Here is a 57,248-nt window from a genome sequence, read left to right as displayed (position 1 = left end):
GTTTCTCCCCAAGTGATGATCTTGCCAATCATCGAGTCATAGTAAGGTGGCACAACATAGCCGGTGTACACATGTGAATCAACCCGCACACCAGGCCCCCCGGGTGGGTGGTATAGGCTGATGGGTCCGGGCGAGGGAACAAATCGCTCCGGGTCTTCCGCATTAATTCGGCATTCGATGGCATGCCCGCGAAAAACAATATCTGACTGATCAAAGGACAATGTTTCGCCGGCGGCAATGCGAATTTGCTCCACCACGAGATCTTGGCCAGTGACGAGCTCAGTGACCGGGTGTTCCACCTGGATGCGGGTGTTCATTTCGATGAAATAGAATTCACCATCTTCGTAGAGGAATTCGAAGGTTCCAGCGCCGCGATAACCAATCTTTCGGCAGGCCTCGGCACAGCGCTCACCGATCATCTCGCGCTCTTCGGCGGTAATGCCGGGTGCTGGGCTCTCTTCAATCACCTTTTGGTGGCGGCGCTGCATGGAGCAATCGCGCTCGCCCAAATGAACGGCGTTACCGTGGGTGTCTGCTAAGACCTGCACCTCAATGTGCCGTGGGTTACCCAGGTATTTCTCCATATACACAATGTTGCTGCCAAACGCGGACTGCGCCTCAGTGCGTGTTAGCGCAATGGCTTCGAGGAGTTGTGTTTCATCGTGAACCACCCGCATTCCGCGTCCGCCGCCACCGGCTGCTGCTTTAATCATCACCGGATAGCCGATTTCAGCTGCTAATTTGAGGTTGCGGTGTTCGTTGTCGTCCAGCGGACCATTCGAGCCGGGCACACAAGGGATGCCGGCAGCCTTCATCGCTTTGATCGCCGAAACCTTATTTCCCATCATGCGGATGGTCTCGGCGGTGGGGCCAATAAAGCGAAACCCAGATTCTTCAACGCGCTCGGCAAAGTCTGCATTTTCAGCAAGAAAGCCATAACCCGGATGAATGGCGGTGGCGTCTGTTACTTCGGCTGCACTAATGATGGCCGGAATATTGAGATAACTTTCGGTGGCACTCGCCCCGCCGATACAGACAGATTCATCGGCTAAGCGGACATGCTTAAGGTCACGGTCGGCCGTGGAGTGGACAGCCACCGTGCCGATACCCAATTCTCGACACGCCCGAAGAATTCGTAAGGCAATTTCGCCGCGATTGGCGATGAGCACTTTTTCGATCATGCCGCTTTGCCTCTTAGTCGATTACAAATAAGGGCTGGTCAAACTCAACTGGCTGACCATTTTCAAGAAGCACACGCGTCACCACACCACTGCGATCTGCTTCAATTTGGTTAAGCATTTTCATGGCTTCAATAATGCAAAGCGTATCGCCAGCTGTAACTGTCTGTCCCTCTTCTACGAAGGCATTGGCCTCTGGTGATGGGGCGCGATAAAACGTGCCGACCATCGGCGAGCGAACAAGATGCCCCGTTGGTTCTGACTCATTAGATTCGGTTGTAGTAGCAGTTGGCGTGGTCGGGGCAGGCGGCGCGGGTGGTGCTGAGTACACCGGTGCCGGAGCAGCTACCTGAGTGCCGCCGCGGCTGATGCGAACGCTTTCTTCGCCTTCGTGAATTTCAATTTCATTAACGCCAGATTCATCTAATAACTCAATGAGCCGCTTTATTTTGCGAATATCCATGGATGCTTCTCAGTCTTGTTGGGGCGATTGCAAAAACGTTTGCAATGCCAATTCATAACCAATCGGGCCTAACCCGGCAATCAACCCCTTGGCAACGTCGGTCAGAAAAGACTGATGTCTAAATGACTCTCGCGCAGCCGGATTGGACAGGTGGACCTCGATAAACGGAATGGCAACCGCAAGTAATGCATCTCGCAGCGCCACGCTAGTGTGCGTAAAACCTGCCGGGTTGATGATAATGCCGTTTATCTGTTCATCTTTTGCCTGTTGGATGCGGTCAACAAGCGTGTGTTCAGCATTACTTTGCAGCGCAAAAAGCTCTGCGCCGGCTTCCTTTGCCATCAACTCTAGGCGGCTATTTATTTGCGTGAGCGTGGTTGAACCATAAACATCCGGTTCACGCTGACCCAGCAGGTTGAGATTGGGCCCGTGTAAAACCAAAATTCTTTTCATGGTGAGTTCCTCGCTTATCAGCGGAGCGAATTCTGGCGCATTTCAGCGAAAATGTCGACCGTTTCCCGGCTATTTCTCATCTTTGGCGAATTGCTTTTTCGAGGACAGGCACTAAATCTTCGGCGTAAATTTGCCCCATAAACCGTTCGATGATGTTGCCTTGACGGTCGATGATGACGGTATACGGCAAGGTGCCGCGGTCATTCCCGTACGCCGCGCTCACGTCGAGTGCTTCTGTCATGCCATAGACCGTGGGGTAGTTCATTGGCACCTGGGCAAGAAACCCGCGAATTGGCTCTAGGTCATCAATGGCGACCCCGACAAACCTCACGCCGTCATCATAAAACCGCTGCTGCAGCTCATTAAACAGTGGGATTTCTTCGCGACACGGCGTGCACCATGTGGCCCAAAAGTTAAGCACAACGACTTGGCCGTCCCAGTCGGAGATTGAAAGTGCCTGTCCTTGTAAATCCGGCAACGTGAATTCCGGTCTTTGCGTGATCGTTTCGGGTGTTTTTTGTAGCCAGAGGATAGCCGTTATACCAATGATTGCGCCGATGACGGCGGCAAAGAGGATGGTTAATGGAGTTCGAATTGCCGGGTTCATCAGGGGCTACCCAGGCGCAGGCCGGTGCGGGCCTGGTCGATAAACTGTTCTGCATTAAGAAAATTGACAACCCGTGTGTTGGGTGTCTCGTTTCCTTGTTGGTCAAAAAAGATGATGGCCGGTGGCAAATAAACATCCAGTGCGCGCAGGATTTCTTTGTCGTTAGCATTCATCTCGGTGACATCAACTCGAAGTAAAACAGCCTCAGCCACTGCCTCATGAACCCGCGGGTCGGTAAATGTGCGCCGTTCAAGCTGCACGCAATAAATGCACCAATCCGCATAAATATCGACCATGCTAGGGCGGCCAGCCTGCTCTGCTGCTGCCAGCGCTTCATTTAATGTCTCCAATGTTTCCACATCGCGGAAGGGGAGTTTTCTGGTTTGTTCTGCGCCTTCCTGGACACCCATCGATGGGCCGATTGTTGCCAACGGTTGAAGCACGGATCGTCCGCCACTTGCCGCCCCGATCAAGCTTGCAGCACCCCAAACCAAAAGCGCTAAACCCATCGCGCGGGTTAGCCGCGGGTTGATACCTAAAAAGTGCCTGTCCTTTTCTAACGCCCCCAGCCAAACTCCGCTACCTAGTAACAATAATCCCCAGAGAGCTAGCGTTAGCGGGCCTGCAAGAAAGCGCTCGAGCATCCACAGGGCAACCGCCAGGAATCCAATGCCAAAAATGGCGCGTACATGATTCATCCAAGGCCCACTACGAGGCAGCCAGCGGCCGGCCGCGGTGCCGATGAGTAATAGAGGCAGACCCATGCCATTGGCCAACGTGAATAAAGCAAGGCCGCCAAGCCAGGCATCACCGGTGGTTCCAATGAAGACTAGGGCTGCAATCAGCGCGGGGCCGGAGCATGCCCCAACAATCAATGTTGAGAGGACACCCATAATTGCCACGCCAATCCAGGTGCCACCGCGTTGTCGATTAGAGAGATTGGTTAGTCGGGTTTGCACGGCTGCTGGCATACGGAGTTCAAAGGCCCCAAACATGCCAAGCGCAAGAATAACGAACAGCCCTGCAAAGCTACCGAGCACCCAAGGCGACTGGAGGTCTGCTTGAATCGCCGCGCCGGTCATGCCAGCGGCAACCCCGGCAAGCGCATAAGTAATTGCCGTAGCCTCGATGTAGACCAGCGACAAACCAAACGCACGCAGGCTGCCGCTGCGGTGCGGGTCACCAGCAATCAGTCCCGACAAAATCGGGATCATCGGATACAAACAAGCGGTAAACGCTAGCAGCAGTCCGGCAACAAAAAATCCCCCAAGAATGGCGGGCAGGCTGGCTTCAGTAAGCAGCTGCTGGAGCGCGTTAGTAGACCCTGCGGGCGCGGGCTCTGGTGCTGACGTTGATATTGACGTTGAAGCTGCAGCTGTTGGATTCGGGGTTAAAGCAACGGCGGTTGGGTCAATCGTATAGGTCGGTGTTTGCTCGATATCAGTGCCTGTCCAGCTAATACGATACGGCGGATAGCAAACGCCCACCTCGGCGCAGCCCTGCAGCGTCATCTCAATAGCGCTATCTGGCATCTCCTTAAGCGGTATTTTGACTGGCTCGGTGTAAACGGGTTGTTGCCCGAAAAACTCATCTTCTTTAATCGTGGCATCTGGGAACGCGGGGGTGATCTGTTCTGGCGTGAAGGTCAGGCTGTCGCGGTAAATGTAATAGCCGGGGGCAACATCAATGTAAACGGCTGGTGCGGTTTCGCTATTTGTGTCGATGCGCACAGGAAACGCATCTTCTACGGCCAGAATATCGGTGCTGGCCTGGTTGTTATTGCCAAAGAGTTGGCTGAATGAGGCCTGAGACTGCGCAGTTATTGGCAAAAGCCATAGCAATGCGGCAAAGACGCTAGCAATGATTTTCATTGCTTAGATGTCTCGGCGTTAACCCACTGGAGGTACTTGGGGAGTCCATCAGAAACTGGCATAGCGATAATTTCCGGTAACTCGGCCGGGTGTAGCGTCTGCACACATGTCTTGAGTCCAGCAAATGCGGTATCGGTGGTTTTTGCCACTAACAGAACCTCTTGGTCTTTCTCAATTTTTCCCGCCCATCGGTACACCGAGGTCAGCCCGGGCATCAAGTTCACACAGGCTGCATGGCGTTGCTCGATTAACTCAATGGCTAATTGATCGGCCGATGCATGGTCGGGGCAGGTGATAAATACAACGAGTACAGAATTCATGACGGCATTTTATCACTGCATGTACGACTAGGTATTGACGTGGAAGGTTTCATCACTATCATTAGCACTCACATGTGACGAGTGCTAACAAATTTAGCGCTACCCGTTTTTCAATTAACAGTTAGGGAGAAATGAGGATGAATCTTCGCCCGCTACACGATCGAGTCGTTGTAAAGCGCATGGAAGAAGAACGGACCACCGCTGGTGGCATCGTGATTCCCGATAGCGCAACAGAAAAGCCAATTCGCGGTGAGGTGCTTGCCGTCGGTAATGGTAAGCGTCTCGACTCCGGAGAAGTTCGCGCCCTTGATGTCAAAGTTGGGGACAAAGTGCTTTTCGGTAAGTTTTCTGGAACCGAAGTGAAGGTTGCAGACGATGAGGTGTTGGTCATGCGTGAAGACGACATTATGGCGGTGATTGAGGGCTAAGCCCCGTTCATTTTGCCCGTCTACACGTAAGACTTTTTTACAGAATTAGATTGAAGAGGAATTAAAGACAATGGCAGCCAAAGACGTACGTTTCGGCGACGACGCTCGGCACCGCATGGTCGCAGGTGTCAACACCCTAGCCAATGCTGTGAAAGTCACGCTCGGCCCTCGCGGTCGCAATGTGGTGCTCGATAAATCATTCGGTGCACCGACGGTGACCAAAGACGGCGTATCCGTCGCTAAAGAAATTGAGCTTCAGGATAAGTTCGAGAATATGGGTGCTCAGATGGCCAAGGAAGTCGCTTCACAGACCTCCGACGCTGCTGGTGACGGCACCACAACGGCAACTGTGCTTGCCCAGGCTATCCTGCGTGAGGGCATGAAAGCCGTTGCCGCAGGCATGAATCCAATGGACCTCAAGCGTGGCGTTGACAAAGCAGTCAGCACCGCAGTCGACGAGCTACAGACGCTGTCCAAGCCCTGTGGAACGGACACGGCCATCGCGCAGGTCGGCTCTATTTCTGCCAACTCTGATCATGCCATTGGCGAGATCATCGCTGATGCCATGAAGAAGGTCGGAAAAGAAGGTGTCATCACTGTTGAAGAAGGCAGTGGTCTTGAGAACGAGCTTGAAGTGGTCGAAGGCATGCAGTTCGATCGCGGCTATCTCAGCCCCTACTTCATTAACAACCAGCAGAGCATGTCCGCTGAGCTTGAGGATCCTTACATCCTGCTTTGCGACAAGAAGATTTCGAATATCCGCGAGTTGCTTCCGTTGTTAGAAGCCGTCGCAAAATCGAGCCGTCCGCTGTTGCTTGTCGCTGAAGACATCGAAGGCGAAGCACTGGCAACGTTGGTGGTTAACAGCATGCGCGGCATCGTTAAAGTTGCCGGCGTGAAGGCACCAGGCTTTGGTGATCGGCGTAAAGCCATGCTGCAGGACATCGCGATCCTGACCGGTGGCACGGTGATTTCCGAGGAAGTTGGCCTGACGCTAGAGAAAGCGACGCTTGAGGATCTCGGTACTGCGAAGAAGATCAATGTCACCAAAGAAGAGACCACAATCGTTAATGGTGGTGGTCGCGCTGATGACATCAAAGCACGGGTTGATCAAATCCGTATCCAGATCGAAGAAGCAACGTCAGACTATGATCGTGAAAAACTCCAAGAGCGGGTGGCTAAACTCGCCGGTGGTGTTGCCGTGATTAAGGTTGGCGCTGGCTCTGAGATTGAGATGAAAGAGAAAAAAGCACGTGTTGAGGATGCATTGCATGCCACGCGTGCAGCCGTTGAGGAAGGCATTGTGCCAGGCGGCGGTGTCGCGCTGCTGCGCGCTCGTCAGGGACTAACCGGCCTCACGGGTGAGAATGAAGACCAAAACGTGGGTATCAGCATTGTTCGCCGAGCCCTCGAAGAGCCGCTGCGCCAAATCGTGACCAACTGCGGCGAAGACGCCTCGGTAGTCGTGAATAAAGTCGCCAGTGGCGATGGCAATTTCGGCTATAACGCTCAGTCGGAAGACTACGGCGACATGGTTGAAATGGGTATTCTCGACCCAACCAAGGTCACCCGGACGGCTCTGCAGAACGCCGCTTCTGTGGCCGGCCTGATGATTACCACCGAGTGCATGGTGGCTGACCTTCCAGAAGAGAAGGACAGCGGTGCCGCCGGCATGGGTGGTATGGACGGCATGGGTGGCATGGGCGGCATGATGTAATCAGCCCTCCGTAGCCCGCCGGCCCGGCATCGGGGCCGGTCTGCTCCAAAAGCCCCGCTTCGGCGGGGCTTTTTTTGTTTCGAGAAAATTGTGACTGTCCTTTTTCAAAGCTAAGCTTGTTTCATGAATAAACAGTCTCTCGATACGCTCCCCGACTCGCTACAGCAGCCGGTTGCAACGGCATTAGAGCGGTTGTCTGGGCCTGAAGATCTTCCGCAGGATCCTGCCTTGCTTGCCGAGCTACCCTTCGTATGGGCTTGCAGTGATTTTGTCTGCCAGCTGTGTTTACGCCAGCCGGCCCTTCTACATTCCCTATCGACGACTGGCGATTTATACCGTGCGTATGAGCCAGGCCATTACGCAGACTCTCTTGAACGGCAATTGGCTGAAATTGGCGATGAGAACAGCCTGCATCGGTGCCTACGATCTTTTCGCCAACGTGAAATGCTTCGCATTGCGTGGCGGGATTTAACGGGACAGGCACCTTTAGACGAAACCCTCTCCGAGCTCTCTACGCTTGCCGATGCCCTGATTGACGGGGCTTTGGGGTGGTTGCATGGCTGGTTAGCCCAAAAATTTGGTCAGCCGATTTCAAGGACAGGCACTCAACTTCAGATGATTGTTTTGGGCATGGGAAAGCTCGGTGGCCGTGAGCTCAACTTTTCCTCCGACATCGATCTGATCTTTGTTTTTCCGGAAGCCGGACAAACTAATGGCGAAAAGCCTGTCGAGAATGAGCAATTTTTTATGCGTCTTGGACAGGCACTCATTGCTGCGCTTGATCGGCAAACAGTCGATGGGCAGTGCTTTCGGGTGGATATGCGGCTGCGTCCCTATGGAGAAAGCGGCCCGCTGGTGGTCAGTGCGGCGGCAATGGAGCGTTACTTTCTTGAGCAGGGCCGCGAGTGGGAACGCTACGCAATGATAAAAGCGCGTCCCGTGGCCGGTGATGTTGAGGGTGGAGAAGCGTTGTTAGCCGAGCTTAGCCCTTTCGTCTATCGACGTTACTTTGACTACGGCGCGCTAGAATCTTTGCGTGAGATGAAGGCGATGATTGCACGTGAGGTCAAACGTCGCCGACTCGCCGATAACGTCAAGCTGGGCCGAGGTGGCATTCGAGAAATAGAGTTTATTGCGCAGGCCTTTCAATTGATCCGAGGAGGTCAGGACCCTGCTCTTCAGCAACGTGCTTTACAGCCCGTATTAGCCTATCTCGGTGACCATGGCCTACTGCCTGAGCACGCCCGTCAGGAGTTAATGCAAAGCTACGAATACCTGCGACGATTGGAAAACCGGATTCAAGCCATGCACGACCGTCAGTCGCATGATTTGCCTGCCGATCCGGTGGATCGTGACCGTTTGACGTTAGCGATGCACGCGAAAGACTGGCAAGCCTTGTGCGATGAGCTCGATGATTGGCGGCGACGGGTGCAGGGGCATTTCGACCAGATTTTTGTCGCTCCACAGCAAGAGGATGAAGCTGAGCCAACGGGTGAATCTGAGTATGCAGATATTTGGCACGATGTTTTAGATAAAGACGTTGCGGTGGCTGTCCTCGAAAGCGCCGGATTCACCGACCCTGATTCTGCGCTTCATTTAATTGGTCAATTTAGGACAGGCACCCGAGTTCGCGCTCTCAGCGACCGCGGGCGCACCCGACTTAATCGGCTTATGCCGATGCTGCTAGCCGCTGTTGCGGCGTCACCCGCACCAACGCAAGGGCTTGAGCGGTTGATCACGCTTTTGGATGGGGTTGTGCGACGAACGGCCTATTTGGCATTGCTGAATGAACATCCGATGGCGCTTTCCCAACTAGTTCGATTGGTTGAGGGGAGTCCTTGGATCGCCCGTTATTTATCGTTGCATCCGGTTTTGCTGGATGAGCTGCTGGACCCAAGGACGCTATATGCCCCCCTTTCAAAAACGGCTTTAGTTGCGGAAGTGGATGCGCGAATGGCCGCTGTGGATATCGATGATTTAGAACAGCAAATGGAGGTGCTGCGGCATTTTAAGCAAACCCACGTTTTGCGCGTCGCCGCGGCGGACCTTAGTCATTCTATTCCCGTGATGCTCGTTAGCGACTATCTGACGGATATTGCTGAGGTTGTGCTGGACCGTGTGCTGATGCTGGCCTGGCGACAGGTTAGTCAACGCTATGGTGTTCCGTTGCTCGGTGACGGCCAACCCGTTGATTTCGGCATTGTCGCCTACGGAAAGTTGGGTTCGCTAGAGCTGGGCTATAGCTCTGATCTGGATATTGTCTTTTTGCATGATGCGGTGCCATCGGGGACAGTCACCGATGGCAATAAGCCGGTCGACGCCGCCGTGTTCTTTGCACGCCTTGCGCAGCGGATCATCCATATCCTGAGCACACCAACACCTGGCGGGATTTTGTACGAAGTGGACACCCGTCTGCGTCCTAGTGGACAGTCAGGTTTGCTCACAACCAGTATCGATGCATTTGCGGACTATCAATTCGAGCGTGCCTGGACATGGGAGCACCAAGCTTTAGTTCGGGCACGACTAGTGACAGGCAGTGAAAAACTAAAGCAGCGATTTGCAGACTTACGACGAGAGATACTGGCAAAACCGAGAGATAACTCGGCACTTCAGGGTGAAGTTCGCACGATGCGCGAGCGGATGCGTAAAGAATTGAGTGCCAAAAGCCCGGGTCAGTTTGATCTTAAGCAGGATCGTGGCGGTATCGCAGATATTGAATTCATGGTTCAATACGCGGTACTGGCGGGCGCGGCAAACTACTCAGGTTTGCTGCGATACACAGATAATATAAGACTGCTGGATGAGCTGGAGCGTGGAGAGCAGCTCAGCGCACAGCAGGCGACAACACTGGCTAATGCCTATCGGCATTATCGGGGGCTAGTCCACCGTCTTGCCCTGCAGGAGCGCGCAACCATTGTGCCCGAAGAAGATGTTCAAGAAACGGCGGCAGCAGTGGCGGGTGTTTGGGAAGAGGTAATGGAACAGGGGCTGAATAAATGAGCATGGGTGATCGGGACGGATGGATTTGGATGGATGGGGAGTTGGTGCCATGGCGAGAAGCCAAGGTACATGTGCTCACTCATACGCTGCATTATGGTCTTGGCGCTTTTGAGGGCATTCGCGCCTATAAAACCCCATCGGGGCCGGCTATTTTTCGGCTGCCTGAGCATGTTCGACGCCTTTTTGAGTCCGCTAAGATACTGGGAATGACCTTGCCTTGGACGCCGCAACAGGTAATTGATGCGTGTTGTGCTGTGGTTCGCGACAATCATCTTGAAAGTGCTTACATTCGACCCATGGCATTTTATGGTGATGAAGGGATGGGCCTTCGAGCAGATAATTTAAGCGTCCATTTGATGGTGGCAGCATGGGATTGGGGCGCTTATTTAGGTGACGAAAGTATGGAGCGAGGAATTCGGATTCGCACATCGTCATTTACGCGCCATCACGTCAACATATCTATGTGTCGAGCAAAGGCGAATGGTCAGTACATTAACTCGATGCTAGCACTTCAAGAAGCGGTGGCCTGTGGCTATGACGAAGCGCTGCTTCTTGATCCGGAAGGATTTGTTGCCGAAGGGTCGGGAGAGAACTTCTTTTTAGTGAGGGACGGCGTGATTCACACGCCAGAATTGGCATCGGCCTTAGCCGGTGTGACGCGAGATGCCGTCATGACAATCGCCCGTGAGGCAGGATACGAGATTCGCGAGCGCCGTATTACGCGTGACGAGGTTTATGTATGCGACGAAGCGTTCTTTACTGGGACAGCCGCTGAGGTAACGCCGATTCGTGAGCTCGACAATCGCCCGATTGGCGATGGAAAACGAGGCCCAGTCACCACAGATTTACAGTCGCGATTCTTTAACCAAGTTGAGGGTCGTGAAAACACACACCCAGAATGGCTAACCTTGGTATAGATAGGCTAAAAGGAGATAGGTGTGCCTGATCCGCAGACGCATGAGCGTCCAAACCTCATCAAGCCAAATGCGGAAAATCGCTACGAAGTGACGGTTGACGATTTGCCGCTTTCTTGCCCGATGCCGGGTATGGCGCTTTGGAATAGCCACCCTAAGGTATACATCCCGATTCATAAGACGGGAACAGGGAAATGCCCGTACTGTGGGGCGGAGTTTTTTATTAAGGATTTTGATCCAGCAGATGCAGAGTTGGCAGAACATCATCGGCGTGAGTGAGCGCTGCGTGGGGTTGGATCAGGGGGCAATGTGATAGTCGTTACTGGCGGTGCAGGGTTTATCGGCAGCAATTTAGTGCATGCGCTGAATGATCGTGGTATCTCGGATGTGATCGTCGTTGATGATCTGACGGACGGCATCAAATTTCGCAATATCGCCGATGCACAGATTGCCGATTATATTGATAAATCAAATTTCCTTGACTGGTTGGTGGAGTTTGGCAGCGACCAGGTCAACGCGGTTTTCCATTTAGGTGCCTGTTCTGCGACTACCGAATGGGATGGCCGCTACATGCTGGAGAACAACTTCCAGTATTCCAAAGAACTTTTCCATTTATGTCAGGCATTTAGCATCCCTTTGATTTATGCTTCATCGGCGGCCGTTTATGGGACAGGCACTGATTTCCAAGAGCACATTGGTACAGAGCGCCCGCTCAATGTTTACGGTTATTCCAAAGCCTTATTTGATCAGTATGTCGACCGGCAGCGTCCTTCGGCAAAGTCTCAAGTAGCAGGCTTGCGGTATTTCAATGTGTACGGGCCGCGTGAATCCCACAAGGGGTCGATGGCCAGTGTAGCCTTTCATCATCATGCCCAATTGAAATCTACTGGCGTGGTTAAGCTGTTTGAAGGCTCAGACGGATACGCTGATGGCGAGCAGTGTCGCGACTTCGTTTACGTCGCTGATGTTGTTGACGTTAATCTTTGGTTGTTGGATCACCCTGAGGTGTCAGGCGTGTTTAATTGCGGGACGGGGCGTGCCGAACCGTTTAATGCAATTGCAAGGACAGTCACTGAATATTTTGGCACTGGAAAGATTCAATACATTCCGTTTCCCGACGATCTGGTAGGGAGCTACCAAAGCTACACATGCGCTGATATGAGTCGTTTGCGACAAGCAGGGTATTCGGGTGAGTTCCGATCCGTGGCTCAAGGGGTGAGCGATTACATGAAGTGGCTGGGTTAATCGGGTGATGTCATTTGAGCCTCTGTCCAATCGGTCCTTATTGAATGATTGGATGACCGTGGGCGTTTTTCTTTTAGGCGCGATTTCACTTAGCGTCCCGTCAGGATACTCCTACGCCACGGTAATTTTAGTCCTCGGTAGCATTGTTTACTTAGTCAAAAATGGCCTTGGCCCTATGTCGTGGGAGTCTAAGCTGCTCGGCGCCTCGATGCTGCTTTATGCAACTTTCTGGATGGCCGAATCAAGTTTACGGGGAGCTGGATTGCGGGCCTGGGATGAACCCAGTCGATTTTTATTCGCCTTAGTATGCTTACTTGCTTTCTCGAGTGGGGCGACCGTGCGTTTATGGGGCCTGTGGCTTGGCGTTGCCATTGGTGCGATTTCGGCAGCATTGTTGGCCTCATGGCAGTATTTCGTTGACGACTTGCCGCGCGTTACAGGCTTCGTCGGCGCTGATCACTTTGGCAGCTTGGCGATGATTTTAGGACTCCTTTCAGTGCTGGGATTCATTCGGGCGGTCGCTGCCAAGCAGTCTTGGCCGTATGTCGGGGTCTGCTTGTTAGGTGCTGTGGCTGGCCCGTATGCAGCCCTTTTATCGGGTACTCGAGCCAGCTGGGGTGCCGCCGTTTTAGTCGCGTTTTTATTAATGTTTGTCTTTGGTCGTTGTTTCTCTGGCAAGCGGACGCTAGCGCTTACCGGGGGTGGGTTGGTTGCCATTGGTGTGATTTGGTTAGCTTTCGACATAGTGACTGTGGGCCGCATCACACAGTTTGTGTATGAAACGAAAGATTATTTTGGCTCAGGCCATGCTGAAGGATCTATCTCAATTCGCTTTGACATTTGGCGAGCTGCATTTGCGCTGTTCCTCGAAAAGCCGATCTTAGGATGGGGCGAAGTAGCTTATGGCGAGCAGATGATTAAAGCGGGTGAGCAGGGTCTGTTAAGTCCATTAGTGGCATCCGTCGGCTCAAGCCACGCGCATAATCAAATTCTTGATGCATTGGTAAAGCGTGGAGTGCTCGGTTTAGCGGTGCTTATGATTGTCTACTTGGTCCCTTTACTTTTGTTTTTACGTGTCTTGTCACGAAGGCAGGGAATAGACGCGGTTACGCTAGCAGCTGCTGGTCTTACCATCGTTATAGCGACCTTGATATATGGGTTAGCGCATAACCCACTCGGATCCCATAATGGCGTGGTGATTTACGCTTTCTGGATTGCGATTCTTGGGGGCTTGGCGCTCAGGTCAGAAGAAGCGGGCTAATGGAGAACGCACAGTCAATTCTGCATATCAATCTTGCTAAAGGCTGGCGAGGTGGCGAGCAGCAGACCTGGCTGCTTATGCAGGAGCTATCTAAAAAAGGGGTTCAGCAGTTTTTTTTGGGAAGAGCGCATTCGCCGTTAGCGCTTGCCGCTCAGTCTTTGCCAGGCCTTACCGTGCTCTCCAAGCGGGTTTTGTTATTTAACCGTCACGATTTACTCCCTAAGCAGCTTGTTGTGCATGCGCATGAGGCGCGCGCGGTACAAGTTGCGTGGTGGTTAAATCAACGTTACGGCTATCGCTACGTGATTACACGGCGTATGCAAACGCCACCGAAATCACGCCCTCTCACCTTACGGGCCTATCGCGGTGCAGCAGCGCATGTTGGTATTTCCACGGCAGCATGCCTGTCCATTAAAGCGTATTTATCTGATGCTAATCCGCGCCTCATTTCCTCCGTTCATAGCAACCCAACGCCTGACGCCAAAAAATCCCAGCAGATACGCACTAGCCTGATTGGCCCGCAGAAATACTTGATTGGTCATGCAGGCGCCTTGGTGGACTCACATAAAGGACAGTCACTATTTATAAGGACAGTCACCGATTTACAGAGCAGGGGAATATCGGTTGCTGGAGTGTTAATGGGTGAAGGCCCAGATCGCGATTCGCTGGAGGCACTAGCCAAAGGAGCGTCGGATCTACGGTTTCTTGGGCAGATAGCGGACATCCATAATTATCTTGGCGCGTTGGATGTCTTCGTTTTCCCCTCATTTCATGAAGGGCTCGGATCGGTTTTGCTTGAGGTCATGATGTGCAATGTGCCTATCGTGGCTTCGTCAGCTGGCGGCATCCCTGACCTTGTGACACATGAAAAGACAGGCCTGTTAGTACCGCCTGGTGATCAGCAGGCGTTGTCTGCAGCGGTACAGCGCGTTTTAGAGGACAGGCACCTGGCCGATTCGATGGCGGCTAATGCGTGCGTCATGGCGAAGGGTAAGTCGCCATCAAACATGGCCAATGAGTATGAAGCGCTATACGCTGAGATTTCTGAGGTGGGCAAGTGAGAGGCGCGTCGATTGATTTCTGCCGTATGCGCTACGCCGGATAAGATCGTTCTAACGAATTAACTGGAAATAACGCTCAACGACGTGTCTTGCAAGACCAAATTGCCTCGTGAAATTCTTAAACTGTGCTGAAAAAAGCTTCGACTCTTCTGCAATTTCTGCGCTTAGTTTTGGTCTTTCTAAATGGTATTCGAGAACGTCCCCGATATTACTAAAGTCTGGGAGAATCTCAATAAAATGCTGGCCTGGGACAAGCTTTCCTTCGCAAAACCATGTTTCGAATTCCGGGATTGCCATAACAGGAACTGAGTTCGATGCCATAATCCATTTAAGATTTGTAGCGACATCGTTCCCTTCGATGGAGAATATGAATTGAGATCGCATTTGCTCTCGAACAGATAAGTGATTTCGTGATTTACCAAAGTAGTTGAGATTACTATGTCGCGAAGTATCAGCAGCATCAACAAATTCAATGTCACTGACTGATTTTAGAAAACGTAACCTTTTGTCCTTATAGGCGGAGCCTCGCCATATACCGTTTGATCGTTTTTTTGCAAAAGGATAGGGGTCCTTTTTGAAATTAAAGTGACGGGCTGTATTTAAAGGTAACAGGACGTTATTTTGGTTATTTTCCTGAATCGGACGGCTCTTGCAGAACGTTGCCTTTGGTGTCAAATGTTGAACATCACCGAATTCTACATGGCATAGCCGTTTGTCGCTTTTATTAAATATGCGGTACCAGTCGTATGCGTATCCTGTTTTATGTTTTAGCGAGATGCTATTGATCGGTACCGGGGATGGCTCGAGATTCCTATCTAATCCTTCTTTGCAGTAGTATTGAATTCGAAGAACCTCGAATGGATCAGGATCGACTGGTTTGAGAGGGTATTTCCCTAGTAAATAACCTAACCAAAACCTAAGGTGGTGGTGCAGTACCATGGTCCTATCTTCACGCCAGGCCGCGTTCGACTAAATTGCGGAAATAATCAATGGTGGGCTGTAGGCCAGTTTCCAGTGGTATTCCTGGCGTCCAGTCTAGGTGATCTTTGGCTAGCCTGATGTCCGGTTGGCGTTGTCTGGGGTCATCCATCGGAAGGGGAAGGTGGCGTGTACTAACGTTAGCACCGGTCAGCTGGATAACCTTGTCCGCAAGCGCTTTCATTGTAAATTCACCCGGATTACCCAGGTTGATGGGTCCGGTTACTTCCGCTGGAGAATCCATCAGCCGCAGCAGGCCCTCGACAAGGTCATCCACGTAACAAAACGAGCGTGTCTGTTCGCCATCGCCGTACAAGGTGATGTCCTCTCCGCGTAGGGCTTGAACAATAAAGTTCGATACGACGCGCCCGTCATTGGGGTGCATTCTTGGTCCGTAGGTGTTGAAGATGCGCGCGACTTTGATGTCTAGGCCATGTTCGCGGTGGTAGTCGAAGAAAAGTGTCTCAGCGCATCGCTTGCCTTCGTCATAGCAGGCGCGAGTACCGATTGGGTTGACATGCCCCCAGTAGTCCTCAGTCTGTGGATGGACTTCTGGGTCGCCGTAGACTTCGCTGGTGGAGGCCTGGAGGATGGGTACGCTCAGGCGTTTAGCTAGGCCCAGCATGTTAATGGCGCCGTGTACGCTAGTTTTTGTGGTTTGTACGGGGTCGCGTTGATAGTGAATGGGTGATGCGGGACAGGCAAGATTAAAAATGCCATCCACTTCCACAAAAAGCGGGAAGGTCACATCATGGCGCATCGTCTCAAAGTTCGGGTGTGATAGGAGTGATGCGATATTGTCACGACTGCCTGTGAGATAGTTGTCTACACAAAGAACTCCGTGCCCAGCTTCCAAAAGGCGCTCGCAAAGATGAGAGCCGATGAAGCCTGCTCCACCGGTCACCATAAAAGTTTTGCGATAGTGATTTCTTGTCGGCATTTTTAACGTCCTTGATCGGAAGGTGGCTGTCCACTTAAAAGTAATTGGTCAATGTTCGCACGTACTTCGGCGGGTGTAATCCCTCGTAAGCAGTCAAGATGATGCAGAGGGCATTCTCTTTCAAAACACGGGCTGCATGCTAGATTTCGGTAAAGAATTCGACGGTTTTCGGTCAAAGGCGGCGTAAAGTTCGGATCCGAAGATCCATACAGCGCCACTACCGGGCAGCCGGTAGCGGCAGCGATATGCATCAATCCTGAGTCATTAGAGACGGTCACAGTCGCCCGACCAAGTAAGTCGATCACCTCAGATAAGCTTGTTTTCCCCGTTAAATCGGAACAACGGTCAGCGTCGGTGGCATCGCCGAAATCCGCTTTCTTCATATGCTCGGTGATTGCGTTGGAAACATGCCTGTCCTTTTTAGAGCCAAGTATCCAAATACGCCATCCATCCTTAATAAGGTCTATAGCAAGGTTTGCAAAGTATTCAGCAGGCCACTGCTTTGCTGGCCCGTATTCAGCGCCTGGGCATAGGGCGGCTATGGGAGCTGTTTCGGTGCCTGTCCCTGATTGGTTTGCCTCCGATTGGTCTCCTCCTCCAGAAACGGACGCCATCAGTTTTGGATAGAAAATAGCTGACTCTGCGGCATTGGGGCCGGCTAATGCTCGAAAGCGATCGACGGTTTTGTAGTGCCTGTCCTTATTAAGCTCGCGAATATCCGTCAGCAGGCCATATCGATGCTCTCCAAGATAGCCAGTCCGAATGGGGATGCCCGCAAAAAACGGTATGAGCGCGGATTTTAGCGAGCGAGGGAGGATGATTGCCTGTCCGTAATTGCGGTCACGAAGCTGCCGACCTAGCGCCCAGCGTTTTCTGAGCCCAAGTTCCCCATGCTGAATAGGTAAGGCAATGCCTTCCCTGACCTCTGACATCCGATCGAGAATCGGTAGGCTCCATTCTGGTGCCACGACATCTAAGGGGCGCTCAGGCGCTTGAGCTTTGAGTACATGGAAAAGGCTTTGGGCCATTACCATGTCGCCAATCCAGGATGGCCCAATGATTAAAGTGGCGGGCAAGTCTGCGTTATTCATGAGGCTTCGCTATCATTAGTGGACAGGCATCCACAGCAACTTCTCGCTGCGGCTGATAATATTGCCGACAAATAAAGTATAACTTACTGTTTTGAGAGGCCAGATGCAGCTTTCCGTACCAGACTTTAACAGCGCTCGAGTGTTAGTCGTAGGCGATGTCATGCTTGACCGTTATTGGCATGGTTCCGCTGGGCGGATTTCGCCTGAGGCGCCAGTGCCGGTAGTACAGGTAGAGCAGGAAGTTTCTCGTCCAGGCGGCGCTGCCAACGTTGCAATTAACTTAGGTGCATTGGGTGTGCAGGTCACGTTGATTGGTTTGGTCGGCGAAGACGAGCACGCTGATATGTTGGCTAGTCAACTGTTGGCCGGCGGTGTCGAGGCACAACTCGATCGTATTGCAACACACCCAACAATCTGCAAATTGCGAGTGCTGAGTCAGCGGCAACAGCTTATCCGACTTGATTTTGAGCGCGGCTTCACACCGGCCGAGGCTAGCGGAATTAAATCACTTTTTGAGCAATCGCTCGACGAGGCAGATGTCGTTATTGTTTCTGATTACGCAAAAGGCACACTCTGCGACGTGCAGGCCATTATCGCGTCTGCAAACAGCCGTGGGATTCCCGTGCTTGTTGATCCTAAGGGGGCGGATTGGCGGCCGTATGTTGGGGCAACTTTATTAACTCCTAATCTAGCGGAGTTTGTCAGTGTGGTCGCAACTGATAAAGATCAGCCGCGAGATTACGAGCAAGATTACGAGGACAGGCACTTTCTTAAAAGCCAGGCTGCCGCGCTAATCGAGTCGCTTAATTTGTCTGCGCTCCTTGTTACGCGAGGCGCGAGCGGGATGTCTTTGTTCTCAGCTGCAGACTCGGACGTTCATCTTCCTGCACATGCCCAAGAGGTCTTCGATGTGACGGGCGCAGGAGACACCGTCATCTCCTTGCTTGGCGCTGGGCTGGCGGCTGGCATGACGTTGCCTGAGGCGACTAACCTGGCCAATTTGGGTGCGTCATTGGTGGTTGCGAAGGTCGGAGCTGCCTCGGTGAGCCCTGAAGAGCTGAAAGCGGCAGCGGGTATGATGATTGGTCAAAAAGGCGTTGTCGATTTGCCTACGCTAATGGCTCTGGTCGCCTCATCACGATTGAAGGGTGAGCGAATCGTGATGACCAATGGTTGTTTTGATCTTTTGCATGCGGGCCATGTTAGTTATCTGGAGAGCGCGCGGGCACTTGGCGATCGGCTTATCGTCGCGGTTAATGATGATCTGTCTGTGACGCGGTTGAAGGGTAAGAATAGGCCCGTCATGACTCTTGATCGGCGCATGCAAGTGCTTGCTGGCCTCGATGCGGTTGACTGGGTAATCCCGTTTTCAGAATCCACTCCGGCGCAGCTCGTACATCAGGTGCTACCCGATGTTTTAGTTAAAGGTGGCGACTATACCCCCGAGGAGATTGCCGGATCCGAAGCGGTGATTGCTGCTGGCGGTGAGGTGCGAGCGCTTGAGTACATTGAGGGTGAGTCAACCACTGCTATCCTGCGTCGGATTCAATCAACGGATTGATTGGTAGCCATTAAGAATTTGGGCATAGATTTCGCGGTGGCTGTCCTTGAACAGCGGTTCTTTGCGAATCGAGCGTTCCAGTCGGGCAAGGGATTGCTTGGCAAATTGCCGGTGCTCACCCTTTGCCTTTGGGCAGACCGATCCCTTATCCCAATCAATCACTGAAACTTCGTCTGACGAGTCAATAAGGATATTTCGCACATTGAGGTCTCTATGGCGCGCTCCAGCAGCGTGAAGGCGAGCTAAAACAACGCCAACACTGAACAGTAATTGATTTTCATGGTGGCTCGTTTGCCCTGAACTAATGAAATCGGGAAGGGGAAGAGCGTCAGGGATTTCGGCAGTAATGATGTCAGCGCTGTAGAGTAATTGGTGGCTGTCCTTCGAAATTCTTGCGGCGACGGGTTCGGGGACAGGCACCCCAACTTCCCGCAATTTTAAAAGTGTTTCCATTTCCATCCATGGACGAGTTCTGTTTAATCCTTGCCAAATAAAGCGATCTTTTGTGATGCGAGCCACAAATCCCCCTCGCCAATAGTGGCGTAGGACAAGTCGATGGCCTTCGTACTCAAAAAACCAGACAGCCGCCCTGCCATAGGCGGTTCGAGTCAGGATGCCTTCTTCGTGCAGCGCGAGTGGGTCAAATACCCAGCTCGGGAGTTCGGGCAGCGCTGGGGATGCTGGCCTGATAAAGTATTGATCTTTCGAGCGATGACAAAGTAAATGACTCATCAAAAATTACCGTATCCGAACAGTTCGTTGAAGCGATTATGCCTGCTCAGGCTCTCTGCTGTCGGCGACTGCTGTAATTTGTTGCCGGTTATACGAACGCTACAGCAATATTTGCCGAACACAGAACTGACCTGGGTAATTGGTAAGGGTGAGGCGTCTTTGTTTCGTGGGCTAGATGGAGTTGAGCTCGTCGAATATGACAAAAATACAAGGACAGGCACTTTTCGCGACACATTTAAATCCCAAAAATTTGATGGGTTATTGTTAATGCAAGTAGCCCTGCGAGCAGGTCTTGTGTCGCGTTATATTCACGCTCCGCTACGATTAGGTTTTGATGTTCCCCGCTCTAGAGACGGGCATGGCTTTTTTATTAATCAGCGAATAGCGCAGTCTGGTCCGGGCCATGTTATTGATGGCTTCTTCGGATTCGCGGAGTTTTTGGGTATTCCTGAGCGGGTCTTTCGCTGGGATATACCTGTCCCGGAAACAGCGACTTCCAAACTCGACAGGCTACTACCCGCATCATCGCAACCCTTGCTAGTTATCAGTCCTTGTAGCAGCCAGCGCAGCCGCAACTTTCGCAATTGGTCAGCTGAAAATTATGCGGCAGTGGCGAGGTATGCGGTGCAAAAGTGTGGTTTGCAAGTTGTCATAACGGGGACAGGCACCGCCGAAGAGCACGCGTATGCAAGCAAAATTCAGAGGATAGTTTCAGATTCCTTGCATAAGAGCGCGATGAAGGATTCGATGACTGTCCCTGTAATCAATCTTGTCGGGAAAACTGATCTAAAAATGCTTTATGCGTTGCTAGGCCGTGCAGTTGCAGTCATTGCGCCAGATTCTGGCCCTATTCATATGAGCGTTGCCGCGGGAACGCCAGCCATTGGTCTTTACGCTACTTCTAATCCGGACAGGACAGGCCCCGTTTTAGGTAAAAAATGGGTGGTCAATCAGTATCCTGAGGCTGTTAAACGTTTTATTGGGCGAGATGTTGCGACTGTTCGATGGGGGCGACGTGTACGTCATCCCGATGCGATGTCTCTGATTACTACCAGTATGGTGACTGAGCGGCTGGATGACTTATTAGCTACCCCGGTTAAAGCAAGGCTGGAGCAGGCTTTGAACTCTAAAAACGGTGTTGGTGATGATTAATTTAAAGCTTTATCAGGGCATCACTACGGCTCTAGCCCCGATTGCTTCAGCATATGTTTGGTTAAAGGGAATAAAAGAACCGAGTTATCGAGAAGGGTTACCTGAACGACAAGGAATTTTTTCAGGACCGCTGGAACCTGGAGCGATCTGGATTCATGCGGCATCAATGGGAGAGGCAAAGGCGGCTATTCCATTGGTAAAAGCGATGATGGATCGAGGTGACCGGGTATTCGTGACCACAACGACGCCGGCTGGGCGCCGAGTCTTCTTGAATGCCTTTGAAGGGGCGAGCTTGTTAGCTGGACAGGCATATATTCCTTTTGACTCTCCCGCTGCAACTAAACGCTTTATTGGTACAGTCAGGCCAAAAGTGGCTGTCCTCGTAGAACTTGAATTATGGCCCAACCTGCTAAATGAGTTAAACAAACAGAACATACCGATCGCGATCATCAGTGCCAGACTCTCTTGTAGGAGTCTCAATCGTTACCTGCGTTTAGGGTCTTTGATCAGACAGTCTGCTAATTGTCTTAGCCTAGTTGGTACTCAAACGCAGGCCGATGCAGAGCGGTTTGTTGAGCTGGGTGTCCCATCCGAGAGAGTCCAAACACTTGGCAGCCTCAAGTTTGATCAGAAGTTTGATGAAGATCAGTTGAAGCGTGGACGGAGATTGCGGCTGACAATTGGTTCGGAGCGGCCAGTTTGGGTTGCTGTTAGTGTTCGAGAAGGTGAAGAAAAAATTGTCGTGGCAGCGCACGAAAAACTCCGAGAACATTATCCGTCGGCGTTGTTGGTCATCGTCCCCAGGCATGAAACCCAATTTGCTTCGATTGCATCGTGGTTGCCGGAAACTAAGGACAGCCATGTTTTTTGGTCCGCTGGAAATCAGGTGCCCTCGTCAGCCGCATTTTTGATTGCCGATGTTATGGGCGAAGTTCCGGTCTTTTTGGCGGCCTCAGATGTCGCTTTTGTTGGGGGGAGTTTGGTGCCGGTGGGTGGTCATAATCCTCTTGAGCCTGCTGCACTTGGAGTGCCTGTCCTCATGGGGCCTTATGTGCGCAACTTTCAACAGATCGATGAGATTCTTGCTGACGCAGGTGGCAGGCTGCGAGTGGCCGACACGGAGCAACTCGCCAAGTCACTGATTTTCTTAATTGGAGATGCCAGTGAGCGACGTCAGATAGGGCAACGCGCCGCAGCTGTCTTTAGTGCTCACCAGGGGGTATGTAAACGAACAGCTGCAGCGATTTTTAAGGTTCTTAGTGATCAAGCATCCGATTGATTTTTGCAAGCTCGTCAACCGATAACGCGCCTGCTGCTAGTTGCAGACGAAGCGAGTTCACGAAGTAGGCATGCCGCGCTTGTTGATAGTTTCTTTCTGCATTAAAGACTTCTCTTTGAGCATTGAGTACATCAACGATTGTACGAGTGCCAACCTCAAATCCTGCCTCTGTTGCCTCTAGGGCCGACCGAGTTGATGCCCTAGCTTGATCGAGCGCCTTAACGCGTTCTAATGCAGTTAAAACGCCCCGATATGAATCTGCCGCATTACCACTCACTGTGCGACGGGCCTGCTCGAGGGATTCCAAAGCACCCGTATACTGCGATTGCGCCTCGCTTACCCGTGCGCTAGTGAAACCGCCTTGGTAGAAAGGGATGCTCAGTTGTATGCCTGCCGTTAGCTCATTGGCGCTAGCATCTTGACCATTTCTGTCATATTGCTCGGTTCCTGTGTAGCCAGCGACCAGATCGACGCGTGGTCGAGAGTTTCCTCGGCGAACATCGATTTCCGTCATCGCAGCAGAGGCAGTTAGTTGCGCGGCTGCAAGTTCAAGGTTTTCGTTTTCGGCAAGCTGTCGCCAACGATCGATGGATGCAGGCTGAGGTGCCGTAAGCGCCACGCCCTCCCGAACGGGAGACAGAGTCTGGTGGTCTTGGTTAGTAAGTTGTCGTATTGCCTCACGTTCAGCGTTCAATTGATCCTGAGCGTCTAAAAGGTCTGCACGGGCAATGTCAGCTCTTGCTCTTGCCTCCTCAACGTCTGTGCGGGCGATGACTCCAACCTCAAACCTCTCCTCCGCTTGCTCCAGTTGCCGGCCAATCGCTTGTAAGTTCGCTTCAGCAGCTTTGACGCTCTCCTCTGCATCAAGCACTGCAAAGTAGCGCTCCGCAACCCGCAAAATCAGATCTTGCTCTGCAAAGCTAAAGGTAATCTCTGCCCGATTAACGATGATGTCGGCTTGATCCACTAATTTAGATTGGTCAAAGCGATAAAGGGGTTGGGTTAGCGTAACGCCATAACGAAGCCGCTGATAATCGCCGGAGGGATCTACCTCAGGAGAAGAAATATCCGAGTCTTCCCAAATAGAATCAACACCAGCTGTTGCGGAGACATTCGGCTTCAATCCTGATCTGGCTTGCGGCAGCTGCTGCTCAGCAGCTCTTAGTGTTGCCATAGCTTGCTGAAACTCAGGATCCATGGTGCGGGCTATTTCATAAACCCGCATCAGATCATCTTCAGCGTGAGCAAAGCCGGATGTAACCACCAACAATAGACCCGCTAGTAATCGCGCGGCGGTTGCCTTTGTGAAGATGTGCATGCGCTGTCCTTTGTGTTTAAGCGAGGTCAGTAACGTTCGATGGTCGGCTCAGCTCTGAGCGACCAAGCATCTACACCGCCCTCGAGATTAATTACCTCAGTATACCCTTGATTAATCAGCCACTCAGCCACCAAAGCACTTCGGATACCGTGGTGACAAATAACAACCACCGGCGACCCTTTTGGAATATCTGATACGGCTTTTTCACTGAGCGTGCTCAGGGGCAATAGGTGGCTGTCCTTAATGTGACCAATATCTGTTTCCCAGCGTTCCCGGACATCCAAAAGGCACGGGCTGTTTGTTTTTTCATCTTCCAGCCAATCTTTCAGCGTATCGACGGAAAGTGTTGGGATTTTAGTCATTTAAAGCGTGAATGCGTGGCTTGTCTCCGCGCCAATCAGCGGAGGAGCATAGCCATCAAATAAACTTTCTGTAGACCACTGGTCTTCATCGATTCGAGTGATTAAAAGCGCTTCCATGATGGGTGGCTGTCCCGTAATTACAAACAGGCGCCCCCCTTGGGAAAGTTGCCGATGAAACTGCTGGTTTAGGACAGGCATCGAAGCAGTGACCACAATAACGTCGTACACTTCGCCATCTAGCCATCCGCTTGCCGCATCACCAAGCTCCGCGGCATAGTTCGTTATGCCTTGGGTAGTTAGGTTGTCCTTCGCCGCAACATGGAACTCTGGAAGCAGCTCTACTGTGGTTACGTGGGCGCATAGTGAGGACAGGCATGCAGTTAAAAAGCCGCTGCCTGTCCCAATTTCTAAAACGCGGTCCTTGGGCATTGGGTTGGTCGCCTGCAATAGCCGTCCCTGAATTTTAGGCTCCAACATAACTTGCCCATGCCCCAGTGGGATTTGCATGTCCGAGTATGCAATATCAACAAAAGCGCTAGGGACAAACTGATGACGCGGGATCATGTTTAGTGTTTCAAGGATTCGGTCGTTGAGCACTTCCCAGGCTCTAATCTGATGACCAATCATATTCCCTCGCGCCATTTGAGAATCTAGTTTGGTCATATCGTGATCTTTACCCAGTCGCTACTTGTGATGTGTTGAGCTGTTATAGAAGGCTGCTTTTAGGATGCCTGTCCTAAAAGCCACATTAATGATTGTAGTTTAGCGGACAGTCATCGCCAAATTAAGCAGTTTTCTGCCCTTTCGTTAAAATTAAATTTCGGGTATTTTTCGGAAAAATCTGTGTTACTGACTGAATTCATTGCATTTTTTCTTTTAACCCCCTGTATGAGGGTGTCTGCATGGGGGGTAGAGCTATGCATTTAACTAATGTTTACTAGATTCAGATCGGTCGTCGACGACCTGGTGGCAGCAAGGATGCTGATGATTCAATAGTCGGCGGCCGGTCTACTTTTCTACCCCTGATCGAGTGCCTGCCACCGTTTGTCAGCTTTTCGCTCCATCCCCCTTCCCAAAAGCAAGTTAAACAATGAAGGTGGTCCCTGTGAGCGGCCGCCAGCGGTTTTCGAAGAAGGGATGCCAGGAAATTTCGCTGGCGGTTGCCCACACCATTTTCATAATCGGAAAGTAAACCATGACTCAGCCTCGTCGAGAACTGATCCGCCCCGAAATTACGCCCTACTATCATGTTGTCTCTCGGTGCGTACGTCGGCAGTTTTTATGTGGGAACGATCCCTTGACGGGTAAGGATTTTTCTTATCGGCGAGAGTGGATACAAAACCGGCTACATCAGTTGGCTGGGATTTTTGCGATCAATATCTGCGCCTATGCTGTGATGTCCAATCACTTTCATGGAGTTTTGCAAATTGATCAATCCAGAGCTCAGGAATGGCCGCCTGAGGAAGTCGCCCGTCGTTGGGTAGAGTTATTTCCCGGGCCAGATTGGTTGGTTAGTGCAGCAAAAAGGACTTACTGGACCAGCGAGGAACGTGCTGCTCTCGCTCTGCGTGTAACCAAGTATCGGCAGCGACTTTCTAGCTTATCGTGGTTCATGCGGTGCTTAAACGAACAGATAGCTCGAAGAGCGAATAAAGAAGATGATGTGACTGGGCATTTTTGGCAAGGCCGCTTTAAATCCCAAGCCTTATTGGACTCGGCTGCTTTGTTGTCAGCTATGGCCTATGTGGAGCTAAATCCAGTGCGAGCTGGCTTAGTCGATTGTCCCGAAGAGTGTCAGTACTCTTCTGCTAGGCTCCGGGCTGAATCAGCTTGCTGCTCCACACCGTATGAATTACGAGCTCAGAGAAAGCAGAGTTTGGTGCCTTTTATTGGGGAATGCTCGCCTGAGTTTGAGCCGTCATCTGTAATTCCTGCTGAGCTTAATGAATATTTGAGTTTTCTTGATTGGAGTGGTCGATTGGTGAAGACCCAAGGTACCAGTCGGATTCCTGGTTCTTTGCCAGCAATTCTTGATCGGCTCGGCCTATCTGAGGCGGGTTATGCCAGCTATATTCGTGAGGGAGGTCGGCCGTTTTACGTGTTAGGGCATCCCTCTAGACTTTTTGAGCTGGCCGCGCGTTTTAATAAAAAAAGGCTTAACGGTAAGAAGTTCTGCGCCACTCTTTACAGAATAAATCCTACGGATGACGGGCCTTTATCACCCTTAAATAGTTAGATTCAACCAACAGCGCTTGCACTTCTGGCTAATCGCTGGTTAAATCTCCGATTCTTCGCTGTTTTATGACAGCTCTCTGGTAAAGCTTCAAGTCAGGAGGCCCCGATGGCCAAGGTTTGTCAGGTCACCGGCAAACGACCGATGACCGGGAATAATGTTTCCCACGCGAATAATAAGACGCGGCGTCGCTTTTTGCCGAACCTGCGTTATCACCGTTTTTGGCTGGATAGTGAAAGCCGGTGGGTTAGGTTGCGCGTATCCTCAAAGGGAATGAGAATCATCGACAAGCTTGGGATTGAGCAAGTTGTCGCCGATTTGAGAACCAAGGGCAATCGGGTCTAGTAGGAATTGTTATGAGAGATAAGATTAAATTAGTCTCCTCTGCGGGTACGGGGCACTACTACACCACCGACAAGAACAGAAGGAACACGCCGCACAAGCTCGAGTTCCGCAAGTATGATCCGGTGGTGCGTAAGCATGTGCTCTACAAGGAAGCGAAAATTAAATAATGCAGTTCGTGGAGATTGCTCGAAGGCCCGCCTCCCAGCGGGCTTTTTTTTGACTAGCTATGCCAGAGCTGCCTGAAGTTGAGACAACTCGCCGGGGGCTGTCCCCACATTGTGTTGGCGCCAAGTTAGTTGACCTAAGGGTGCGCGAGCCAAGATTGCGTTGGCCGGTTTCCTTAACGATGCCTGTCCTCGTAAAAGACCGCCTCATAAAAGCGGTAGATAGAAGGGGCAAGTACCTATTGTTCCTTTTGGAAAGTGATGGGGGGATGCTCCTGCATCTCGGCATGTCCGGAAGCGTAAGAGTTGTGCCTTCTGGTTCACCTCATTTAAAACATGATCATGTGGACCTGGTGCTTGATAACAGCACTGAGCTTAGGTTTCATGATCCACGTCGCTTTGGAAGTTTGCATTATGCGGAGCAACCTTTGGAGGGACACCCCCTTTTACGCAAACTCGGCCCGGAACCGCTATCTGATGCATTTAATGGGGGATATTTGTATGCGAAGAGCCGCAGTCGAAGGCTAGCTGTTAAGCCGTTTATTATGGACAGTCACATTGTTGTCGGAGTCGGTAACATTTATGCGGCTGAGGCGCTTTTTCGGACAGGCATCCATCCAGCGCGTTCCGCCGGTAATATCTCGATGGGGCGCTATGAACGCTTGGCTAATCAGATTCGTGAGGTACTGACTGAGGCGATAGAGATTGGTGGTACGACTCTTCGTGACTTCACTAATAGCAAGGGTGAACCTGGGTATTTTCAACAGGCATTAAATGTTTACGGCCGTGGCGGCATGCCATGTAAGCGATGCAACTCGACTCTTAAATCGATAACGCTGGGGCAGCGCGCAACAGTCTACTGCCCTCGGTGTCAGCGTTGAAAAAGTCCCTAATAGTGCCTGTCCCTTATTACTTACCCCTTGAGTTCGGCCAACAGTCGATCAGTAAATTCGGTTGTGGTGGCTGTCCCACCAAGGTCCCGAGTCAGAACGCGGCCCTCACCCGTGACGTTTTCTAGCGCACCCATTAAGTCATCTGCCGCTGCCTGTTCGCCCAAGTCTTCAAGCATCATGACCACAGTCCAGATCATTGCGATAGGGTTGGCGATATTTTGACCTGCGATGTCAGGCGCTGATCCATGAACTGGCTCGAACATTGAGGGAATAGATGGATCAGGATTGATGTTTGCGGAAGGTGCAACGCCAATACCGCCGGCAGTGGCTGGGCCTAAATCTGACAAAATGTCGCCAAAAAGGTTAGTGCCAACTACCACATCGAACCAGTCAGGATGGGTAACAAAATTGGCTGCCAAAATATCGATGTGATATTGCTCTACATGGATGTCCGGATAGCGCTCTGCAATAGCTTCAACCTGTTCATCCCAAAATGGCATGCTGTGTTTGATACCGTTAGATTTGGTTGCATAGGCGAGTTTTTTCCGTGATCTTGATTGGGCGGTTCGGAATGCATAATCCAAGATACGCTCGCTACCTTTTTTCGTTATGACGGTTGCTTGAATCGCCATCGCCTCTGGTAGGCCGTCATAAATGCGACCTCCAATGTCAGAGTATTCACCTTCATTGTTTTCACGCACGACGAGGTAATTAATGTCTTCTGGGCCCCGGTCTCTTAAGGCAGATGTCAGCCCGCGGAGTAACCGTACTGGCCGCAAATTGACGTATTGCTGAAATTCTCGGCGTATAGGTAAAAGCAGCCCCCAAAGCGAGACATGATCCGGAACGCCGGGGAAGCCAACGGCTCCCAATAAAATGGCGTCATGTTCGCGAAATTGGTGAAGCGCATCGTCTGGCATCATTTGGCCGTGTTTTGCGTAGTATTCGCAGGAGTAGGGAAATTCGGTGAAGTCGAAATTGAGTCCTGGGCGTTTTGCCAGCGCTTCTAAGCAGCGAATGCCGGCAGGCGTTACTTCTAATCCAATACCATCTCCAGGAATCACAGCGATGCGATGCGTCGTCATAAACTCTCTCCTGCTAATAATTTCCGTAGTCTACCGTAGCAACTTGCTGAGTTTCACGAATCGATTGGCTTAAGATCTCCGTTCTCCAAATGAAACCATCGATCGGCAGGCGGCAGTACTTTGCGATCATGTCCGAGCAACAGTGTCGTGCGCCCTTGAAGCCAATGAGCTAGGTAGTCAGAAATATTTTCGGCGGTTTTTGAATCTAGTCCTGAAAAGGGCTCATCGAGCAAGACTGCCGGAGGGTCGCGCAGCAAGACCCGAGAGAGGGCGAGGCGACGTGCCTGTCCTTGAGAGAGCCGAGTACCGGATTCACCCACCCAAGTATTAAGGCCGTCAGGGCAATTTTCGACGAACTCGGCCAGTTGCACAGCCTCTAGGACTTCCCAGAGCTTTGCGGTGCCTGTCCTTGAATTTCCCGACTCCGCAATTCGCAAGTTATCGGCAATTGTGGTGCTGAAGAGGTCGGTCTGTTGAGTGAGGCAGGCTATCTGATTGAAGAGAGCCTTATAGGCGATCGCTGTAATGCGATGCCCGTTGATAAATATTGAGCCACTATCTGCTGTGAGCTGTGCGGTTAGTAAGCTCGCCAAACTAGATTTTCCGGATCCTGACGCGCCGACTATCCCTACGCACTCCCCAGGTTGAATGGTGAGTGAAACGTTATTTAAAACCGTCGCACCAGCCCCCCGAGTTAAATAAATATTGGTTAGGCACAGGGTCGGCTTATCTGATTGAACAATGTCTGTCCTGCTGGCTGTGTGTGCACTTTTCTGCGTTTGATTCATATCTTCACGCAAACGAACTGCGGACGCGCGAGCCCGAGCCAAATGCCAACCTGCTGCAGGGAGAACGCCCAACGGCTCAAGTAGCGCCATGAGGGCAAGCGGCATCATGACAGCGATGGCGCCACTCACGGTGCCTGTCCCGTAAAGATACAAAGAAAATAAAAGCACACCCACCATGCTCAGTTGCAAGCCAGCGGCCAGGATACTTTCGCCCGTAGCAACCCGGATGTTGGTGTCGGCGTTCAACGCATGGTCATAGCGTTCGATAGTTAATAGCCGGTCACGGTGGTGCCGCAGGCTCCCGAATGCCTGCAAATCAGCGAGTCCTTGCAAGTGGTCGATTGTGCCTGCTCGAAGTTGAGCGTTCGATTCTGCGAGCGCGGAAGTCGATGCCTGTCCTTTTAACCATCCCCGCCCCAAAGACAGCCCAGCAAGAGCGAGTAGGGTGAGGCCAACACTAAGGCTCAGCGCGACGGAACCAAAAAGGAGTAACAACATGGTGATTACTATGGCTAAGACGGCGACGATAGGCGGGGCGATGCCGCGGAGGAATAGGCCGTCAAGGCGGTCGATATCAGTCGTTAGTCGATTTAGTAATTCGCCGCTGCGCAGACGAACGGCAGCGGTAGGAGGAAGGCGTGCGATGGATTTAAAAAGATTGACGCGTAAGTCGCGGAGCAGCTGCAGTACTGTGTCGTGATTGACGATGCGCTCGAAGTATCGACTCACCGTTCGTGTAACAGCAAATGCGCGAATTCCCCCGCCGGGCACGTAAATATCGAAAGCGACTGCTACCCCGGCGGCAAGCAGCACTCCGGTCACAGCAGTTGCGGTGATGAACCACCCGGATAATGCGAGAAGCCCAATCCCAGATGCTGCCGTTGCCAGCATGAGCACGGTCCCCAGGGCGAGGCGGGCGCGATAGCGCATGAATAATCGCAAATACGGCAGTAGATCAGACATGCGTGATGTGCTCGAGTTGGCCATTAACGATCTGATAATGCCGATCGACATGCTGTCTCAATATTGGGTCATGGCTGGCGATGATAATTAGATGCTCTTGCTCAGCGAGCCTATCGATGCTTTCAAGAATGGTTTTTTCTGTCTCAGCATCGAGCGCGTTGGTTGGCTCGTCTAATAAAACGAGTGGTGCGGTTGAGACCAGAACTCGAGCAAGAGCAACTCGTTGTGCCTGTCCTCCAGAGAGTGAAAGCCCGCGCTCACCAATCACGGTATCTAGACCATCGGGTAAACGGGGTAGAAATTCAGTAACGCCAGCCTTTTGCGCCGCAGCGTTTATCGCCGAGTTTGAAGCGGCCGGGTTACCTAGTCGAATGTTCTCCCGAATGCTTGTGTTGGCGAGGAATGCAGGCGAACCGAGCCAGCCAATCGAGGGGTTTTTAAAGTGCCTGTCCAGTTTGCCGCTCACCGGAAGCAAGCCAGCTATGGCCAATAATAGAGAGGTTTTACCGCTGCCTGATGGGCCTTCGATAAGAATGCGCTCTCCGAGTTGAGCACTAAAATGAGGCACATTGAGGACAGCCACCCGGCCGCCCCCAACCCGGCCGCCCCCACCTTCGCCCCGCTCAATTCGCACCGCTTCGAGGGTTAGGTTGGGTTGGGGCACGGCCAGGTCTGCTGGTTGTGCTGTGTTGGCAGGCGCTTCATTCGGTGAGTAGCCATCGCTGGCTGGCTCGCTTGCTTGGTCAAGTTCTAACAACAACTCTGCGGCGCCCAAGGCTGCAGCGCGATCGTGATAGTGCTGTGCGAGGGTGCGTAAGGGCTGGAAAAATTCAGGGGCTAGGAGTAGCACAAACAGACCGCTGAACAACGTCAGAGATGGCGCAGGGCCATATTCGATATAACCGAGGAGGCCAAATCCGACATAAATTGCCACCACGGCGATGGCTACCGAGGCAAAAAACTCAAGCACGGCAGAGGAAAGAAACGCGACGCGCAACACCCGCATGCTGCGTTGCCGGTACTCATCAGAGGCATGAACGATGTCATCGACGGAGTCTTCAACGCGATTAAAAAGTTGCAAGGTGGTTAATCCACGGACGCGATCCAGGAATTGCCCGGAAAGGCGTGAAAGCGCAGTAAATTGATTTCGGTTCAAACGCTCAGCGCCCATGCCAACCAGCGCCATAAATAGAGGAATTAACGGCGCAGAAAGGAGTAAAAAACTCGCTGCTAGCCAATCTTGACTGAAGGCTGTTAAAGCAATCGCCGAGGGGACAGCCACCGCAATAAAAAGCTGTGGGAGGTAACGCGCGAAGTAGCCATCTAATGCATCGACTTGATCTGTGAGCTGACTGGCAAGCTCCCCGCGGCTCTTGTCGTTAAATCCGGTAGGTCCAAGTGCTTCAGCTTTTAGGAGTAGGCGCTGACGAACGGTAGAGCGAATTGTCTGCGATGCCTGAATGCCTGAGCGAGCTTTCAATAACTGGAAGATAGGTCGCAGTAAAACAACGATAACCAAGAAAGCAGCGGCAGCCGCTAAATTACTAACTGCCTGATTTTGCATCACTACTTGATGGACCAGCCAAGCGATAAGGCCAGCCTGGGCGATGATTAATAAGCCCTCAGCAACGCCATAAAGCGCGGCAAGTCGAAGCGGCCAAAAAGTGACTGTCCTTTGTTTCGCAAGCCATTGAGATGCGGTCACCGCTAGTGATAGCCCTCACCGGCGCGCACTTTTCCTCGGAATACCCAGTAGGTCCAGGCGGTGTAGCCAAGCACCACGGGAATAACGAAGAGCACGCCGATCAATAGAAATAGCTGCGATTCTCTGGCCGAAGCTGCGTCGTACAATGTGTAGTCGGGCGGCACCACGTAGGGCCATTTGCTGGCAAGTAGGCCCAGATAGGTGAAGATAAAAAGTGTCATCGTTGCGACGAATGGCGTGCCTTCGCTGCGATTACGAACAGCACGCAGGATGACGAACGCGCTGAGCAGCGCGCCGGCTGGCAGCAACCAAATTGAGAAGATGTTGCTAAACCACCGATCGCGGACGAATTGATCGACCAACGGCGTCCAGATACCGATAACCACGAAGATGAAAAGCACCGCGGCGAGTAATTTGGGCGTCAGGCGGTAGGCCCAATCTTGGATTTCGCCTTCGGTTTTCATGATTAGCCAAGTGCTGCCTAGCAAGGCATAGCCCAACACTAACCCTACGCCCGTCATAACGGAAAACGGCGTTAGCCAATCCAAGGCGCCACCCACATAGACCTTATTTTCAGTGGCAAACCCCTGAATGTAAGCGCCAACAACGATGCCCTGTGCCAGTGCAGCCACGGTTGAGCCACCCGCAAACGCGGCGCTCCAGTATTTCTTCGTTTTTGGCGTGGCTTTGAAGCGAAATTCGAAGGCGACGCCACGGAAAATCAGGCCAGCCAAAAGTAAAAATACGCCGAGATACAACGCGGGCAAGAGCACCGAGTAAACTAGTGGAAAAGCCCCGAGCAGGCCCGCACCACCGAGCACGAGCCAAGTTTCATTGCCATCCCAAACGGGTGCCACGGTGTTCATCATGACATCTCTGGATGTCTCATTAGGCGCGAAGGGATACAAAATGCCAACACCCAAATCAAAGCCGTCCATAAGGACATACATAATCACGCCAAACGCAATAATGACGGCCCAAATCATGACAAAGTCGATCATGACCAATCTCCTTTGATGGGGCTAGCTGGGCTGCCCTGAGTAATAGGGCCGCCAGCAGATAGTGGACGCTTGGCATGCGCGCCAGATTCTGCGGTATTTGAGTGACTGTCCTTAGAATCGCCTTCATCCATGCCGCCCATCACAAGGCGCCAGATGTAGTAGCCGCCGGCGGAATAGACAACGGCGTAAACGCTCATGTATCCGATTAGCGTTGCTAACGCCATTCCGCCGGTTAGCGACGGCGTAAGACCTTCTGTCAGGCTGATCATACCGTGCACGAGCCAGGGTGATCGCCCGACTTCAGTGGTAAACCAGCCGGCAATAACGGCAATAAAAGGTGTTGCAATCATTAGCGGCAGGATGCGATGGAAAAGGCCTGGCTTGTAGAGTTGCCCACGCATTCGCAACACTAATCCCCACAAGGCCACTGCGATCATCAGCAGCCCGATGCCAACCATAATCCGGAACGACCAGAACACGATAGCGACGGGCGGTTGTTCCTCAACAGGCGTATCTGATATCCCTGGTACTACACCGTCTGCGCTATGCGTGAGGATGATGCTGGCAAGGTTTGGAATGCCAATTTCGAACCGGTTGGTCTGGGCGGCCTGATCTGGCAAGGCAAATAAAAGCAGGGGCACATTCGATTGTGTTTCCCAGTTGCCTTCCATTGCTGCCACTTTGACAGGCTGGTACTCAAGCGTATTGAGGCCATGAAAATCGCCAATCACGGCCTGCGCTGGCGCGAGTATCAAGATCAACCAAAGGCACATTGAAAGCGCGCGGCGATTGACTTCCACTTGGTGCTGCTTCATCAGATACCAAGCACTTACACCGGCAACCACAAAGGCGCCTGTTAAAAAGCTGGCGACAGCCATATGAGCAAACCGATAAGGGAACGACGGATTGAATATCGCCTCGCCCCAGCTGCGGACATGCAAAATACCATCTTGGAATTCGACCCCGGCTGGTGTGTGCATCCAGCTATTGGCGACTAAAATCCAGAATGAGGAAATGAACGTACCGAGCGCCACCATCAGTGCAGCGAAGAGGTGGGTTCCCTTAGGCACTTTATCTCGCCCAAAAAGTAAAACACCCAAAAACGCCGCCTCAAGGAAAAAGGCAGTGACCACCTCGTAACTTAATATCGGGCCAAGGAAATTGGCGGACATCCAAGAGAAGTTGCTCCAGTTCGTCCCGAATTGAAACGACATCACAATGCCTGAGACAACGCCCATACCAAATGTCACCGCGAACACCTTCGTCCAAAAGCGACTGAGCTGTGCCCATTGGGGGTTGTTCGTTTTGAAGTGCAGGCTCTCGAGCAGCGCAATATAAGACGCCAAGCCGATGGTAAACACCGGGAAGATCGCGTGGAACGAGACCACAAAGGCGAATTGAATTCGGGAGATAAGTAGCGGATCTAATTCCATGATGCTGCCTCAGTTATTCCGGTTCGCGTTGCTAAACTGCTCAAGCTGAGCGATGTCTATTAACTCAACTTTTCCGCGTTCAAGCTGTACCAGCCCTTTTCGCTCAAAGTCTTTAAGTAGTCGGCTGATTACTTCGCGTGCTGTGCCAAGTTCTGCCGCTAAAGCTTGGTGCGTGGCGTGTATCACGCCGTCTCGTTGTATGTTCAATAACCGTTCTGCTAAGCGTTGACTGAGTCGCCCAAAGGCAACCTCCTCAACGACACCCATCAGGGTCTGCATACGGTTGCCATAACTCTCCAATACGTATCGACGAAAAACCGGGTCTTCGTCGATCAGTCGCTGCGCTGTTGGAGCGGCTAAGAGCAAAACGTGACTGTCCTCTTCTGCGATGGCTTCGGAGTCATATCTGCCCGATCCAAATAAACAAGCCAAGGACAGGGGGCAGACATCTCCTTCTTTGAGTCGATAAAGCACGATTTCGTTCCCAGAAACCCCACTCATTTGTAGGCGGATTGCGCCTTTAATAATCAGTGGTAGCCCAGCGCAGGCCTCACCCGGGCCAAAAATCGTGGTCCCTGCGGGAATATTGAGCTGACGGCACCGGCGAAAAAGATCGGATCGGTCTAATTCGTCTAGTCCCGAAAGTGCTGGGTGTGAATAATCCACCACCACTTGAGCGTTACTGTGCTCCATCGCTATGTCTGCCTCCGTGACTTGATCACTGAAAGACCCGGAATCATGAGCGCCTACTAACCCGTAATCAGTATATACAGGAGTTCCAATCGTGTTCACGCAAAATGTTGGGTTAATTGATCGTGTGGTTCGCGCTGCAGCAGGCATCTTTTTGATTGCGCTAGCCGTGTTTGGCGAAGGGATGGCTTGGGGCTGGATTGGCGTTGTGCCGCTCGCCACTGCAGCTGTCAGTTTTTGTCCGGCCTATCGGTTGCTGGGCCTTAATACCTGTGGGCGCCAATAAGACGCCCCCACCGGTTGACGAATTTTTGAGCGACTCGCTTAGTAGTCGCAGTCCATTTCTTTTGCCCGTTGCCGTGTGGCAGCGGGGTCTCTGCGATTACGCTTAACCTCTGGGCTTGCTTCTGGCCAACCCTGCAAGTTGTCCATCAACAGATCGGTTAGCATGTTGAGGTGGTCGTCGCGAGAATTTAGAGCGCGAATGTAACGCAATGACTCGCCGCCATGTTCTTCGAAAATTTCCGCGTTTTCGCCTTCGATCTCTTCCAAAGTTTCTAGGCAATCGGCCGAAAATCCCGCGCAAATCACGTCAAGCTTTTTCATGCCGGATTTGGCCAATGCTTCAACAGTGGCGTCGGTATAAGGCTGAAGCCACACTTCGCGGCCAAATAAAGACTGAAATGTCACTTGCCATTCGCCATCGGGAATTTCGAGTCGTTCAGCCACTAAGCGTGCGGTTTTTTGACACTGGCAATGGTATGGGTCGCCATTCAAAAGATACCGCCGAGGTGTGCCATGGAAGGAGAATAGAATTTTTTCTGCGCGACCATGCTCACTCCAGTGTTCGGTAATGGTGTTAGCTAGCGCTTCAATGTAATCCGGATCGTCATGATATTGCCCGATGAGACGCAGCTCGGGCACCCAACGCCAGCGCTTGAGTTCATCAAAAACGGCATCATAAGTTGAACCAACAGTGGCCGCTGAATATTGCGGATAGAGGGGTAATACAATAATGCGCTCGGCGCCTTGCTCGCGAAGTTTGCGAAGCCCTTCGCGAATGGAAGGATTGCCATAGCGCATGGCCAGCTCTACCGAAAAAGGTCCACTGAGTTTTTCAGCTAAGCGTTCGCTAATTCCGGCAACTTGAGCTTTGCTGATTGTTAGCAATGGCGAGCCTTCATCCTCCCACACCTCGGCATAAGCCGCCGCTGACTTTTTAGGGCGAGTGCGTAAAACAATGCCATGGAGAATGAGCCACCATAGAGGACGATTAATTTCCACAACGCGTGGATCACCTAAAAATTCGGCAAGATAGCGCCGCAGGGCGGGGGCTGTTGGTGCATCAGGGGTGCCCAGATTGGTGATAAGCACGCCGAGTCGAGGAATGTCGTCATGACGGGCGTTCGGCTTCGCGCTGAACATTGGCATAGGTGTTTTCCTGAGTAACTGTATCTTTGTCTATGATAGGCGGGAACGCGGTCTTAACGTAACCCACTCAGCATTGGTTCGGTGGCTGTGCATTCAAGATTACGCAGCAAGCCATCACTAATGTTGTAAACCAAACCGTGCACCCGCACCGGTAAGCCGCTTTCCCATGCGCTACGAAGTATGGGTGTCTCACTTAAACGAATGACCCCTTCAATCACATTTAGTTCGGCCAGTCGATTTTGACGGGCGGTGTCATCTGCTAATTGCGCCAGTTCTGTGCGGTGTTTTGCCGCTAGCCGGCGTATGGGCTCCAGCCAATGATCAGCAAGACCGTGGTGATGCGACTCCATGCTGGCGCGCACGCCACCGCAACCGTAGTGCCCGCAAATCAGCACTTTGCGAATTCCAAGATTATTAATGGCAAACTCGAGTGCACTCAGTAGGTTTAAATCAGAAGAATGAACAACATTGGCGATATTGCGATGGACAAACACCTCTCCAGGCCCTTGTTTAGCGATAACATTGGCTGGAACGCGACTATCCGAGCAGCCGATCCAAAAGAATTCTGGCTGCTGGCCTTTGGCAAAATCCTCAAAATAATGCGGATTTCCTTTGCGTTGGGATTCCGCCCATTCCCGATTCCGGCTGAGGAGTTCGTTTACCATCGTTATTCTCTTTTTTTCGCGAGTATAAACAATGTCGAACATTGAAGTTCAACGAAAGCGAATTCGGCATTTTTATATTCGAGTGCTGCCGCCCAACGGCAAGGTTGTGGTGAGCGCGCCGCATGGCGCAAGCCAAGACGCCATCACGCAGCTCCTTGCCGATCGCGCCGGCTGGGTGCGTAAACAACAGCAGCGCATTGCCGAGCGAGAACAAGCGTATCCCGTAGCGCCGCCTGTGGAAGATGGCAGCCAACACATCTTTGAAGGCCGAAATTTAACCCTCGTGATTCGTGAAACGCCGGGGCGGGTGGCGATGTCAGTAAAAGGACAGGCACTTTTTCTCCGCGTCCCGCCAGGCACAACGGAGGAGGGGCGGCGACGAGCGTTGGAGCAGGCGTATCGGCAGGCGTTAAAAGACCGTCTGCCGTCGCTTATTGCGGCGTGGGAGCCAGTTATGGGGGTAAGCGTGGCGGAGTGGCGGGTGCGGCAAATGAAGCGATTATGGGGCAGTTGCAACACCCGAGCGCGGCGTATTTGGCTGAATTTGGAGTTGATTAGACGCCCGCCGGCAGCATTGGAGTTTGTCGTGGTGCACGAGATGACGCATTTACTTGAGCGAGGTCATAATCAGCGTTTTTATGGGTTGATGGATCAGTTTATGCCGGATTGGCGTGAGCGACGTAGCGGGCTTTATGCGCGTATAATTGAGTGATAGTTACAAAAAATTTGAGGAGCTGAGATGTCGATTGAATTGAAGGACCCATCCCTACTTGAGCCGCGGGCACTGATTGCTGGCGAATGGATTGCGGGGGCTTCACAAGCAGATGTTATTAACCCGGCAACGGGTGAGGTTGTGGCGCGTGCTGCAGACCTAGGCGTGGATGACATGCGTCGAGCCATCGATGCAGCCTACGCGGCTGGCCCGGCATGGTCTGCAAAAACGGCTAAAGAGCGCGCCGATATCCTGATGCGCTGGCACGACCTGATGATGGAGAATCAGGAAGATCTTGCCCAGATTTTGACCGCAGAAATGGGCAAGCCGATTGTTGAGTCGCGGGGCGAAATTGCCTACGGCGCTAGCTTTATTCGTTGGTTTGCTGAAGAAGCTCGTCGCATTTATGGCGACATTATTCCAGCGCCAATGGCCGATCGGCGGATGATGGTACTACGCCAACCGATTGGTGTGGTGGGCTCCATTACGCCATGGAATTTCCCGAATGCGATGATCGCACGCAAAGTTGCGCCAGCACTGGCCGCCGGCTGTACCTTTGTGGGCCGGCCCGCCGAAGACACGCCGCTTTCGGCAACCGCAATGGCGGTTCTCGCGCAACGAGCCGGCGTGCCTGATGGCGTGATTAATATCGTAACGGGAACTGACGCTGCAGGCCTCGGCTTAGAGCTTTGCACGAACTTTAAGGTACGCAAGCTCACCTTTACCGGCTCAACAGAAGTGGGCCGAATCTTAATGCGCCAGTGTGCACAAAACATCACCAAACTCTCGCTTGAGCTCGGTGGCAACGCACCGTTTATTGTGTTTGATGATGCGGATGTAGATGCCGCCGTGGATGGCGCAATTGCCGCAAAATTCCGTAATGGAGGTCAAACCTGTGTTTGTGCCAACCGCATTTACGCGCAATCTGGCATTTACGATGCGTTTGTTGAGCGACTGGCTGAGAAAGTGGCTGCACTGCAGGTGGGGCCAGGCCATGACGATCAAACCCAAATTGGTCCTTTGATTAACACCGACGGGGTTGCCAAGGTTCAGCGACATCTTGATGACGCTGTCGCACAAGGCGCCCGGGTTCTAACGGGCGGTAAGGCGCATGCGCTGGGCGGTCTGTATTTTGAGCCAACCGTGGTTGCAGACATTAGTAAGGGAATGGCGCTCTTAAATGAGGAAACCTTCGGTCCACTCGCGCCCGTCGCGCGGTTTAACACAGAAGAAGAGGCGATTACGCAGGCCAATGACACCGAATTTGGTTTGGCGGCGTACTTCTTTAGTCGCGATCTATCCCGAATGTGGCGTGTTTCTGAAGCGTTGGAGTACGGCATCGTGGGAGTTAATTCTGGGGTTGTTTCAACGGCCGAAGCGCCCTTTGGCGGCGTAAAAGCCTCAGGCCTTGGCCGCGAAGGGTCGCGGTACGGTATCGAGGATTTCCTCGAAATGAAATATATCTGCGTCACGCTATAAGCGTTTAAGGGAGTGATGAATGACTAAGCCAAGGACGGTGCCCGGGCGCGCCACCCGTTTTGCCATCGCGTTAGGTGGTGCCCTATTTTTGGGCGGTTGCGCCAGTGTGGGTCAGCAACAGCAGATGGAGGCTTTTTCTGCCCACTGGGTGGATGGCGATTATCAAGCGGCAGCGCAGGTGACTGGCGGTCAGCCAGGTTCGGTAAGCGAATCTGAAATTAATCAGCTCAGCCTCTTTGAGTTACTGCATTTCGCTGAGGCGTCTCGCCTTCTCGGTAACGATGAAGTGGCTGTGCAAGCCTTTGATCGCACGGAAGAGTGGTTTCGTCGTTTCGATGAACAAACACTGGCTGCCGCCGCGGCACAGCAGGTGTCTGCGGTGTTGGTAAACGATACCGTGATGGAATATCGCGGTTATCTTTATGAGGCGATCCTTGCTAATAGTTATAAGGGCTTGTCGTTCCTCTCGATGGGAAATGCTGAGCTGGCGCGTGTTGAGTTTAATCGGGCGGATGAGCGAACCCGCCGGGCCTTGGCTTATTTTGCCGACGAGCTGGAAGCTGAGCAGCGGGCGTTAGCCCAAGAAGAGGGCCGGCGGGAGCAGGCCCAAGCCGTGCAGGCATCGATGCGGAATCCCAACACGCAACAGGCATTGCGTCAGGCCTACGGAGACCCTAACCGATGGGCGGCTTATCCAGATTTTGTGAACCCATTTGCCACCCATCTCCATGGCCTGCATTTTATGGCCAGCAGTGCTTCGTCACAAGATATTGAGCGCGCGGTTAATTCGTTTGAGCGAGTGGCGGGGATGACCGGAAACGCGGTTGCCGCCGCCGATCAGGAACTGGCTGAGCAAATAGCAAGCGGTGCCTTACAGCGTGATGCGCTTCCTGGCCTGGTTTGGGTGGTTTATGAAAACGGCGTTGGCCCCCATTTGGTTGAAGATCGGATCGATCTGCCATTGGTGCTTATTACCGGCGGCCAGCGCGGCACACCGTACTACACGGGGATTGCGCTGCCTCGCCTAACGGGTGGTCAGTCGGCGTCAGCCGCTATCACCGTAAGCGATGGTGCAGACAATCAAGTGCGCACGGGGCAGCTCGCTGAGATGGAGCGAGTGATGAACACAGAGTTCAAGGCCCGCTTTAATGGGATTTTGTTTCGATCGATGACCTCTGCAGTGGTAAAAATGTATATGCAGGCGGCAATCTCAGAGGAGTTTGGAGATGTGGGCGGTTTGCTATCAGGCATTGTGGCGGCAGCAACCACCCAAGCCGATACGCGGTCATGGCGCGCGCTGCCTAACGAGTGGCAGATTGCTCGCTTACAACAACCTGCAGGTGGGATGTTGAGCGTTAGTGGCCTAAGCGGCGGTCAGCTGCAAATCAAGATGCCTGATTGGCCTATGACGATGGTTTACATCAAACAGCCGAGTGCTGCGGCCATGCCGATAGTCCGGTTGATTGATTTGTCGGGTCGTAATCGTGCTATCAATCCCATGCTCGATCGGCAAGTGGCAGGAGGATCGTAATGAATAATCGATTAGCAAAGTGGTTTGTGATGACGGTGCTGGCACTGGCTGTCTCAGCGTGTGCGCCAATTCAAACGGAACCCCGGGTGACGTATCCGATTGTTCCTGAGGGCAGCTATTTGGATCTGGAATATCCGGTTACTAACCGAATGCGCCAAGTCGAGGTGCAGATTATCCGCCCGGGTACCCGCCCGGTGGTGATTGTGACGGGGGTGGGTAGTCGGTCACGAACCGGAATCGAGTGGTCTGCAACCTGGGTTGATGGCAACGGTCGAGAAATTCAGGGAACAAGCAGCCGGTTTCGACGGGCTACGATCAACCCCGGGGTTCGATTCCAACTGGAGGCTGAGGCACCGGTTGAATCAGCCCAAACCGTCCGCGTTCGAATTCGTCAATCTGGAAATATGTGAGGTTTAAAAGATGGCCCCTTCATACATTAAACAAATGGGTATCGGGAGCATCGTTTTGCTCGCATCGTTGGTCATAATGGGTTGTGCCCCGTCCACCGTTTACGTGGATACTGCAGACGATCGAGGCGAGGCGGTAATGGCCTTGGACTATCGTGATTTTGAAAGTGCTGCCGGCGAAATGGTTGATGGCATGCTCGGTTCGCGCGCGTTGGAAAACCCGCAGGGCGGACGTTACGTATTGGTCGTTAGCCGTATCGTGAATGACACCATGCAGAGGATCGATACCGATCAGCTCGTGCGTAAAATTCGGTCTGACTTGCTGAACTCGGGTCGTGTTGTCGTTACCACAGCGGTGGGGCTGGATGGCCCGGAGGACGAAATGAATATGGCCGTTCGCCAGCTGCGCGAGAGTGGCGAATTTAATCAGGATACCGTCGAAGGTGAGGGGCAGTTAATTGCACCTGATTTATCGTTATCCGGCACAATTCGACAGCGCGACATTCAGATGGATAACCGCCAGCAGCAGGTCGAGTACTACTTCGAGTTAGCAATCACAGACCTCACAACGGGGCTTGCCATTTGGGAAGACCAAGAGGTGATTGTTAAGCGTGGTTCTAATCGCGCCCCCACTTGGTAATTAGGAGGCAAAGGAATGCAAAAGCCAGGTAATCAACGAATCGGGTTGCGTGTTGTTGGCTGGTTGGCGTTGCTGCTGACTGCCTCGCCGCTGGCCCTTGCCAATGAAGCCGTTACCAATGAAGCGGAAGAGGCGGCCTCTTCTCCCAGCCATATTTTTCCGCTTGCCTCCGAGCAGAGTGGCTCTGGCATCTTGGCCGATCGTGATGCCTATCTGGCCTCACGAGGCTGGTCGATAGGCTTTCATGCAGATAACCCCGGCGGTAGCTATATTGGCTGGGGGCAGGCAGATATTTTGACAGGGCCCACAAGCCCAGATTATGGCGGTGCCCGCATTGCCGCGGTTGATGCTGCAGTTACGAATGCGATGGGTGAGTTTGCGCTGTCCAGCGGAACGAGCGCGCAAGCTGAGTTGATTCGGCGTGTCGTAAACGATCCCGATGCGCTTAGGCGAGCACAAGATCAGGCGGGTGAAGATTTTAGACGTGCCGTAAGCGATCGCCTTAAAAATCTGACAACAGCGCAGCTGGATAAAGCATTAGCGGAGCTTGGTGTTGATGCCGCTGAGCATCAGGCGTTGGATTTTTCTGAACGGGTCACGCTAATGGAAGAGCGGATGCAGGCAAGAACGGCAAGGCAGGCATTTGAAAGCTTTCGTGGCGTGCGCCTGTTGAAGACGTTTGAGGAAGAAGGCGCGGTGGGTGCGTTGGTGATTCATAACCCTCGCTTTGCCGAGTTAGCGAGCAACATCGTGAGTGGCAATCTAGAGGCAATTGGCCAAGGTGTTTCTTCCGATGCCGTTGATCAAATTGCCAATCAATTGTCTGCCGAAGAATTGCTATTTATGCACGGGGTGCGGTTGCTCAGAGATGCAGACGGCAATCCGGTTATCGTGGCTTTTGGGCAGCAGTCGCCCTCAGTTACCCGCGCTGATAGTGATCGGATGATTAACATGGCAATTACGGCATCAGAGCGAGGCGCCAGCATCAACGCAGATCGTGCCATTGCCGAGTTTCTTGGTGCTCAGGTTGAGGTTGAAGATCAGCAGCTTACTGAAGCCTTGGCGCAGGTCACAGCAACGGCAAGCGGAGAGAACGTGACGCAGACCGAGTCTTCGCAATTTGTACAGAATCTCAACAGTCTGATTCGTCAGCGTAGCCAAATGGATTTAACCGGCATTACCACCGTGCGTTCATGGCGGACCAATCACCCGGATACAGGCCATCTTTATGTGGGAACGGTTAAGATGTGGTCTCCTACAACCCGGGCCTCGTTTACCGGAGAGGCGCGAGTTCAGGAGCCCGGTGCGGCCGAGGCGGAAGAACCTGCAGAAGCGCCTGAGGTAGAGCGACGTAGTTCTCCTGATTTCGGCAATGAGGACTGGTGATGCAGATGCAGCGGGTGTTGATCACAATCGCGCTTTTGTTTGGCCTTCTCTTCTGTGGGGCGGCGGCCGCTTCATCTGAGATTGTCACCGTCGAGGTTGAGGCGGCGGGGCTAGATCGAGAAGAAGCGATATTTGCTGGGCTAGCTGAAGCCTTACGGCAGGTGCGTGGCGTCGATGTCGTTTCGGAACGGCAGCGCACAACCGCAGAGCGCGAGTTAGTGGTCAGAGACGCCAATGGTTCTGAGCAGAAGTTATCTTTCGAGCGAAATCAATCTGGTGAAATACAGGCTCGGACCGAGGGTTTTATTGAGGGTTATCGGGTGCTGTCCGCGCGGCAGTCTGAATCGCGATTTACTGTTGAGTTGAGCGTTGATATTCCGGTTTTTAGAGCGCCAGGCAGCGCTTCGCATGAGGCGAGGCGGCGGATGGCCATCTACCCGGTTGCTAGCGAAGCTCGGCCGGTCATATTTGGCGATTTGATTGACGAGCGTCGCGCTGCGGCCCGCATCACCCAGGCGTTGGTTACTGCGATGACAGGCACACGGCGTTTTGCGGTACTTGAGCGGGAGCGTACCGCCGATGTTGAACAGGAAATGGCGCTCTTGCGTAACCCTGAGACGCCGGCGCGTGAGACTACCCGCCTTGGCCAAGTGATTGGGGCTGACTACTTACTCAGCGCTACGCTGGTGGAGTTGCAGGTTGCTGAGTCAGAGACAGTGATTCAGCTTACCGGAGAGCGCCGCCGATCAGTAGATGGCACGGTGATCGTTGAGATGCGCATCATCGGTGCAGCAACGCGGCAGATCATGTGGGCTGATACCGAGGTGGTTCAAGTCAGCAAAGCCATGCTCGAGGGAGTAGGACGCTCATCTGATGCGGTGTTGCAGCGGTTGTCTGAGATTGTCGCCCAGCAGTTGGCGTTTCGAGCGGTAGAAGCGATTTACCCGATGCGCGTAGTATCTGTGTCAGAAAACGGCGATTTTGTGATCAATCAAGGCGGTGATCGGCTGTCTGTGGGAGATCATCTAACGGTTTATGAACTCGGCGAGGAGCTTGTCGACCCTTATAGTCAGCAGTCTTTGGGTCGGGTTGAAAATGCGATTGGTACTGGCGAGGTAGTGCGGGTAACCAACAAACTGAGTTACGCCACTTTGGTCGATGGCGCTGCCGATCGCCTTATTGCGGTGCCGGATGGTAGTTTATTAGTTAGGTCTGAAGAAAAGCCGATTGAGGCTGACGGCCAACAAGCGCCAGCAGAGCGGGGCCCATTGCTCTTGCCGCAGGATCGCCTATAGTTTTTTAATGGGGTGATAAGGAGAATTCATAATGATTAAGCGTTTGGTTATTGCGCTGCCTGCGTTATTCCTCGCGGTGCCCGCTTCGGCAGTTGAGGAAAGCTATGCAGGGGTGCAGTTCAGTCAGTTTGAGTACGATCAGAACGAAGCCGGCAGTGTCGATCCAACGATGGTGTTAGGGCGGTTTGGTGGCACTGTCGATCAGTATTTTGGGTTTGAAGCGCGGCTGGGGCTGGGCCTGAGTGGCGACAGCATGAGCATCGATGATGAGTCCACCGAGGTCGATATCGATTACCTTGTGGGGGGTTATGGCGTTGCCCGCTTGCCAATCGCCGGCACCATTACTCCTTATGGGATTGCCGGTGTGACTTTGGCAGATTTTTCGGCAGATTCTGATGCCATTACGGCGTCTGGTACTGAGACGGGTTTGTCTTGGGGAATTGGTGTTGAGGCAAGTGTCACGCCTGTGGCCTCGGTTGGCCTGGAATATATGCAATATTTTGATGATTCCTCTTACGATGTCACAGCGCTTTCGCTTGGCTTTAGGATGCGGTTCTAAATTATCTGATAGGAGAAGTCTGGCATGCTTGAGAAAACCAATAAATCCGCGCGTCGCAGTTTAGTTGTGGATGGATTCACAAATAGCGTGCTTGACCCTAACGAGCCCATGTTAGGGCCGGTTGAAGATGGCGGCGTCATTATTGCGAATACGGCCCCTGGCTGCTGGGGGCCGATGATTACCCCGAGTCTTCGTGGTGGTCATGAGGTCACTAAACCAGTGGCCGTTGCTGGTGCTGAGGTTGGCGATGGCATTGCAATTCGGATCCGTGATGTCACGGTCACATCGAATGCAACGGCGTCGGGGCATGATAGCTCGCCAGAGGGCTTTTGCTTAGGCGATCCCTACGTTGCCGCGCGTTGCCCGTCTTGTGATCAGCTTTGGCCAGAGACGCATATTGAAGGTATTGGGCAGTCGTCGGTGCGCTGTGATAACTGCGGCAATGCGGTAACACCTTTTGAGATTGTGCATGGCTACACGGTGGTCTTTGATGATACTCGCAGCGTGGGTGTCACAATGAATCAGGCGGGCGCTGAGAAGATTGGCCACAACGCCGATCATTATGCGGCACTGCCCGATGACAGCCACCAGCATTCGATTTTGCATTATGCGCCTTCAGATATGCCCGGTGCCTTAGTGCGAATGCGGCCATTTTTAGGTCAGCTGGGCACCTGCCCCTCCATGGCAATGCCGGATAGCCACAATGCCGGTGATTTTGGCGCGTTTTTGGTGGGTGCCCCCCATGATTACGCAATCACCGCAGAGCAATTAGCCACTCATAAAACAGACGGCCATATGGATATTGATGCGGTGCGTGCTGGCGCCATTTTGGTCAGTCCCGTTAAGGTGCCGGGCGGTGGCGTGTATTTAGGCGACATGCATGCGGGCCAAGGCGATGGCGAAATCGCCGGGCATACCATGGATGTAGCGGGCAGTGTCACGTTGCAGGTGGAAATCGTTCGTAATTATCCGATTGATGGCCCCGTGCTGTTCCCGCTGGTTGAGGATCTGCCGCCATTAGCTCAGCCGTTTACGCCTGAAGAGCGGGCCAAGGGTGAGCGCCTTGCTAGTCAGTGGGGTTTGGCGGCATTAGAGTCGGTGGCCCCCATTTCTGTGATTGGAACTGCGGCTAATTTGAATGACGCAATCGAAAACGGGTTAGAGCGAGCCGCAAAATTGCTCGATATGACCGTGCCGGAGGTGCGTAACCGAGCTACGGTGAATGGTGCCATTGAGATCGGCCGAGCCCCAGGCGTCATTCAGGTGACCTTCCTCGCGCCATTGGATCGGTTAGATGCCGTTGGCCTGGGTCAGTATGCCCGCGAGCAGTACGGGCTTTAAGTAAGTAGAATAACGCGCCGCAACACGTTGGTCGTTGTCTGATGTTCTGCTAAGATATCAGACAAATTGTACTAGCGTGGTGCGGTGTGGGTTCTTTTCCTGTCATTAATCAATCTTCTGCCAAGGCATTCGTAAACGCCCTGCGCCAGCATGGCTTTGAAGGTCATATTGGCGATGATCCAGCCTCTCGTCTTCTTGCCGCGACCGATAATAGTGTTTATCAACAACTGCCTGCGCTGGTTTTGTTTCCGGCTTCTAAAGCGGACATCCACCGTTTGCTTGCCGCGGCCAACGAGGCGTCGTTGCAAGAGGTGCGTTTTGCCCCGCGCGGAGGGGGGACAGGCACAAATGGACAGTCACTCACCGATCAGGTTGTTATCGACACAAGTCGTCATACAAATAAAATCCTGGCAGTTGATGTGGCAACAAAAACTGTGGATGTTGAGCCTGGGGTGGTGTTGGGACAGCTCAATCACGCGCTTGCTGAGCATGGTTTGTTCTTTCCACCGTCTACTTCGACAGCCAGCCGCGTCACGATTGGGGGAATGATTGGTACCGATGCCTGCGGTAAGGGGTCGCGTGTTTATGGTCGAACCGGTGATTACATCGAGTCATTACAGCTGCATCTGGCCGATGGTCGGGAAATTACCTGTCGGCAGTTTTCAGCGGCTGAGCTCGCCAGCTCGACCACCGATGCAAGTGTTGAATTTGCACGGGCAGTTCAGGCGCTACTCCACCCGCATCGCAAAGCGATTGCCGATGGTTTTCCAGACCTGCACCGCTCCTTAACGGGTTATAACCTGCGTGATGCCCTCATGCCAGACGGTGGTGTTGATCTGACACGCTTGGTGGCCGGCGCTGAGGGCACGCTGGGTATTGTGAGTCGAATCCGCTTGCGGCTTAAACCTCTACCCAGTCATAAGGCAGTTGTGGTTGTGCGCTACGCCGATTTTGATCAAGCGCTGCGTGATGCGCAGTGGTTGGTGGAGTCAGCCCCCGCGGCGGTGGAAACCTTGGATGACCGAATTCAAACCGTGGCACGTCAAGATCCGCTCTGGCCAGCCGTTGAGGCGGCGATGCAGGGCGATGGCGCAGACGCGCGGGTGATGTGCAATTTCGTTGAGTTAGTGGCTAATTCCGGTGATGAGCTTGAGTCACAGCTCGGCGCCCTGGTCGCTCGCCTCGATGAGCGGGGCAGCTCATATTATGTGGCACGTGGCCGTGACGAGATGGCGGCGCTGTGGAACATCCGATCTCGGTCTGTTGGTATGTTGGGCCGCACTGAGGGCGTGCAAAAGCCCGTTGCGTTTGTAGAAGATACGGCGGTGCCGCCGGCGGTATTGGCGGACTACATTGCTGAATTTCGGCAGTTGTTGGAGCAGCATGGGGTCGATTACGCCATGTTTGGGCACGTGGATGTGGGCTGTCTACATGTGCGGCCCGCGCTCGATATGACCGATGCCGCCGATCGGGCGCGTATTCGGGTGATTTCGGATGCGGTTGTTGGGTTGGTTAAGCGATATCGAGGCTTGCTTTGGGGTGAGCACGGTAAGGGTTTTCGGGGTGAGTACACGCGTGAGTTTTTTGGTGATGCGTTGTATCAAGTGCTGGCTGAGGTAAAGGCACTGTTTGATCCCAACAACCGCATGAATCCGGGCAAAATTGTGGCGCCGAGCACGCGGCCGGAGCCTTTACTTGCGATTGATGCGGTGCCGTTTCGAGGTCAATTTGATCAGCAAATTTCGTTGGCAACCCGCCAGGGCTGGGGCAGCGCAATGGCTTGTAATGGCAACGGGGTGTGCTTTGATTGGGATGCCGCTAATGTGCTGTGTCCAAGCTACAAAGTAACGGGCGACCGGGTGCAATCGCCCAAAGGTCGTGCCACGTTGTTGCGTGAGTGGCTGCGTCAACTGGCCGAGCAGGGCCAAACGCCAGAGCACATTAAACGGCGTTTTTTCCGACGTGCCAGAAAACAGGATCCCACCGATTTTTCGCATCAGGTACATCAAGCTATGTCAGGGTGTTTAGGCTGCAAAGCGTGCGCTACGCAGTGTCCTGTGCATGTCAATATCCCCGACGTACGGTCTCGATTCCTCGATGTGTATCACCGAATTTATCGACGCCACTTGCGTGATTATCTCATCGCAAACGCCGAGGGGCTTGCGCCGCTGCTTGCTACATTTTCTCCATTGCTCGCGCCGATCATGAGCGCACGGCCTATCAAGTCGCTGTTGTCTCGCATTGGCGTAGTCGACGCGCCACTGCCCCGACAAGATCACGGTATTAGGCAGGCAAAACTTGCGGGCTATCACGTCGCGCGCAGCTGGTCTCAAGCCAATCAGTACCTAACCGCGGTTGCCAATCCGGTGGCTGTCCTGCCTGATGCATTTACTGGTTTTCATGAACAAGACACCCTGCCAGCCGTTTGCGCAGTGATTGCTGCCACTGGCGCCACGCCGGTTGTTCTCCCGTTCCAGGCCTCAGGCAAAGCGCTGCACGCTCACGGCATGCTTTCAGCCCAGCGCCGCGTCTCGCGCCGCCTCCTGCAGCGGCTTTCCGGCGTTACGAAAATTACGGGGACAGGCATCGTTATTATCGAACCAAGCGTTGGTCTTTTTCTGCGCGATGACTGCCAAGGCTTGTTGCCGGACAGCCACCCATGCCTGTCCTTATTTTCGGAGTGGCTTTACGAGCACCGGGCGTTACTTAAAGAGCGGGTAAAAGAGCCGATAAAGGACAGCCACCCCAAATCACCCACAAATTACGCCTTATTTATGCATTGCACTGAGCAAACCGCCGATGCGTCAGCGGAAAACGCATGGCGGGAAATTTTTGAACAATTAGGACAGGCACTTTCACTCCACTCCGCCGGATGTTGCGGAATGGCTGGCGCGTATGGCCACCAGAGCGAGCACCTAGCAAATTCTAAGGCGTTGTATGAGTCTAGTTGGTCTCAGCATTTACAAGGACAGGCATCGGTACTCGCAACCGGGTATTCTTGTCGCACACAGGTAAAGCGTTTTTCTGCTAAGAGTGCAGTTCATCCAGCCGTGGCGCTGGCGAGGTGTTTAGGAGGGTGACATGGATAGTCTTGTGGGCCGACGGCTACCGGCCGAGCTGGCAAGTGTGCTTGAAAGGGATATTCGAGATAGAAAGTATGAGGCGGGCGAAAAGCTGCCAACAGAGGCAGAGTTAGCTAACCATTTTGCGGTGAGTCGCTCTGCGGTGCGGGAAGCGATCGCGCAGCTGCGAAGCAGCGGTATGGTTCATACCCGGCAGGGGGCGGGCACGTATGTCGCTAGTCCGTTAGCATGGCGGGCTAGCAACGGGTTTAGCCGTGAAGAATACGACTCCGAGTCTTTGCGCGATGTATTTGAGATCCGAAGAGAGCTGGAGACCGGTGCGGCGGCCTTAGCGGCACGCTATAGAACAGCGGAAGGGCTAGAAGCCATTCGTTCGGCAATGGCGGGTTTAGAGCGTGCGGTGCAAGCGGGGCGACCAGCGGCTGAGCATGATGTGCGTTTTCATCAATCCATTGCTCAAGCCACAGGCAATCCACTCTTTGTTGAGTTGTTGGGTTATTTTCACGAACCAATGGTGCGCTCGATTGTGGTTGCACGCTCGAACACGGCGCGCCGAGGTGATCGCGATAATGGAGTGCATAAAGAGCACTGCGTCATCTTAGAGGCCATTGAAGATGCTGACCCCGATGCGGCACGTGCAGCGATGTTGGTGCATATTAACAATGCATTAAAGCGACTTAATCTTAAATTGCGGGCAGATAACGGGTAGCTTAAACTCCCGCAATGAATACGGTCCTCGCTTTAGATCCGCTCACCTTAATGGCGGTGCTAGCTTGTTCGATGATTTTTTTCGGGACGTTGGTAACTGTGCTCGGAAGAAAAGGGAGCGCGGTGCTGCCGGGCTGGGGCATCGGCTCCGCTCTGGCAGGGGTGGGTCTTATTTTATTAATATTGCGACCTCTTATCCCTGCGTTCTGGTCAATTCTTGTCGGTAATTCTGTGATTTTAGTTGGCATGGCGTTGATGCTGAATGCCCTGGCTTCTCACTTGCAGTATCGATACGCGAAACAAATCTCAATTGCTTGGTTTGGCCTAACAGCTGGCAGTTTTACCCTTGTCTGGCTCTCTCCGTGGGGGGAATTGGTCTGGCTGCGCGTTCTGATCGTTTCCGCAGCGGTAGTTTTTCAGCAAACATTTTGTGCATATCTCGTGTTAAAGCTGCGCTCCCGTCAATCGCTCGTGAGTTACGTTTTTCTGAGTACCGTATTGTTCGTCGCCTTGCTATTTTTCGTTCGTACGGTCGAATCATTGCTTTATCTGTCCGAGCAGCAATTTTTAGCAGGGATGGGAGCAGCGCTTTTTATGCTCGGTTTGGTGGTATTTGGCTACCTACAATCTCCGGCCTTTTTATTTTTAATCTATGAAGACGGCTTGCGTAAATCGCAGCAAATGGAGTTAGCCTTGGTTACGCAGGCTGCAGAGCAGGAAGCTGAGCGCGCACGAGTCGAGGAGCGTATTCGCGAGAAAAGAAACGAAACCATTAAGCATATTGCGTATGGATTTGGCCATGATATGGCAAATGCGCTAGGGCTTTTGCAAGGGACTTTTGGGCAATTAGCGACACAATTAGATACCAGCGATGTAACAACGCGGTATTCATTAAGGCAGTGCGAACATGCAATGCAGCTGGCACGAAACACGGTGACCGGTGTTTCTGCGCTAAGTAGTAGCGAGTCAATTCAAACGGGCCCGGTTGATATTAACTATCTGATGGATGAATTTTTGTCGCTTTTGCGCCAGCAGTTAAGAGAAGGCGTGGAATTGCAAACCCGCATCGAACCCGAGCTCACTGCAATCACGCATCCAGGCTTGTTTTTAAGTGCGCTCACCAATTTAACAAAAAATGCGCAAAACGCCATGGTGAACGGCGGCCAGTTAACCGTTTCTGCAGAGTGGTGTTCGCAAATGCCCGCTACCTCCCCAGCTGTAGGTATGGTGCTTTTTGGCCCAGTCATTATGATTCGGGTAACTGATACCGGGTGCGGTATGGATTGGCAAACGCAGCAACGCATTTTTGAGCCGCTATTTAGCAATAGTGATAACCCACAGGGAAGCGGTTTGGGTTTATTTATGGTTCGCTGCTTTATTGAGCGTTCGGGTGCCGCTTTACTTTTGCGTTCTGCGCCCGGCGAAGGAACAACGACCAGCCTGATTTTTCCTGCAGAAAGTCGGGCTTCAGAGCAAACAAATGGGTGATGAGATGGATGAGCAAAAGCTGAAAGTGTTGGTTGTTGAAGACGAGAGAATGTTCTCAGATCTTCTAACGGTATTATTAAAAAGCCATGATGGTATCGAAGTGGTGGGATCCGCCAGCACGGTCCGTCAAGCCGTAATGCGTTGTCACGAACTACTGCCTGACGTGGTTGTTTTGGACCTTAACTTGCCCGATGGTGATGGCCTAGAAGTGTTTTCGCAGTTAGTGGCGGCTAAGCCGTCTGCGCTGGCGATTATTCTTTCAGGGCAGGCCGCCTCCTTTGCCTGTCCAGCTAATCTGCGTAACAATTTGTATGCAGCTGTAGATAAATCTCAGGCATTCGATCAACTCAAGCAGGTCATTGAGCGGCTGTTGGCTGAGCGTATGCCGCAGTTTGAGAGTGAAGAATCCCGCATCTCGAGACTAACTCGTCGAGAGCGAGAAATTTTTGGTTTAGTCGGCCAAGGCCTGACAAACGAGCAAATTGCATCTCGGTTAGATCGGTCACCACAAACCATTGCTACACATCGTAAAACGATCTCGGTCAAGCTGCGTTGCAGCGGTGTGGCACTCATGGCAATGGCAGCACGCCATCACTTGCAGCATTTGAGTGATGCCACGGCTTGATGTGACTGATCCCTCGGTTTTCTCTCTAAAAAGCTACTAAATTAGAAACAGAATTTGGTTGCTAGCCTGTTGGGGCGGCGATAGCGTCAAAGCCTACTTAAGGTGTTGGAGAAAACCATGGAAGGCCAACGGCCTTGCAAATCATGTGCTCAGTTAGTTGCAGATTTGCGATCAGCGCTAGCGCCCGTATTACCCAATGGCCCGTCTCTGGTCGCCTGCGATATTTTGACGGCGGTGGCGCTGGCAGAAAATGCAGGCATGCCATTAACGATGAAACAGTTGCTGGCCGGGTTGCCGTACTCGGCAACCGGCGTGCGCTATAACTTAGCGACATTGCTCGAGGATGGCTGGATTTATAAAGAATCCTCCGGCAGTGATCGACGACTCGTTCATCTGCGCACTTCCGCTCGATTAGAAAAAGCGCTTGGCCAAACGAAAGCCAATGTGCTCGCCGTGATGGCAGCCAATCAACCGTTGCTTGCAGAAGACCCCTAAGCCGCTGCACACTCCAGTACTTAACAAAGGCACATGCAACGGGAGGCAGCTGTGGAAAATCGTACCTTTATTCTCGCGCCAGGTGGCGGTTTTGATAATGGCAGCGTTGTGGATACCGGCAAGCCTGCCGAGCCGTCTAGTAGCGAAATAACCGTTCGCATTCATGCCAGCTCGCTGAACTATCACGATTATGGCGTCGTAAAGGGGCCGATGGCACCAAAAGACCAGTCGCGGATACCGATGTCAGACGGCGCGGGTGAAGTGACTGCCGTCGGGCCAGATGTGACTGAGTTTGCGGTTGGGGATTCGCTTGTCAGCACCTTTTTCCCTCATTGGCTTGATGGAGTGCCAACGCATGAAGCCTTTCCGACAACGCCTGGCGACGGGGTTGATGGATTTGCGCGAGAGTACGTTACATTACCCGCTACTGCGTTTACGCATGCGCCTAAGGGATGGACCCATGCTGAGGCGGCAACAATTACCACGGCGGGCGTAACGGCATGGCGGGCATTATTCGTTCATGGAGGCCTCAAGCCAGGGCAAACAGTGCTGACGCTGGGCACCGGTGGCGTGTCTATTTATGCGCTACAACTTGCGGTTGCTGCGGGGGCGCGTGTTATTTGCACCTCTTCTAGCGATGCCAAGCTAGAGCGCTTAAAAGCGCTTGGCGCTCATGCCGTGATCAACTACCGCTCTGAGCCTAAATGGGGCAAGCGGGTTCGTGAGCTGACAGATGGGCGGGGCGTCGATCATGTGATTGAGGTGGGCGGCCCGGGTACCATTGAACAGTCGATGCTGGCCACGGCCGTTGGCGGGCACGTCTCACTGATTGGGGTCTTGACGGGAATACAAGGCGAGTTTCCACTGCGATTTGCACTCATGCGACAGCAGCGGTTGCAAGGTGTGTTAGTCGGCAGTCGGCGTGATCAACAAGACTTTGTGACCGCACTTGAGAATACCGGCATTCGGCCGGTGCTTGATCAGCATTTTCCTTTGGAATCGCTAGTGGATGCCTTTCGTTATGAGGAAAGCGGCGAGCATTTTGGCAAAATCTGTGTCGATATTGGGCCTAAGGCAAATGCTTAGCCGCGCCCAAGGTAAGGCATTTTTGTTGCCATCACAGTCATAAACTGAACATTAGCCTCAAGCGGCAAGGTGGCCATATAGCGTACGGCGTCGGCCACATGCACAACATCCATGATCGGCTCTTTAAGTACACTGCCATCAGGCTGTGCAATGCCGTTTTTAATGCCGGCGGCCAATGGCGTGTCGGCATTGCCGATATCAATCTGTCCGCAGGCAATATTATGCGCGCGACCATCGAGTGAGAGTGATTTCGTTAAGCCTGTAATCGCGTGTTTCGAAGTGGTGTAAGCCACTGAGCCAACCCGAGGAGCATGGGCTGAAATGGAGCCATTATTAATAATGCGCCCACCGTTAGGTTTCTGATCTCGCATGAGCTGAAATGCACCGCGCGCCATCAAAAAAGCACCATCAAGGTTAACATTCAGCACACGTCGCCAGTCTTCCCAAGAGACATCGCCAATTTCAGTTGATGCCATAAAGGCGCCCGCGTTATTAAACAACACATCGAGCCTGCCGTGGGTGTCTGTTATGTTTTGATAAATCTGATCGACAGACTCGGGGTCACTCACATCGCCGGCGTGCGCGGTGGCCTGCCCCGGCCATTGCTCGGCAATCGCCTGTAGGGGTGCTTGTCGACGCGCCATCAAAACCACGTGAAATCCGCCATCCAGCAAGTTTTCTGCAACGGCTTTGCCGATCCCCTGGCTCGCTCCCGTTACAAGGGCGACTGGCTGATTTGTTTGGCTCATTTTTTCATCCTTACTGCCGCGTATTTGCTGCGCATTTGTCGCGCACGGTGTTTACTGTCGAGTTTCACCGGCACCACGTGCGCGTGACTCTGGTGTAGCTTCAACCAATTTTACCGCAGCCAGTGCTTGAAGTTTGCTCCACAAATCTGCATCTACATCGACACCCTGATCCCAGGCCAGCCGACTACGCGCAGCCAGCTCATTCGGTGTAATTTCTTCCAGTAATTCAAATGCGTTCGCGGCAGGATCACGTGCGGGCATCAGCGCAAAATCGCGCGTGGCAATTAGCGTGAGCGTGTGTGTGTCAGCCATTTGCTCGCCGCCACCGTCGGCCCGATAGCGGCGAATGGTCGGTAACGTGGGGTGCCCTGTCGCTGTTGCTACATTTTGAATGGCACGGCGTGGTTCGCCAACGCACCACATGGCAGTCATATGGTAGCCGCGCCGTGCACAGCGTGCGAGGTAGCCTAAAATAAAGCCTCGATCCCGGCAGCCCGACAGGCGCACAACCCCAAGGCCATCTGCTAATGCGCGCGTGCAGGCCATGTCAGCCGCTAGGCTCCCGCCTTGTAATAGCGAGCCATTTTCGATCTGCAGGACGACACAGCCGCCGCCATCATCATAGAGTTTTTGCACGGCTGGCCATTGCTCGGTGGTTAATCGCGGTAGCGTTTTTGCTAGGAGCTTAGTGCCGCCAAGGCCAAACTGTTCCAGCCATACAATCATGTCGGCGGCATCTTCGAATTCGCCGGGGGGGAATCCAACGCCCTCTAGTGCACGACGGCTCAAGGAGGTGAGTTCATTCAGAGAAACATGCATTGGCGGCTACTCCTTTAAAGTGCCGGCTTCAGTGGCATCCACCAGTCATCCGCAAATGCCGAGCCAATATCTTCGATACAGGGCGCGCCTTGAAATAACGTAATTCGAACCCAGCGATCAGAGCGAGGGTCAAATTTGGTTGCGCCGAAAAACGCAAGCTTGCAGCGGAGTAAGTGGATCGGCAGCGTACCTTTAGCGAGCAGGTTGGCGCGTATTTCGCCATACGCCAGCTCAGATATGCCCTGTGTGCGGCGAGTGATGCCCTTGTACTGAGGGTTGGCTAACAGAAATTCAACCACAGGGGTGCATTTGCCTTGCGCTGTCTCCCAGTTCAGGAGTGCGCTGTATAAGCCGCTGGCTTGGCGTGCGATATCGAGCGGCATTTCTCGATCTTCACCGGGGTCGACATGGCGCTCGCCAAGGCGGGGCTCTTCCTTTTCTGCCGAGCGATACCAAAACAAATGCGTTTCATCTGGTTGGGTAAAGTCGTATGCAAGAGCCCAGTCGTAGTCGCGCCGCAGTCGCTCAATCAGCTCATCGGTAGACATTTCCGGTACCAAATCAAACTCATCAGTTGCTGCCATTGTCTGCTCAAGCTCATCGGTTTGCTCGGGATACACTTCCATCAGAAGTGAGTGGATGAGCTCTTGCGCTTCGAGTGACCATTCGCGTTGAGCCTTTTCGCACAGTGACTGCCAGAGTCGATCCGACATGATTTGATCAGGTATGCCAGTTTCTTTCAGCCATTCCTCGGCAAGCTTAAGCTCTTGCTCAAGCTGATGATTCAGTTGAGTTTGTCGTTCATCGTCGGTTGTTGTTTCGGCCGTATGCTGCTGAGCTTGTGCCAACAAAGCACAAAGCTGTTCAACGTGCTCAGCGGTTGCGGTTTGGCTTAAGCAACGCGCGATGGCAGCCTCTCGCATGAGTAGCCATTGATTAATTAATGCGGGGTGGTTAATTAGAAACGGTGCCATGCCTAAGCCGGTGCTATTGCCGATACCAAGATAGCGCCGCAGTGGGCTGCACAGTGTTGTAGCGGTGTCGGGCGCTTGGCAGCGTGCGATATGTTCCACTTGCCGAATGCTGAAATCGCGCAGTAGAAAAACGGCGAACATTTGCGCTGAGAAGGGGAGGCCAAAATCTTCTGAGTCGCGAATTCGCGGATAATCGGCTATGCCAAACTTGCCATTGCCATACACCGCGGTGGTTCGATAGAGATAGCCTACTTTGGCCAGTTTGTCGGGGTCAGGTTTTTGTCCTGCGGCCAGTGCATTAACCACCATGTCAAAATTTCGGAGTGATCGATTGGCACGTGAGAGAACAAGAACACGCGGATCACAGCGGCCTGCTTCTTGTCTTGGCACGTTTTCGCGCAGTACGTCTAAATAGTCATCATCCACATCGCCCATACAAAGGGCAAAGGCGCAGTCCCAAGCATTGGCAATCACGCGGTCTGATCGTAGAGAGGGGTCAAGGTATTGGGAGAATATAACGAGGCTATAGAGTTGGGTAGGCGTT

At 52.8% G+C, this 57,248-nt stretch carries 55 protein-coding genes (2 of these 55 cut by a window edge); 31 read left to right on the top strand and 24 right to left on the bottom strand.

The window, feature by feature from the left end; translation table 11 throughout:
• From accC to cutA, 6 genes are all read right to left on the bottom strand, one after another.
• Window positions 1-1,181: the 5' portion of an acetyl-CoA carboxylase biotin carboxylase subunit gene (gene accC / locus GH984_RS06080; RefSeq protein ID WP_153719330.1), read on the bottom strand. It extends 163 nt beyond the left edge of the window; the window shows 1,181 of its 1,344 coding nt (coding positions 1-1,181); its start codon is at window positions 1,179-1,181; the stop codon falls past the left edge of the window.
• Window positions 1,182-1,194: 13 nt separating this feature from the next.
• Window positions 1,195-1,641: an acetyl-CoA carboxylase biotin carboxyl carrier protein gene (gene accB / locus GH984_RS06075; RefSeq protein WP_153719329.1), complete on the bottom strand. Its 447-nt coding sequence runs from the start codon at window positions 1,639-1,641 to the stop codon at window positions 1,195-1,197.
• A gap of 9 nt (window positions 1,642-1,650) precedes the next feature.
• Complete coding sequence (gene aroQ / locus GH984_RS06070; RefSeq protein ID WP_153719328.1) at window positions 1,651-2,094, bottom strand: type II 3-dehydroquinate dehydratase; 444 nt, start codon at window positions 2,092-2,094, stop codon at window positions 1,651-1,653.
• 76 nt (window positions 2,095-2,170) lie between these two features.
• Complete coding sequence (locus GH984_RS06065) at window positions 2,171-2,701, bottom strand: TlpA family protein disulfide reductase (protein WP_153719327.1); 531 nt, start codon at window positions 2,699-2,701, stop codon at window positions 2,171-2,173.
• Entirely contained in the window at window positions 2,701-4,572 is a 1,872-nt protein-coding gene (dsbD, locus tag GH984_RS06060; RefSeq protein WP_153719326.1) for a protein-disulfide reductase DsbD, read from the bottom strand. Before dsbD ends, GH984_RS06065 begins: the two co-directional genes overlap by 1 nt.
• Entirely contained in the window at window positions 4,569-4,892 is a 324-nt protein-coding gene (gene cutA, locus GH984_RS06055; RefSeq protein WP_153719325.1) for a divalent-cation tolerance protein CutA, read from the bottom strand. Before cutA ends, dsbD begins: the two co-directional genes overlap by 4 nt.
• A 137-nt stretch (window positions 4,893-5,029) precedes the next feature.
• On the opposite strand from cutA, the gene groES reads away from it, so the two are divergent.
• The 8 genes from groES to GH984_RS06015 all read left to right on the top strand — a co-directional run bounded on the left by groES (window position 5,030) and on the right by GH984_RS06015 (window position 14,518).
• Complete coding sequence (gene groES, locus GH984_RS06050) at window positions 5,030-5,320, top strand: co-chaperone GroES (RefSeq protein WP_153719324.1); 291 nt, start codon at window positions 5,030-5,032, stop codon at window positions 5,318-5,320.
• Between the two features lie 70 nt (window positions 5,321-5,390).
• Entirely contained in the window at window positions 5,391-7,037 is a 1,647-nt protein-coding gene (gene groL, locus GH984_RS06045; protein WP_153719323.1) for a chaperonin GroEL, read from the top strand.
• Between the two features lie 123 nt (window positions 7,038-7,160).
• Window positions 7,161-10,037 (top strand): bifunctional [glutamate--ammonia ligase]-adenylyl-L-tyrosine phosphorylase/[glutamate--ammonia-ligase] adenylyltransferase, encoded by a 2,877-nt coding sequence (gene glnE, locus GH984_RS06040; protein ID WP_153719322.1) that lies wholly within the window; start codon window positions 7,161-7,163, stop codon window positions 10,035-10,037.
• Window positions 10,034-10,954: a branched-chain amino acid transaminase gene (locus GH984_RS06035; RefSeq protein WP_153719321.1), complete on the top strand. Its 921-nt coding sequence runs from the start codon at window positions 10,034-10,036 to the stop codon at window positions 10,952-10,954. Before glnE ends, GH984_RS06035 begins: the two co-directional genes overlap by 4 nt.
• 21 nt (window positions 10,955-10,975) lie before the next feature.
• Window positions 10,976-11,230 (top strand): zinc-finger domain-containing protein, encoded by a 255-nt coding sequence (locus tag GH984_RS06030; RefSeq protein ID WP_369691967.1) that lies wholly within the window; start codon window positions 10,976-10,978, stop codon window positions 11,228-11,230.
• Between the two features lie 30 nt (window positions 11,231-11,260).
• On the top strand, window positions 11,261-12,196 hold the full coding sequence (rfaD, locus tag GH984_RS06025) for an ADP-glyceromanno-heptose 6-epimerase (protein WP_369691966.1): 936 nt from the start codon (window positions 11,261-11,263) through the stop codon (window positions 12,194-12,196).
• A gap of 7 nt (window positions 12,197-12,203) precedes the next feature.
• Window positions 12,204-13,457 carry an O-antigen ligase family protein gene (locus GH984_RS06020; protein WP_153719319.1) on the top strand — a complete coding sequence of 418 codons (1,254 nt, stop codon included), beginning with the start codon at window positions 12,204-12,206 and terminating at the stop codon, window positions 13,455-13,457.
• Window positions 13,457-14,518: a glycosyltransferase family 4 protein gene (locus GH984_RS06015; protein ID WP_153719318.1), complete on the top strand. Its 1,062-nt coding sequence runs from the start codon at window positions 13,457-13,459 to the stop codon at window positions 14,516-14,518. Before GH984_RS06020 ends, GH984_RS06015 begins: the two co-directional genes overlap by 1 nt.
• A 51-nt stretch (window positions 14,519-14,569) precedes the next feature.
• On the opposite strand, the gene GH984_RS06010 is transcribed toward GH984_RS06015, so the two are convergent.
• The 3 genes from GH984_RS06010 to waaF are packed head-to-tail and all read right to left on the bottom strand — an operon-like array spanning window position 14,570 to window position 17,527.
• Window positions 14,570-15,457 carry a glycosyl transferase family 90 gene (locus tag GH984_RS06010; RefSeq protein ID WP_153719317.1) on the bottom strand — a complete coding sequence of 296 codons (888 nt, stop codon included), beginning with the start codon at window positions 15,455-15,457 and terminating at the stop codon, window positions 14,570-14,572.
• Window positions 15,458-15,467: 10 nt separating this feature from the next.
• A complete protein-coding gene (locus GH984_RS06005) occupies window positions 15,468-16,436 on the bottom strand; it encodes a UDP-glucuronic acid decarboxylase family protein (RefSeq protein ID WP_153719316.1) in 969 nt (322 codons plus the stop codon).
• A gap of 2 nt (window positions 16,437-16,438) precedes the next feature.
• A complete protein-coding gene (gene waaF, locus GH984_RS06000; protein ID WP_153719315.1) occupies window positions 16,439-17,527 on the bottom strand; it encodes a lipopolysaccharide heptosyltransferase II in 1,089 nt (362 codons plus the stop codon).
• 103 nt (window positions 17,528-17,630) lie between these two features.
• Here waaF and hldE point away from each other — a divergent pair, with 103 nt between their 5' ends.
• Entirely contained in the window at window positions 17,631-19,088 is a 1,458-nt protein-coding gene (hldE, locus tag GH984_RS05995) for a bifunctional D-glycero-beta-D-manno-heptose-7-phosphate kinase/D-glycero-beta-D-manno-heptose 1-phosphate adenylyltransferase HldE (protein ID WP_153719314.1), read from the top strand.
• Here hldE and GH984_RS05990 read toward each other — a convergent pair.
• Entirely contained in the window at window positions 19,077-19,820 is a 744-nt protein-coding gene (locus tag GH984_RS05990) for a 3-deoxy-D-manno-octulosonic acid kinase (RefSeq protein WP_153719313.1), read from the bottom strand. The genes hldE and GH984_RS05990 overlap by 12 nt on opposite strands.
• Here GH984_RS05990 and GH984_RS05985 point away from each other — a divergent pair.
• Together GH984_RS05985 and GH984_RS05980 are read left to right on the top strand one after the other, a co-directional pair.
• Window positions 19,812-20,972: a glycosyltransferase family 9 protein gene (locus GH984_RS05985; protein ID WP_153719312.1), complete on the top strand. Its 1,161-nt coding sequence runs from the start codon at window positions 19,812-19,814 to the stop codon at window positions 20,970-20,972. The two genes, GH984_RS05990 and GH984_RS05985, sit on opposite strands and share 9 nt — an antisense overlap.
• Window positions 20,965-22,251: a 3-deoxy-D-manno-octulosonic acid transferase gene (locus GH984_RS05980; protein ID WP_153719311.1), complete on the top strand. Its 1,287-nt coding sequence runs from the start codon at window positions 20,965-20,967 to the stop codon at window positions 22,249-22,251. The genes GH984_RS05985 and GH984_RS05980 overlap by 8 nt, the downstream gene beginning before the upstream one ends.
• Here the strand turns inward: GH984_RS05980 and GH984_RS05975 are convergent.
• The 3 genes from GH984_RS05975 to GH984_RS05965 are packed head-to-tail and all read right to left on the bottom strand — an operon-like array spanning window position 22,229 to window position 24,594.
• A complete protein-coding gene (locus tag GH984_RS05975; RefSeq protein ID WP_153719310.1) occupies window positions 22,229-23,569 on the bottom strand; it encodes a TolC family outer membrane protein in 1,341 nt (446 codons plus the stop codon). The two genes, GH984_RS05980 and GH984_RS05975, sit on opposite strands and share 23 nt — an antisense overlap.
• Before the next feature lie 26 nt (window positions 23,570-23,595).
• Complete coding sequence (locus GH984_RS05970; RefSeq protein ID WP_153719309.1) at window positions 23,596-23,931, bottom strand: rhodanese-like domain-containing protein; 336 nt, start codon at window positions 23,929-23,931, stop codon at window positions 23,596-23,598.
• Window positions 23,932-24,594, bottom strand: a complete 663-nt coding sequence (locus GH984_RS05965) for a protein-L-isoaspartate O-methyltransferase family protein (RefSeq protein WP_153719308.1) — start codon at window positions 24,592-24,594, stop codon at window positions 23,932-23,934. It lies immediately after the preceding gene.
• Between the two features lie 532 nt (window positions 24,595-25,126).
• On the opposite strand from GH984_RS05965, the gene GH984_RS05960 reads away from it, so the two are divergent.
• From GH984_RS05960 to mutM, 4 genes are all read left to right on the top strand, one after another.
• Window positions 25,127-26,167: a transposase gene (locus GH984_RS05960; RefSeq protein WP_153719307.1), complete on the top strand. Its 1,041-nt coding sequence runs from the start codon at window positions 25,127-25,129 to the stop codon at window positions 26,165-26,167.
• Between the two features lie 105 nt (window positions 26,168-26,272).
• Window positions 26,273-26,509 carry a 50S ribosomal protein L28 gene (rpmB, locus tag GH984_RS05955; RefSeq protein WP_153719306.1) on the top strand — a complete coding sequence of 79 codons (237 nt, stop codon included), beginning with the start codon at window positions 26,273-26,275 and terminating at the stop codon, window positions 26,507-26,509.
• 11 nt (window positions 26,510-26,520) lie between these two features.
• On the top strand, window positions 26,521-26,676 hold the full coding sequence (gene rpmG / locus GH984_RS05950; protein WP_153719305.1) for a 50S ribosomal protein L33: 156 nt from the start codon (window positions 26,521-26,523) through the stop codon (window positions 26,674-26,676).
• A 59-nt stretch (window positions 26,677-26,735) separates the two neighbouring features.
• The gene (gene mutM, locus GH984_RS05945; RefSeq protein WP_153719304.1) at window positions 26,736-27,554 is read left to right on the top strand and encodes a bifunctional DNA-formamidopyrimidine glycosylase/DNA-(apurinic or apyrimidinic site) lyase; all 819 of its coding nucleotides are present in this window, start codon (window positions 26,736-26,738) and stop codon (window positions 27,552-27,554) included.
• A gap of 32 nt (window positions 27,555-27,586) precedes the next feature.
• Here the strand turns inward: mutM and GH984_RS05940 are convergent, their stop codons facing one another.
• The 6 genes from GH984_RS05940 to GH984_RS05915 are packed head-to-tail and all read right to left on the bottom strand — an operon-like array spanning window position 27,587 to window position 35,234.
• Window positions 27,587-28,651 carry a tartrate dehydrogenase gene (locus GH984_RS05940; protein WP_153719303.1) on the bottom strand — a complete coding sequence of 355 codons (1,065 nt, stop codon included), beginning with the start codon at window positions 28,649-28,651 and terminating at the stop codon, window positions 27,587-27,589.
• Between the two features lie 53 nt (window positions 28,652-28,704).
• Window positions 28,705-30,402: a thiol reductant ABC exporter subunit CydC gene (cydC, locus tag GH984_RS05935; RefSeq protein ID WP_172973186.1), complete on the bottom strand. Its 1,698-nt coding sequence runs from the start codon at window positions 30,400-30,402 to the stop codon at window positions 28,705-28,707.
• Window positions 30,395-32,107, bottom strand: a complete 1,713-nt coding sequence (gene cydD, locus GH984_RS05930; RefSeq protein WP_369691964.1) for a thiol reductant ABC exporter subunit CydD — start codon at window positions 32,105-32,107, stop codon at window positions 30,395-30,397. The genes cydC and cydD overlap by 8 nt, the downstream gene beginning before the upstream one ends.
• Before the next feature lie 2 nt (window positions 32,108-32,109).
• Window positions 32,110-33,108 carry a cytochrome d ubiquinol oxidase subunit II gene (gene cydB, locus GH984_RS05925; RefSeq protein ID WP_153719301.1) on the bottom strand — a complete coding sequence of 333 codons (999 nt, stop codon included), beginning with the start codon at window positions 33,106-33,108 and terminating at the stop codon, window positions 32,110-32,112.
• Window positions 33,105-34,541: a cytochrome ubiquinol oxidase subunit I gene (locus GH984_RS05920; protein ID WP_153719300.1), complete on the bottom strand. Its 1,437-nt coding sequence runs from the start codon at window positions 34,539-34,541 to the stop codon at window positions 33,105-33,107. Before GH984_RS05920 ends, cydB begins: the two co-directional genes overlap by 4 nt.
• 9 nt (window positions 34,542-34,550) lie before the next feature.
• Window positions 34,551-35,234, bottom strand: a complete 684-nt coding sequence (locus tag GH984_RS05915; RefSeq protein ID WP_153719299.1) for a Crp/Fnr family transcriptional regulator — start codon at window positions 35,232-35,234, stop codon at window positions 34,551-34,553.
• A 91-nt stretch (window positions 35,235-35,325) separates the two neighbouring features.
• Here GH984_RS05915 and GH984_RS05910 point away from each other — a divergent pair, with 91 nt between their 5' ends.
• Window positions 35,326-35,517: a YgaP family membrane protein gene (locus tag GH984_RS05910; RefSeq protein ID WP_439959282.1), complete on the top strand. Its 192-nt coding sequence runs from the start codon at window positions 35,326-35,328 to the stop codon at window positions 35,515-35,517.
• Between the two features lie 38 nt (window positions 35,518-35,555).
• Here GH984_RS05910 and hemH read toward each other — a convergent pair whose 3' ends face one another.
• Window positions 35,556-36,662: a ferrochelatase gene (gene hemH, locus GH984_RS05905; RefSeq protein ID WP_172973185.1), complete on the bottom strand. Its 1,107-nt coding sequence runs from the start codon at window positions 36,660-36,662 to the stop codon at window positions 35,556-35,558.
• A gap of 53 nt (window positions 36,663-36,715) precedes the next feature.
• Window positions 36,716-37,327: a carbonic anhydrase gene (locus GH984_RS05900; protein ID WP_153719298.1), complete on the bottom strand. Its 612-nt coding sequence runs from the start codon at window positions 37,325-37,327 to the stop codon at window positions 36,716-36,718.
• A gap of 31 nt (window positions 37,328-37,358) precedes the next feature.
• Here GH984_RS05900 and GH984_RS05895 point away from each other — a divergent pair, with 31 nt between their 5' ends.
• From GH984_RS05895 to GH984_RS05825, 15 genes are all read left to right on the top strand, one after another.
• Entirely contained in the window at window positions 37,359-38,039 is a 681-nt protein-coding gene (locus GH984_RS05895; RefSeq protein ID WP_153719297.1) for a M48 family metallopeptidase, read from the top strand.
• A 27-nt stretch (window positions 38,040-38,066) separates the two neighbouring features.
• On the top strand, window positions 38,067-39,518 hold the full coding sequence (locus tag GH984_RS05890; protein WP_153719296.1) for an NAD-dependent succinate-semialdehyde dehydrogenase: 1,452 nt from the start codon (window positions 38,067-38,069) through the stop codon (window positions 39,516-39,518).
• Between the two features lie 19 nt (window positions 39,519-39,537).
• Window positions 39,538-41,049: a COG3014 family protein gene (locus GH984_RS05885; protein ID WP_153719295.1), complete on the top strand. Its 1,512-nt coding sequence runs from the start codon at window positions 39,538-39,540 to the stop codon at window positions 41,047-41,049.
• On the top strand, window positions 41,049-41,459 hold the full coding sequence (locus tag GH984_RS05880; protein WP_153719294.1) for a putative periplasmic lipoprotein: 411 nt from the start codon (window positions 41,049-41,051) through the stop codon (window positions 41,457-41,459). The genes GH984_RS05885 and GH984_RS05880 overlap by 1 nt, the downstream gene beginning before the upstream one ends.
• A 10-nt stretch (window positions 41,460-41,469) precedes the next feature.
• Window positions 41,470-42,096, top strand: a complete 627-nt coding sequence (gene lpoB / locus GH984_RS05875; protein ID WP_216643629.1) for a penicillin-binding protein activator LpoB — start codon at window positions 41,470-41,472, stop codon at window positions 42,094-42,096.
• A gap of 15 nt (window positions 42,097-42,111) precedes the next feature.
• On the top strand, window positions 42,112-43,482 hold the full coding sequence (locus GH984_RS05870; RefSeq protein WP_153719293.1) for a DUF6844 domain-containing protein: 1,371 nt from the start codon (window positions 42,112-42,114) through the stop codon (window positions 43,480-43,482).
• Window positions 43,482-44,777: a CsgG/HfaB family protein gene (locus GH984_RS05865; RefSeq protein WP_153719292.1), complete on the top strand. Its 1,296-nt coding sequence runs from the start codon at window positions 43,482-43,484 to the stop codon at window positions 44,775-44,777. The genes GH984_RS05870 and GH984_RS05865 overlap by 1 nt, the downstream gene beginning before the upstream one ends.
• A 31-nt stretch (window positions 44,778-44,808) precedes the next feature.
• On the top strand, window positions 44,809-45,336 hold the full coding sequence (locus GH984_RS05860) for a porin family protein (protein WP_153719291.1): 528 nt from the start codon (window positions 44,809-44,811) through the stop codon (window positions 45,334-45,336).
• A gap of 24 nt (window positions 45,337-45,360) precedes the next feature.
• The gene (locus GH984_RS05855; protein WP_153719290.1) at window positions 45,361-46,677 is read left to right on the top strand and encodes an acetamidase/formamidase family protein; all 1,317 of its coding nucleotides are present in this window, start codon (window positions 45,361-45,363) and stop codon (window positions 46,675-46,677) included.
• Between the two features lie 86 nt (window positions 46,678-46,763).
• Window positions 46,764-49,757, top strand: a complete 2,994-nt coding sequence (locus GH984_RS05850; protein ID WP_153719289.1) for an FAD-binding and (Fe-S)-binding domain-containing protein — start codon at window positions 46,764-46,766, stop codon at window positions 49,755-49,757.
• A 1-nt stretch (window position 49,758) separates the two neighbouring features.
• The gene (locus tag GH984_RS05845) at window positions 49,759-50,469 is read left to right on the top strand and encodes a FadR/GntR family transcriptional regulator (protein WP_153719288.1); all 711 of its coding nucleotides are present in this window, start codon (window positions 49,759-49,761) and stop codon (window positions 50,467-50,469) included.
• A 14-nt stretch (window positions 50,470-50,483) separates the two neighbouring features.
• Window positions 50,484-51,956 (top strand): ATP-binding protein, encoded by a 1,473-nt coding sequence (locus GH984_RS05840; protein WP_153719287.1) that lies wholly within the window; start codon window positions 50,484-50,486, stop codon window positions 51,954-51,956.
• On the top strand, window positions 51,949-52,581 hold the full coding sequence (locus tag GH984_RS05835; protein ID WP_153719286.1) for a response regulator transcription factor: 633 nt from the start codon (window positions 51,949-51,951) through the stop codon (window positions 52,579-52,581). The genes GH984_RS05840 and GH984_RS05835 overlap by 8 nt, the downstream gene beginning before the upstream one ends.
• Before the next feature lie 117 nt (window positions 52,582-52,698).
• Window positions 52,699-53,076, top strand: a complete 378-nt coding sequence (locus GH984_RS05830; protein WP_153719285.1) for a MarR family transcriptional regulator — start codon at window positions 52,699-52,701, stop codon at window positions 53,074-53,076.
• Window positions 53,077-53,127: 51 nt separating this feature from the next.
• Complete coding sequence (locus GH984_RS05825; RefSeq protein WP_369691962.1) at window positions 53,128-54,162, top strand: zinc-dependent alcohol dehydrogenase family protein; 1,035 nt, start codon at window positions 53,128-53,130, stop codon at window positions 54,160-54,162.
• Here GH984_RS05825 and GH984_RS05820 read toward each other — a convergent pair.
• The 3 genes in view from GH984_RS05820 to GH984_RS11135 are tightly spaced (at most 51 nt apart) and all read right to left on the bottom strand, a layout consistent with a single transcriptional unit that may run on beyond the window.
• Window positions 54,159-54,911 (bottom strand): SDR family oxidoreductase, encoded by a 753-nt coding sequence (locus GH984_RS05820; RefSeq protein ID WP_153719283.1) that lies wholly within the window; start codon window positions 54,909-54,911, stop codon window positions 54,159-54,161. The two genes, GH984_RS05825 and GH984_RS05820, sit on opposite strands and share 4 nt — an antisense overlap.
• Window positions 54,912-54,962: 51 nt before the next feature.
• Window positions 54,963-55,730: a DUF3726 domain-containing protein gene (locus tag GH984_RS05815; protein WP_153719282.1), complete on the bottom strand. Its 768-nt coding sequence runs from the start codon at window positions 55,728-55,730 to the stop codon at window positions 54,963-54,965.
• A 14-nt stretch (window positions 55,731-55,744) separates the two neighbouring features.
• Window positions 55,745-57,248, bottom strand: the 3' portion of a protein-coding gene (locus tag GH984_RS11135) for a hypothetical protein (RefSeq protein ID WP_253939147.1). Its footprint extends 242 nt past the window's final position; only the last 1,504 of its 1,746 coding nucleotides appear in the window; its start codon lies off the right edge, out of view; it ends in the stop codon at window positions 55,745-55,747.

It is taken from the genome of Spiribacter salilacus (assembly GCF_009649225.1).
Taxonomy (GTDB): domain Bacteria; phylum Pseudomonadota; class Gammaproteobacteria; order Nitrococcales; family Nitrococcaceae; genus Spiribacter; species Spiribacter salilacus.
Note: the sequence above shows the minus strand (reverse complement) of the source record. Positions and strands in the feature narration are given on the sequence as shown.

Coding starts and splice junctions, on each gene's coding strand:
- GH984_RS05870 (WP_153719293.1), top strand. CDS start 42,112: ATGCAAAAGCCAGGTAATCAACGAATCGGGTTGCGTGTTGTTGGCTGG.
- dsbD (WP_153719326.1), bottom strand. CDS start 4,572: ATGAAAATCATTGCTAGCGTCTTTGCCGCATTGCTATGGCTTTTGCCA.
- GH984_RS05860 (WP_153719291.1), top strand. CDS start 44,809: ATGATTAAGCGTTTGGTTATTGCGCTGCCTGCGTTATTCCTCGCGGTG.
- GH984_RS06015 (WP_153719318.1), top strand. CDS start 13,457: ATGGAGAACGCACAGTCAATTCTGCATATCAATCTTGCTAAAGGCTGG.
- groL (WP_153719323.1), top strand. CDS start 5,391: ATGGCAGCCAAAGACGTACGTTTCGGCGACGACGCTCGGCACCGCATG.
- glnE (WP_153719322.1), top strand. CDS start 7,161: ATGAATAAACAGTCTCTCGATACGCTCCCCGACTCGCTACAGCAGCCG.
- groES (WP_153719324.1), top strand. CDS start 5,030: ATGAATCTTCGCCCGCTACACGATCGAGTCGTTGTAAAGCGCATGGAA.
- GH984_RS05915 (WP_153719299.1), bottom strand. CDS start 35,234: ATGGAGCACAGTAACGCTCAAGTGGTGGTGGATTATTCACACCCAGCA.
- GH984_RS05970 (WP_153719309.1), bottom strand. CDS start 23,931: ATGACTAAAATCCCAACACTTTCCGTCGATACGCTGAAAGATTGGCTG.
- GH984_RS05835 (WP_153719286.1), top strand. CDS start 51,949: ATGGGTGATGAGATGGATGAGCAAAAGCTGAAAGTGTTGGTTGTTGAA.
- lpoB (WP_216643629.1), top strand. CDS start 41,470: ATGGCCCCTTCATACATTAAACAAATGGGTATCGGGAGCATCGTTTTG.
- GH984_RS05900 (WP_153719298.1), bottom strand. CDS start 37,327: ATGGTAAACGAACTCCTCAGCCGGAATCGGGAATGGGCGGAATCCCAA.
- GH984_RS06035 (WP_153719321.1), top strand. CDS start 10,034: ATGAGCATGGGTGATCGGGACGGATGGATTTGGATGGATGGGGAGTTG.
- GH984_RS06020 (WP_153719319.1), top strand. CDS start 12,204: ATGTCATTTGAGCCTCTGTCCAATCGGTCCTTATTGAATGATTGGATG.
- GH984_RS06065 (WP_153719327.1), bottom strand. CDS start 2,701: ATGAACCCGGCAATTCGAACTCCATTAACCATCCTCTTTGCCGCCGTC.
- GH984_RS05830 (WP_153719285.1), top strand. CDS start 52,699: ATGGAAGGCCAACGGCCTTGCAAATCATGTGCTCAGTTAGTTGCAGAT.
- waaF (WP_153719315.1), bottom strand. CDS start 17,527: ATGAATAACGCAGACTTGCCCGCCACTTTAATCATTGGGCCATCCTGG.
- cydB (WP_153719301.1), bottom strand. CDS start 33,108: ATGATCGACTTTGTCATGATTTGGGCCGTCATTATTGCGTTTGGCGTG.
- GH984_RS05985 (WP_153719312.1), top strand. CDS start 19,812: ATGACTCATCAAAAATTACCGTATCCGAACAGTTCGTTGAAGCGATTA.
- GH984_RS05880 (WP_153719294.1), top strand. CDS start 41,049: ATGAATAATCGATTAGCAAAGTGGTTTGTGATGACGGTGCTGGCACTG.
- GH984_RS05980 (WP_153719311.1), top strand. CDS start 20,965: ATGATTAATTTAAAGCTTTATCAGGGCATCACTACGGCTCTAGCCCCG.
- GH984_RS05890 (WP_153719296.1), top strand. CDS start 38,067: ATGTCGATTGAATTGAAGGACCCATCCCTACTTGAGCCGCGGGCACTG.
- hemH (WP_172973185.1), bottom strand. CDS start 36,662: ATGCCAATGTTCAGCGCGAAGCCGAACGCCCGTCATGACGACATTCCT.
- GH984_RS05815 (WP_153719282.1), bottom strand. CDS start 55,730: ATGCATGTTTCTCTGAATGAACTCACCTCCTTGAGCCGTCGTGCACTA.
- GH984_RS05895 (WP_153719297.1), top strand. CDS start 37,359: ATGTCGAACATTGAAGTTCAACGAAAGCGAATTCGGCATTTTTATATT.
- GH984_RS05965 (WP_153719308.1), bottom strand. CDS start 24,594: ATGACCAAACTAGATTCTCAAATGGCGCGAGGGAATATGATTGGTCAT.
- GH984_RS05940 (WP_153719303.1), bottom strand. CDS start 28,651: ATGACGACGCATCGCATCGCTGTGATTCCTGGAGATGGTATTGGATTA.
- GH984_RS05855 (WP_153719290.1), top strand. CDS start 45,361: ATGCTTGAGAAAACCAATAAATCCGCGCGTCGCAGTTTAGTTGTGGAT.
- GH984_RS06010 (WP_153719317.1), bottom strand. CDS start 15,457: ATGGTACTGCACCACCACCTTAGGTTTTGGTTAGGTTATTTACTAGGG.
- mutM (WP_153719304.1), top strand. CDS start 26,736: ATGCCAGAGCTGCCTGAAGTTGAGACAACTCGCCGGGGGCTGTCCCCA.
- rpmG (WP_153719305.1), top strand. CDS start 26,521: ATGAGAGATAAGATTAAATTAGTCTCCTCTGCGGGTACGGGGCACTAC.
- GH984_RS05990 (WP_153719313.1), bottom strand. CDS start 19,820: ATGAGTCATTTACTTTGTCATCGCTCGAAAGATCAATACTTTATCAGG.
- GH984_RS05865 (WP_153719292.1), top strand. CDS start 43,482: ATGCAGATGCAGCGGGTGTTGATCACAATCGCGCTTTTGTTTGGCCTT.
- rpmB (WP_153719306.1), top strand. CDS start 26,273: ATGGCCAAGGTTTGTCAGGTCACCGGCAAACGACCGATGACCGGGAAT.
- GH984_RS05845 (WP_153719288.1), top strand. CDS start 49,759: ATGGATAGTCTTGTGGGCCGACGGCTACCGGCCGAGCTGGCAAGTGTG.
- GH984_RS05885 (WP_153719295.1), top strand. CDS start 39,538: ATGACTAAGCCAAGGACGGTGCCCGGGCGCGCCACCCGTTTTGCCATC.
- GH984_RS05975 (WP_153719310.1), bottom strand. CDS start 23,569: ATGCACATCTTCACAAAGGCAACCGCCGCGCGATTACTAGCGGGTCTA.
- hldE (WP_153719314.1), top strand. CDS start 17,631: ATGCAGCTTTCCGTACCAGACTTTAACAGCGCTCGAGTGTTAGTCGTA.
- aroQ (WP_153719328.1), bottom strand. CDS start 2,094: ATGAAAAGAATTTTGGTTTTACACGGGCCCAATCTCAACCTGCTGGGT.
- GH984_RS05820 (WP_153719283.1), bottom strand. CDS start 54,911: ATGAGCCAAACAAATCAGCCAGTCGCCCTTGTAACGGGAGCGAGCCAG.
- cydC (WP_172973186.1), bottom strand. CDS start 30,402: ATGTCTGATCTACTGCCGTATTTGCGATTATTCATGCGCTATCGCGCC.
- GH984_RS05960 (WP_153719307.1), top strand. CDS start 25,127: ATGACTCAGCCTCGTCGAGAACTGATCCGCCCCGAAATTACGCCCTAC.
- GH984_RS05920 (WP_153719300.1), bottom strand. CDS start 34,541: ATGGAATTAGATCCGCTACTTATCTCCCGAATTCAATTCGCCTTTGTG.
- GH984_RS05840 (WP_153719287.1), top strand. CDS start 50,484: ATGAATACGGTCCTCGCTTTAGATCCGCTCACCTTAATGGCGGTGCTA.
- accB (WP_153719329.1), bottom strand. CDS start 1,641: ATGGATATTCGCAAAATAAAGCGGCTCATTGAGTTATTAGATGAATCT.
- GH984_RS06005 (WP_153719316.1), bottom strand. CDS start 16,436: ATGCCGACAAGAAATCACTATCGCAAAACTTTTATGGTGACCGGTGGA.
- cutA (WP_153719325.1), bottom strand. CDS start 4,892: ATGAATTCTGTACTCGTTGTATTTATCACCTGCCCCGACCATGCATCG.